At 71.1% G+C, this 56,616-nt stretch carries 49 protein-coding genes and 1 pseudogene (1 of these 50 only partly in view); 36 read left to right on the top strand and 14 right to left on the bottom strand.

The annotated features are described in order from the left end of the window. The 4 genes and pseudogenes from ACWGIH_RS38880 to tsaE form a co-directional block, all read left to right on the top strand. Positions 1 to 756, top strand: partial view of an NAD(P)H-hydrate dehydratase gene (locus ACWGIH_RS38880; protein ID WP_453450599.1) — the 3' portion only. It extends 699 nt beyond the left edge of the window; the window shows 756 of its 1,455 coding nt (coding positions 700-1,455); its start codon lies beyond the left edge, outside the window; it ends in the stop codon at positions 754 to 756. 60 nt (positions 757 to 816) lie between these two features. After that, the gene (alr, locus tag ACWGIH_RS38875) at positions 817 to 1,986 is read left to right on the top strand and encodes an alanine racemase (RefSeq protein WP_453450598.1); all 1,170 of its coding nucleotides are present in this window, start codon (positions 817 to 819) and stop codon (positions 1,984 to 1,986) included. A 13-nt stretch (positions 1,987 to 1,999) separates the two neighbouring features. After that, positions 2,000 to 3,251 (top strand): annotated as a pseudogene (locus ACWGIH_RS38870) (alpha/beta fold hydrolase); the annotation flags it as partial. Next, positions 3,229 to 3,759 (top strand): tRNA (adenosine(37)-N6)-threonylcarbamoyltransferase complex ATPase subunit type 1 TsaE, encoded by a 531-nt coding sequence (gene tsaE / locus ACWGIH_RS38865; RefSeq protein ID WP_453450596.1) that lies wholly within the window; start codon positions 3,229 to 3,231, stop codon positions 3,757 to 3,759. The pseudogene ACWGIH_RS38870 and the gene tsaE, both read left to right, overlap by 23 nt. A 284-nt stretch (positions 3,760 to 4,043) precedes the next feature. On the opposite strand, the gene ACWGIH_RS38860 is transcribed toward tsaE, so the two are convergent. After that, on the bottom strand, positions 4,044 to 4,595 hold the full coding sequence (locus ACWGIH_RS38860) for a hypothetical protein (protein ID WP_453450595.1): 552 nt from the start codon (positions 4,593 to 4,595) through the stop codon (positions 4,044 to 4,046). A gap of 108 nt (positions 4,596 to 4,703) precedes the next feature. Here ACWGIH_RS38860 and tsaB point away from each other — a divergent pair, with 108 nt between their 5' ends. From tsaB to ACWGIH_RS38830, 6 genes are all read left to right on the top strand, one after another. Further along, entirely contained in the window at positions 4,704 to 5,360 is a 657-nt protein-coding gene (tsaB, locus tag ACWGIH_RS38855; RefSeq protein ID WP_453450594.1) for a tRNA (adenosine(37)-N6)-threonylcarbamoyltransferase complex dimerization subunit type 1 TsaB, read from the top strand. 29 nt (positions 5,361 to 5,389) lie between these two features. After that, entirely contained in the window at positions 5,390 to 5,863 is a 474-nt protein-coding gene (rimI, locus tag ACWGIH_RS38850) for a ribosomal protein S18-alanine N-acetyltransferase (protein WP_363209369.1), read from the top strand. Then, positions 5,856 to 6,980, top strand: a complete 1,125-nt coding sequence (gene tsaD / locus ACWGIH_RS38845) for a tRNA (adenosine(37)-N6)-threonylcarbamoyltransferase complex transferase subunit TsaD (protein WP_453450593.1) — start codon at positions 5,856 to 5,858, stop codon at positions 6,978 to 6,980. Before rimI ends, tsaD begins: the two co-directional genes overlap by 8 nt. Further along, positions 6,977 to 7,234: a hypothetical protein gene (locus tag ACWGIH_RS38840; protein ID WP_453450592.1), complete on the top strand. Its 258-nt coding sequence runs from the start codon at positions 6,977 to 6,979 to the stop codon at positions 7,232 to 7,234. The genes tsaD and ACWGIH_RS38840 overlap by 4 nt, the downstream gene beginning before the upstream one ends. A 126-nt stretch (positions 7,235 to 7,360) precedes the next feature. After that, on the top strand, positions 7,361 to 7,717 hold the full coding sequence (locus tag ACWGIH_RS38835) for a YciI family protein (RefSeq protein ID WP_453450591.1): 357 nt from the start codon (positions 7,361 to 7,363) through the stop codon (positions 7,715 to 7,717). Positions 7,718 to 7,785: 68 nt separating this feature from the next. Then, positions 7,786 to 9,075 carry an RNA polymerase sigma factor gene (locus ACWGIH_RS38830; protein ID WP_453450590.1) on the top strand — a complete coding sequence of 430 codons (1,290 nt, stop codon included), beginning with the start codon at positions 7,786 to 7,788 and terminating at the stop codon, positions 9,073 to 9,075. Positions 9,076 to 9,123: 48 nt separating this feature from the next. On the opposite strand, the gene ACWGIH_RS38825 is transcribed toward ACWGIH_RS38830, so the two are convergent. Further along, complete coding sequence (locus ACWGIH_RS38825) at positions 9,124 to 10,359, bottom strand: THUMP-like domain-containing protein (protein WP_453450608.1); 1,236 nt, start codon at positions 10,357 to 10,359, stop codon at positions 9,124 to 9,126. 82 nt (positions 10,360 to 10,441) lie between these two features. Here ACWGIH_RS38825 and ACWGIH_RS38820 point away from each other — a divergent pair, with 82 nt between their 5' ends. The 4 genes from ACWGIH_RS38820 to groL all read left to right on the top strand — a co-directional run bounded on the left by ACWGIH_RS38820 (position 10,442) and on the right by groL (position 13,931). Continuing rightward, positions 10,442 to 11,401, top strand: a complete 960-nt coding sequence (locus tag ACWGIH_RS38820) for a polysaccharide deacetylase family protein (protein WP_453450589.1) — start codon at positions 10,442 to 10,444, stop codon at positions 11,399 to 11,401. After that, the gene (locus ACWGIH_RS38815; protein ID WP_453450588.1) at positions 11,398 to 11,688 is read left to right on the top strand and encodes a hypothetical protein; all 291 of its coding nucleotides are present in this window, start codon (positions 11,398 to 11,400) and stop codon (positions 11,686 to 11,688) included. Before ACWGIH_RS38820 ends, ACWGIH_RS38815 begins: the two co-directional genes overlap by 4 nt. A gap of 187 nt (positions 11,689 to 11,875) precedes the next feature. Further along, positions 11,876 to 12,184 carry a co-chaperone GroES gene (gene groES / locus ACWGIH_RS38810; RefSeq protein WP_006347174.1) on the top strand — a complete coding sequence of 103 codons (309 nt, stop codon included), beginning with the start codon at positions 11,876 to 11,878 and terminating at the stop codon, positions 12,182 to 12,184. A gap of 121 nt (positions 12,185 to 12,305) precedes the next feature. Next, positions 12,306 to 13,931 carry a chaperonin GroEL gene (gene groL / locus ACWGIH_RS38805; protein WP_453450587.1) on the top strand — a complete coding sequence of 542 codons (1,626 nt, stop codon included), beginning with the start codon at positions 12,306 to 12,308 and terminating at the stop codon, positions 13,929 to 13,931. A gap of 136 nt (positions 13,932 to 14,067) precedes the next feature. Here groL and ACWGIH_RS38800 read toward each other — a convergent pair whose 3' ends face one another. Further along, positions 14,068 to 14,841, bottom strand: coding sequence for an SDR family NAD(P)-dependent oxidoreductase (locus ACWGIH_RS38800; protein WP_453450586.1), 774 nt, complete (start codon positions 14,839 to 14,841; stop codon positions 14,068 to 14,070). Between the two features lie 9 nt (positions 14,842 to 14,850). Further along, on the bottom strand, positions 14,851 to 15,561 hold the full coding sequence (locus ACWGIH_RS38795) for an MOSC domain-containing protein (protein WP_453450585.1): 711 nt from the start codon (positions 15,559 to 15,561) through the stop codon (positions 14,851 to 14,853). A gap of 79 nt (positions 15,562 to 15,640) precedes the next feature. On the opposite strand from ACWGIH_RS38795, the gene ACWGIH_RS38790 reads away from it, so the two are divergent. Beyond that, a complete protein-coding gene (locus tag ACWGIH_RS38790) occupies positions 15,641 to 16,537 on the top strand; it encodes a LysR family transcriptional regulator (RefSeq protein ID WP_453450584.1) in 897 nt (298 codons plus the stop codon). Between the two features lie 23 nt (positions 16,538 to 16,560). Here the strand turns inward: ACWGIH_RS38790 and ACWGIH_RS38785 are convergent, their stop codons facing one another. Then, entirely contained in the window at positions 16,561 to 16,905 is a 345-nt protein-coding gene (locus ACWGIH_RS38785) for a WhiB family transcriptional regulator (RefSeq protein ID WP_453450583.1), read from the bottom strand. Between the two features lie 389 nt (positions 16,906 to 17,294). Between ACWGIH_RS38785 and ACWGIH_RS38780 the strand changes: the two genes are divergently transcribed. The 4 genes from ACWGIH_RS38780 (at position 17,295) to ACWGIH_RS38765 (ending at position 21,728) form a co-directional block, all read left to right on the top strand. Further along, entirely contained in the window at positions 17,295 to 17,906 is a 612-nt protein-coding gene (locus ACWGIH_RS38780) for a response regulator transcription factor (protein WP_003948568.1), read from the top strand. 266 nt (positions 17,907 to 18,172) lie between these two features. Continuing rightward, on the top strand, positions 18,173 to 18,748 hold the full coding sequence (locus ACWGIH_RS38775) for a sigma-70 family RNA polymerase sigma factor (protein ID WP_363208749.1): 576 nt from the start codon (positions 18,173 to 18,175) through the stop codon (positions 18,746 to 18,748). 180 nt (positions 18,749 to 18,928) lie between these two features. Continuing rightward, entirely contained in the window at positions 18,929 to 20,434 is a 1,506-nt protein-coding gene (guaB, locus tag ACWGIH_RS38770) for an IMP dehydrogenase (RefSeq protein ID WP_453450582.1), read from the top strand. A 169-nt stretch (positions 20,435 to 20,603) separates the two neighbouring features. Beyond that, positions 20,604 to 21,728, top strand: coding sequence for a GuaB3 family IMP dehydrogenase-related protein (locus tag ACWGIH_RS38765; protein WP_453450581.1), 1,125 nt, complete (start codon positions 20,604 to 20,606; stop codon positions 21,726 to 21,728). 66 nt (positions 21,729 to 21,794) lie between these two features. On the opposite strand, the gene ACWGIH_RS38760 is transcribed toward ACWGIH_RS38765, so the two are convergent. After that, complete coding sequence (locus ACWGIH_RS38760) at positions 21,795 to 23,048, bottom strand: nucleotide sugar dehydrogenase (protein ID WP_453450580.1); 1,254 nt, start codon at positions 23,046 to 23,048, stop codon at positions 21,795 to 21,797. Between the two features lie 250 nt (positions 23,049 to 23,298). On the opposite strand from ACWGIH_RS38760, the gene ACWGIH_RS38755 reads away from it, so the two are divergent. Further along, positions 23,299 to 25,005 carry a glycerol-3-phosphate dehydrogenase/oxidase gene (locus ACWGIH_RS38755; RefSeq protein ID WP_453450579.1) on the top strand — a complete coding sequence of 569 codons (1,707 nt, stop codon included), beginning with the start codon at positions 23,299 to 23,301 and terminating at the stop codon, positions 25,003 to 25,005. A 33-nt stretch (positions 25,006 to 25,038) separates the two neighbouring features. Here the strand turns inward: ACWGIH_RS38755 and ACWGIH_RS38750 are convergent, their stop codons facing one another. Next, on the bottom strand, positions 25,039 to 26,175 hold the full coding sequence (locus ACWGIH_RS38750) for a serine hydrolase domain-containing protein (RefSeq protein ID WP_453450578.1): 1,137 nt from the start codon (positions 26,173 to 26,175) through the stop codon (positions 25,039 to 25,041). A gap of 135 nt (positions 26,176 to 26,310) precedes the next feature. Between ACWGIH_RS38750 and ACWGIH_RS38745 the strand changes: the two genes are divergently transcribed. The 7 genes from ACWGIH_RS38745 to ACWGIH_RS38715 all read left to right on the top strand — a co-directional run bounded on the left by ACWGIH_RS38745 (position 26,311) and on the right by ACWGIH_RS38715 (position 40,855). Then, positions 26,311 to 28,650, top strand: a complete 2,340-nt coding sequence (locus ACWGIH_RS38745; RefSeq protein WP_453450577.1) for a protein kinase domain-containing protein — start codon at positions 26,311 to 26,313, stop codon at positions 28,648 to 28,650. Between the two features lie 181 nt (positions 28,651 to 28,831). Beyond that, entirely contained in the window at positions 28,832 to 31,612 is a 2,781-nt protein-coding gene (locus ACWGIH_RS38740; protein ID WP_453450576.1) for a protein kinase, read from the top strand. Positions 31,613 to 31,886: 274 nt separating this feature from the next. Beyond that, positions 31,887 to 33,593 carry a protein kinase domain-containing protein gene (locus tag ACWGIH_RS38735; protein WP_453450607.1) on the top strand — a complete coding sequence of 569 codons (1,707 nt, stop codon included), beginning with the start codon at positions 31,887 to 31,889 and terminating at the stop codon, positions 33,591 to 33,593. Positions 33,594 to 33,696: 103 nt separating this feature from the next. Continuing rightward, complete coding sequence (locus tag ACWGIH_RS38730; protein ID WP_453450575.1) at positions 33,697 to 35,328, top strand: serine/threonine-protein kinase; 1,632 nt, start codon at positions 33,697 to 33,699, stop codon at positions 35,326 to 35,328. A gap of 82 nt (positions 35,329 to 35,410) precedes the next feature. Then, a complete protein-coding gene (locus tag ACWGIH_RS38725) occupies positions 35,411 to 37,135 on the top strand; it encodes a serine/threonine-protein kinase (RefSeq protein ID WP_453450574.1) in 1,725 nt (574 codons plus the stop codon). Between the two features lie 175 nt (positions 37,136 to 37,310). After that, positions 37,311 to 38,927, top strand: coding sequence for a succinic semialdehyde dehydrogenase (locus ACWGIH_RS38720; protein WP_453450572.1), 1,617 nt, complete (start codon positions 37,311 to 37,313; stop codon positions 38,925 to 38,927). 83 nt (positions 38,928 to 39,010) lie between these two features. Further along, a complete protein-coding gene (locus tag ACWGIH_RS38715) occupies positions 39,011 to 40,855 on the top strand; it encodes a GMC oxidoreductase (protein WP_453450571.1) in 1,845 nt (614 codons plus the stop codon). 124 nt (positions 40,856 to 40,979) lie between these two features. On the opposite strand, the gene ACWGIH_RS38710 is transcribed toward ACWGIH_RS38715, so the two are convergent. Then, positions 40,980 to 42,077, bottom strand: coding sequence for an LAETG motif-containing sortase-dependent surface protein (locus ACWGIH_RS38710; RefSeq protein ID WP_453450570.1), 1,098 nt, complete (start codon positions 42,075 to 42,077; stop codon positions 40,980 to 40,982). A gap of 184 nt (positions 42,078 to 42,261) precedes the next feature. Between ACWGIH_RS38710 and ACWGIH_RS38705 the strand changes: the two genes are divergently transcribed. Together ACWGIH_RS38705 and ACWGIH_RS38700 are read left to right on the top strand one after the other, a co-directional pair. Beyond that, positions 42,262 to 42,675: a hypothetical protein gene (locus ACWGIH_RS38705; RefSeq protein WP_453450569.1), complete on the top strand. Its 414-nt coding sequence runs from the start codon at positions 42,262 to 42,264 to the stop codon at positions 42,673 to 42,675. 165 nt (positions 42,676 to 42,840) lie between these two features. After that, complete coding sequence (locus tag ACWGIH_RS38700) at positions 42,841 to 43,587, top strand: hypothetical protein (RefSeq protein WP_453450568.1); 747 nt, start codon at positions 42,841 to 42,843, stop codon at positions 43,585 to 43,587. Positions 43,588 to 44,253: 666 nt separating this feature from the next. Here the strand turns inward: ACWGIH_RS38700 and ACWGIH_RS38695 are convergent. Further along, positions 44,254 to 44,541, bottom strand: coding sequence for a chorismate mutase (locus tag ACWGIH_RS38695; RefSeq protein ID WP_361389652.1), 288 nt, complete (start codon positions 44,539 to 44,541; stop codon positions 44,254 to 44,256). Between the two features lie 520 nt (positions 44,542 to 45,061). On the opposite strand from ACWGIH_RS38695, the gene guaA reads away from it, so the two are divergent. Continuing rightward, the gene (gene guaA, locus ACWGIH_RS38690) at positions 45,062 to 46,648 is read left to right on the top strand and encodes a glutamine-hydrolyzing GMP synthase (RefSeq protein ID WP_453450567.1); all 1,587 of its coding nucleotides are present in this window, start codon (positions 45,062 to 45,064) and stop codon (positions 46,646 to 46,648) included. A 95-nt stretch (positions 46,649 to 46,743) separates the two neighbouring features. Here the strand turns inward: guaA and ACWGIH_RS38685 are convergent, their stop codons facing one another. Further along, positions 46,744 to 47,223 carry a pyridoxamine 5'-phosphate oxidase family protein gene (locus ACWGIH_RS38685; RefSeq protein WP_453450566.1) on the bottom strand — a complete coding sequence of 160 codons (480 nt, stop codon included), beginning with the start codon at positions 47,221 to 47,223 and terminating at the stop codon, positions 46,744 to 46,746. A 163-nt stretch (positions 47,224 to 47,386) separates the two neighbouring features. On the opposite strand from ACWGIH_RS38685, the gene ACWGIH_RS38680 reads away from it, so the two are divergent. The 3 genes from ACWGIH_RS38680 to ACWGIH_RS38670 all read left to right on the top strand — a co-directional run bounded on the left by ACWGIH_RS38680 (position 47,387) and on the right by ACWGIH_RS38670 (position 50,263). Next, complete coding sequence (locus ACWGIH_RS38680; protein WP_453450565.1) at positions 47,387 to 48,172, top strand: class II aldolase/adducin family protein; 786 nt, start codon at positions 47,387 to 47,389, stop codon at positions 48,170 to 48,172. Positions 48,173 to 48,341: 169 nt separating this feature from the next. Next, on the top strand, positions 48,342 to 49,607 hold the full coding sequence (locus tag ACWGIH_RS38675; RefSeq protein ID WP_453450564.1) for a hypothetical protein: 1,266 nt from the start codon (positions 48,342 to 48,344) through the stop codon (positions 49,605 to 49,607). Positions 49,608 to 49,738: 131 nt separating this feature from the next. After that, the gene (locus ACWGIH_RS38670) at positions 49,739 to 50,263 is read left to right on the top strand and encodes a DoxX family protein (protein ID WP_453450563.1); all 525 of its coding nucleotides are present in this window, start codon (positions 49,739 to 49,741) and stop codon (positions 50,261 to 50,263) included. A 16-nt stretch (positions 50,264 to 50,279) separates the two neighbouring features. Here the strand turns inward: ACWGIH_RS38670 and ACWGIH_RS38665 are convergent, their stop codons facing one another. After that, on the bottom strand, positions 50,280 to 50,528 hold the full coding sequence (locus ACWGIH_RS38665) for a hypothetical protein (RefSeq protein WP_453450562.1): 249 nt from the start codon (positions 50,526 to 50,528) through the stop codon (positions 50,280 to 50,282). Next, entirely contained in the window at positions 50,515 to 51,852 is a 1,338-nt protein-coding gene (locus ACWGIH_RS38660; RefSeq protein WP_453450561.1) for a PspC domain-containing protein, read from the bottom strand. The genes ACWGIH_RS38665 and ACWGIH_RS38660 overlap by 14 nt, the downstream gene beginning before the upstream one ends. A gap of 183 nt (positions 51,853 to 52,035) precedes the next feature. Here ACWGIH_RS38660 and ACWGIH_RS38655 point away from each other — a divergent pair, with 183 nt between their 5' ends. Together ACWGIH_RS38655 and ACWGIH_RS38650 are read left to right on the top strand one after the other, a co-directional pair. Next, a complete protein-coding gene (locus tag ACWGIH_RS38655; RefSeq protein ID WP_453450560.1) occupies positions 52,036 to 53,325 on the top strand; it encodes a PspC domain-containing protein in 1,290 nt (429 codons plus the stop codon). Then, entirely contained in the window at positions 53,322 to 54,113 is a 792-nt protein-coding gene (locus ACWGIH_RS38650) for a LuxR C-terminal-related transcriptional regulator (RefSeq protein WP_453450559.1), read from the top strand. The genes ACWGIH_RS38655 and ACWGIH_RS38650 overlap by 4 nt, the downstream gene beginning before the upstream one ends. A gap of 36 nt (positions 54,114 to 54,149) precedes the next feature. On the opposite strand, the gene ACWGIH_RS38645 is transcribed toward ACWGIH_RS38650, so the two are convergent. Further along, positions 54,150 to 54,788 carry a hypothetical protein gene (locus ACWGIH_RS38645; protein WP_453450558.1) on the bottom strand — a complete coding sequence of 213 codons (639 nt, stop codon included), beginning with the start codon at positions 54,786 to 54,788 and terminating at the stop codon, positions 54,150 to 54,152. A gap of 54 nt (positions 54,789 to 54,842) precedes the next feature. Then, a complete protein-coding gene (locus ACWGIH_RS38640) occupies positions 54,843 to 55,886 on the bottom strand; it encodes an NlpC/P60 family protein (RefSeq protein WP_453450557.1) in 1,044 nt (347 codons plus the stop codon). 319 nt (positions 55,887 to 56,205) lie between these two features. Here ACWGIH_RS38640 and ACWGIH_RS38635 point away from each other — a divergent pair, with 319 nt between their 5' ends. Continuing rightward, on the top strand, positions 56,206 to 56,559 hold the full coding sequence (locus ACWGIH_RS38635; RefSeq protein ID WP_363208776.1) for a hypothetical protein: 354 nt from the start codon (positions 56,206 to 56,208) through the stop codon (positions 56,557 to 56,559). Positions 56,560 to 56,616 lie beyond the last annotated feature (57 nt).

The following is a 56,616-nucleotide window of genomic DNA, read 5'->3' as shown; positions in this document are numbered from 1 at the left end:
ACCGGGGAGAGCGACAAGTACCGGCGGGGCGTCGTGGGGATCGTCGCCGGGTCCGCCCGGTACCCCGGAGCGGCGGTCCTCGCGGTCGCGGGCGCGCTGCGGGGTGGCGCGGGGGCCGTGCGGTACGTGGGGCACGCGGCGGACGCCGTCATCGCGCGGTTCCCTGAGACCCTCGTGTCCGCCGGTCCGCCGTCCAAGGCGGGGCGCGTGCAGGCCTGGGTGGTCGGGCCGGGGCTCGGGGACGACGCCGAGCGGCTCGCGGACGTGGTCGCCGCCGATGTACCGGTCCTGATCGACGCGGACGGGCTGCGCCTCGCCGACGCGGAGGCCGTGCGGGGGCGTCGGGCGCCCACCTTGCTGACGCCGCACGCGGGGGAGGCCGCCGCGCTGCTCGGGGTCGCGCGGGAGGAGGTGGAGCACGGGCGCCTGGCCGCCGTGCGGGAGCTGGCGAAGCGGTACGGGGCGACCGTGCTGCTCAAGGGGTCCACGACGCTGGTCGCGGGGCCGCGGAGCGGTGCCGCGGTGCGCGTCAACCCCACGGGGACGCCGTGGCTGGCCACCGCGGGCAGCGGGGACGTCCTTTCGGGGCTCGCGGGGGCGTTGCTCGCTGCCGGGCTCGACGCGCGGGACGCGGGGGCCGTGGGCGCGTATCTGCATGGCCTCGCGGGGCGGCACGCGGCGGACGGGGCGCCGGTGGGCGCGCATGACGTGGCGGAGGCGATCCCCGCGGCCTGGCGGGATGTGCGAGGGGAGTAGATCGCTGCGGGGAAGGGTTCATCCGGGCGAGGTCGGGGCTCTGAGACACTGGTCGGCGTTATGACTGAGACCGCACCCTTGCGTGCCCGCGCCGAGATCGACCTGGCCGCCCTCCGGGCCAACGTGCGGACTTTGCGTGCCCACGCGCCAGGAGCCGCCTTCATGGCCGTCGTGAAGGCGGACGCGTACGGCCACGGGATGGTGCCCTGCGCCCGCGCCGCCGTCGAGGCGGGAGCCACCTGGGTGGGCACCGCGACCCCCGAGGAGGCCCTCGCGCTGCGGGCCGCCGGGATCAAGGGGCGCCTGATGTGCTGGCTGTGGACGCCGGGCGGGCCGTGGCGCGAGGGCATCGAGGCGGACCTCGACATGTCGGTGAGCGGACTGTGGGCGTTGCGCGAAGTGTCCGCCGCAGCGCGGTCCGTGGGGCGTACGGCGCGTATTCAGTTGAAGGCCGACACCGGCCTCGGGCGGGGCGGCTGCATGCCCGCCGACTGGCCCGAACTCGTCTCGCAGGCGCTGCAGGCCGAGGCCGAGGGACTGGTGCGCGTCACCGGGCTCTGGTCGCACTTCGCGTGCGCCGACGAGCCGGGACACCCGTCCATCGCGGCTCAACTCACGCTGTTCCGCGAGATGGTCGCGGCCGCCGAGGAGCGGGGTGTCAGGCCCGAGGTCCGGCACATCGCCAACTCGCCCGGCACGCTCACCCTTCCGGAGACCCACTTCGATCTCGTACGTCCCGGGATCGCGATGTACGGGATCTCGCCCAGCCCCGAGGTCGGCACCCCGGAGGAGTTCGGGCTGCGCCCCGTCATGCGGCTCAGCGCCTCGCTCGCCCTGGTGAAGCACGCCCCGGGGGGGCACGGCGTGAGTTACGGGCATCACTACGTCACACCCGGTGAGACGACCCTTGGACTCGTCCCTGTCGGGTACGGGGACGGCATCCCGCGCCACGCGTCCGGCACCGGTCCTGTGCTGGTCGGCGGCAAGCTGCGGACCGTCGCCGGAAGGGTGGCGATGGACCAGTTCGTGGTCGACCTCGGCGGTGACGAGCCGGAGGTGGGTTCCGAGGCGGTCCTGTTCGGCCCCGGCGACCGGGGCGAGCCGACCGCCGAGGACTGGGCGCAGGCGGCGGGCACCATCGCGTACGAGATCGTCACCCGCATCGGATCGCGTGTCCCGCGCGTCCATGTGAACGAGGGACCGGACCGGCGCGCAGCGGACGGCGTCTGAGGAGGAGCGGCACGTGAGCGAGACCAGCACGGGGGCGGCCGCGGACGTGGTGACGGAAGTCGCCGCGGCGGCCGGGAACTGGCGCAGGGCCGGCTTCGCCGGTGCCGCGATAGGTGTCGTCGCCGCGGGCGCGGCGGCCGGTGTCGCCATCGAGCGGCTGACCGTCGGCCGCGGCATGCGCAAGAAGGCGCGGCTCGCACTCGACGCGGCCGGTCCGTACGGCTCGCTGCGCGGCCTGCCGGGCACGGCGTACGCCGACGACGGCACGGAACTCTCGTACGAGGTCGACGAGATCGACGAAGGCGAGAGGGACGGCGAGCAGGTGCCGCGCCGCCGCAGGCTCTTCGGGCGCAAGGCGCCCGCCCCCGTCACCGTCGTCTTCAGCCACGGCTACTGCCTGAACCAGGACTCCTGGCACTTCCAGCGGGCGGCCCTGCGGGGCGTCGTGCGCTGCGTGTACTGGGACCAGCGCAGCCACGGCCGTTCGGGGCGCGGCGTGGCGCAGACGAACGGGACGCCGGTCTCCATCGACCAGTTGGGCCGGGATCTGAAGGTGGTCATCGACGCGGCGGCGCCCGAGGGGCCGCTGGTCCTGGTCGGGCACTCCATGGGGGGCATGACGACGATGGCCCTCGCCGGTCACTACCCGGAACTGATCCGCGAGCGCGTCGTCGGCGTCGCCCTCGTCGGTACGTCGTCCGGGCGGCTCGGCCAGGTCAACTTCGGCCTCCCGGTTGCCGGGATGAACGCCGTGCGGCGGGTGCTTCCGGGGGTCCTCAAAGCCCTCGGATCGCAGGCCGATCTCGTGGAGAAGGGGCGGCGGGCCACCGCGGACCTCTTCGCCGGAGTCATCAAGCGCTATTCGTTCTCGTCGAGGGAAGTGGACCCGGCGATCTCGCGGTTCGCCGAGCGGATGATCGAGTCGACGCCCATCGACGTGGTCGCGGAGTTCTATCCGGCGTTCGCCGAGCACGACAAGGCGGAGGCGCTCAAGCACTTCGCCGGGCTCCCGGTGCTCGTCCTGGCCGGGGACAAGGACCTGGTGACGCCGAGCGAGCACAGCGAGGCCATCGCCGGCCTGCTCCCGGACGCCGAACTGGTGCTCGTCCCGGACGCCGGGCACCTGGCCATGCTGGAGCACCCCGAGGTCGTCACGGACCGCCTGGCCGACCTTCTCGCGCGCGCGGGGGCGGCGCCCGCATCGGCCGATGCACGGACGTCCAGCCGCTAACGTGGGTGGGCATGGAAGCACCGCACAACCCGGCCCCCGTGAACGCTCCGGCCCCCGTGAACTCCCTCGGCATCACCGTCACCTCCCCCGAGCAGATGGGCGACCTGGGTCGCCGCCTGGCCAAGCTGCTGCGCCCCGGTGACCTCGTGATGCTCACCGGCGAACTCGGCGCCGGCAAGACGACCCTGACCCGCGGCCTCGGCGAGGGCCTCGGCGTGCGTGGCGCCGTCACGTCGCCGACCTTCGTCATCGCCCGCGTCCACCCGTCCCTCTCCGACGGCCCGCCCCTGGTGCACGTGGACGCGTACCGCCTGGGCGGCGGCCTCGACGAGATGGAGGACCTCGACCTCGACGTCTCGCTGCCCGAGTCGGTGATCGTCGTGGAGTGGGGCGACGGCAAGGTCGAGGAGCTCACCGACGACCGGCTGCGTGTCGTCATCGACCGGACCGTCGGCGACACGACGGACGAGGTGCGCGAAGTGACGCTGACCGGGTTCGGACCGCGCTGGGCCGAGGCCGACCTCACGCTGCTTTCGGCCTGATCCTCGTCTTTTCACCCAACATTCCGACAAGGCGTCGGGAAGATGTTGCGCGGCGCGCGTCGCGCGTGGTCACATGGATACCAGTACGGGTTAGGTCTACCTAACCACGTCTGCCCCCGGAGCCCAGGAGGCATCCATGTCGGCTTCAGAACATGACGCCAAGCCCCGGCCGCACGGGCTGTCGGGGCCGTCGGGGATCTCCATGAGCGATCTGCTGGCGTCCTGCGCGGCCGCGAGCGAGGTGTCCACACCGCCGCGCGATCCGGCACCCAGGGGCGAAGCGGCTACGGAACGACGACGACCTTCTTGCTGATCGTCGCGAACTCCCACATCGCGTTGCCGTCCTTGCGCGACTCGCGGATGCCGCCGGTCTTCGTCGACGGGTCAGGCTTCGGCGTCGAGCCGTCCACCGCCGCGCTGAAGCCGATCGCGATGCCGTCCACACTCGCGAAGCGCACGACGTGCTCGATCGCCACGCCGTCCGTTCCGGTGACGGTGCCCGAGCGCGAGGTGACGGCGTACGTACCGGGGACCGGGTCCACCGTGCTCGGGGTGACCTTGAAGGTGCGCTGCGCCTTGCCGGAGCCGCCGACCAGCCACACGCGGTCCTCGCCCACCGAGTAGACGACCCGCTCACCGGCACCGGACTGCGCGGGGACCGCCGTCGGATCGGCCTTGTCCTTGGGGGAGCGGGTGGCCGAGGCGGAAGGGGAGGTGTCCGGTTTCTTCCCCAGGGTGTCCGGCACGTTGGCCGAGGCCTGGTAAGCGAGGAAGCCGACCGCGGCGAGCGCAGCGGCGGTGAGCCCGGCCACGATTCCCGAGCTGCTCCTGGACACCTGCGCCACCCTCTTCGTACTCCGTACGGCTATGGGGTGACGTTAGCAGCAGGTGTGCGGCATCCTCGGGCGGCCGTGCTCCGGGCGTCGGAGCCGTAGGCTATTCGCGTGCTCTTGCTCGCTCTGGATACCGCCACCCCCGCCGTCACCGTCGCGCTGCACGACGGCTCGTCCGTCGTCGCAGCCTCCAGCCAGGTGGACGCCCGCCGCCACGGCGAACTGCTGCTCCCCGCCGTCGACCGGGTGCTCGCCGAGGCGGGCCGCGGACTCGACGCCGTGACCGGCATCGTCGTCGGCGTGGGCCCCGGCCCGTACACGGGTCTGCGCGTCGGCCTGATGACCGCCGACACCTTCGGCTTCGCGCTCGGCGTGCCGGTGTACGGGGTGTGCACGCTCGACGGCCTCGCGTACGCATCCGGCATCGAAAGCGGCCCCTTCGTCGTCGCCACCGACGCGCGCCGCAAGGAGGTCTACTGGGCGCGGTACGCGGACCCGCGCACCCGCCTGACGGAGGCCGCCGTCGACCGCCCCGCCGACATCGCCGACGAGGTGGCGGGCCTGCCGGCCGTCGGCGCCGGCGCGGTCCTCTACCCCGAGACGTTCCCGGACGCCCGCGCCCCCGAGCACGTCTCGGCGGCCTCGCTGGCCGCGCTCGCCGCGGAGAAGCTCGCCGCGGGCGAGGACCTGCCGGCCCCCAGGCCGCTGTACCTGCGCAGGCCTGACGCCCAGGTCCCCAAGAACTACAAGGTGGTCACCCCCAAGTGACATCCGTGACGACAGTCGTCCTGCGCGAGATGCGCTGGTGGGACATCGAGCCCGTCTTCGTCCTGGAGAAGGAACTCTTCCCGGACGACGCGTGGTCGCGCGGCATGTTCTGGTCCGAGCTCTCCCACGCGCGCGGCCCGACGGCCACCCGCCGCTACGTGGTCGCGACGGACGGGGAACGCCTCGTCGGGTACGCGGGACTCGCGTCGGCCGGCGACCAGGCCGACGTACAGACCATCGCGGTGGCCCCGAGCCACTGGGGCACGGGGCTCGGCTCCCGGCTCCTGACCGACCTGCTGAACGCGGCGACCGCCTTCGAGTGTGCCGAGGTCATGCTCGAGGTGCGGGTCGACAACACCCGGGCGCAGAAGTTGTACGAGCGCTTCGGCTTCGAGCCCATCGGCTTCAGGCGCGGCTACTACCAGCCGGGCAACGTGGACGCCCTCGTCATGCGCCTGACCGATCCATCAACTTCCGTACAAGGATCCGACACCCATGGCTGACTCGCGCGACCAACCTCTCGTTCTCGGCATCGAGACCTCCTGCGACGAGACCGGCGTCGGCATCGTCCGCGGCACCACCCTGCTCGCCGACGCCATCGCCTCCAGCGTCGACGAGCACGCCCGGTTCGGCGGAGTCGTGCCCGAGGTCGCCTCGCGCGCGCACCTCGAGGCGATGGTGCCGACCATCGAACGCGCCCTGAAGGAAGCGGGCGTCACGGCCAAGGACCTGGACGGCATCGCGGTGACCGCGGGGCCCGGCCTCGCGGGCGCGCTGCTCGTGGGCGTGTCGGCGGCCAAGGCGTACGCGTACGCGCTCGGCAAGCCGCTCTACGGCGTGAACCACCTGGCCTCGCACATCTGCGTCGACCAGCTGGAGCACGGTGCCCTGCCCGAGCCGACGATGGCGCTGCTCGTCTCCGGCGGCCACTCCTCGCTGCTGCTCTCCACCGACATCACGTCGGACGTGCGCCCCCTGGGGGCGACCATCGACGACGCGGCGGGCGAGGCTTTCGACAAGATCGCGCGGGTGCTCGACCTCGGCTTCCCCGGCGGGCCCGTCATCGACCGGTACGCGAAGGAGGGCGACCCGCGGGCGATCGCGTTCCCGCGCGGCCTCACCGGGCCGCGCGACGCGGCGTACGACTTCTCCTTCTCCGGTCTGAAGACGTCCGTCGCGCGCTGGATCGAGGCCAAGCGGGCGGCGGGCGAGGACGTTCCCGTCCGTGACGTGGCGGCGTCCTTCCAGGAGGCGGTCGTCGACGTGCTGACCCGCAAGGCCGTGCGGGCCTGCAAGGACGAGGGCGTGGACCACCTGATGATCGGCGGTGGCGTGGCCGCCAACACGCGGCTGCGCGCCCTGGCGCAGGAGCGCTGCGAGGCTGCCGGGATCCGGCTGCGGGTGCCGCGGCCGAAGCTGTGCACGGACAACGGCGCGATGGTGGCCGCGCTGGGCGCGGAGATGGTGGCCAGGAACCGGTCGGCGTCCGACTGGGACCTCTCGGCGGACTCCTCGCTGCCGGTGACGGAGCCGCACGTGCCGGGCCACTCGCACTCGCACGATCACGTGCACGGTCACGATCACGTGCACGAGGTCAGCGCGGAGAACCTGTACTCGTGACCGTCGCGCTGATGTGGGAGGCCCGCGCCGCCGACGGGCGGGGCGAAGAACTGCTCGCGTGGGCGCGGGCCCAGGTCCTGGACGGTGAGCCGGTCCGCCGGGAGAGCTTCCGCGCCCCGCAGGACCGGGTGCTCGTCCTGACCTGGTGGGACGCCGCGTACGACGCCGACCTCCCGGAACTCCCGGAGCCCGCGCCGGAGCTGGTGACGCGGGCGGTGCACCGCTGGCGGTTCGAGTCGGTGGGCCTCGGCTGACCGAGGGGCTGCGACCGAGAAAGTCCAAAGAATTTCGGGGCGGGTGTCGATCCGGGCGTCTCCCGTTCGACGCATGGGTGAGAGGCGGGAAGAAGCCCCGCCCGCACACCGAATGGAGAACCGGTCATGCCGCGCTTTCTGACGATGATCCGCGTCAACGAGAAGAACTCCCCCGAGGGCGGCCCGAGCCCCGAGATGGGCGAGCGCATGGGCGCGCTCCTGGAGGAGATCACCAAGGCCGGGGTGATGCTCGACACCGCGGGACTCACCCCGAGCTCCGAGACCACCCAGGTGCACTGGAGCGGTGGCCGAGTCTCCGTCACGGACGGCCCGTTCACCGAGGCCAAGGAGGTCGTCGGCGGGTACTCGATCACGCAGTGCAAGGACAGGGCCGAGGCCGTCGAGTGGGCGAGCCGGTTCCTGAAGACGCACGACGAGCAGTGGACGGTCACGGCGGAGGTCCGGGAGATCATCGAGGGCTGACCCTCGCCGAGGGCCGTGAGCACCGGGGTCTTTGCGGTGTCTCGCGAAGGGTGCTCTGATGGGTCGCCGTGACGGCTCACTCCTCAGAGCACCCTCGCCAGGACTCTCCCGACCGCGCCATCGAGGCCGTCTTCCGCATCGAGTCCCCGCGCCTCATCGCGAGCGTCGCCCGGATCGTGCGCGACGTGGGCATCGCGGAGGAGCTGGCGCAGGACGCGATGGTCGCCGCGCTGGAACAGTGGCCGCGCGACGGCGTCCCCGACAACCCGGGCGCCTGGCTGACGACCACCGCCAAGCGCCGGGCCATCGACCTCGTACGCCGCAGGGAGCGCTACGCGCGCAAGCTGGCGGAGATGGGCCGCGACCTGGAGGTGGCACCGCCCCATGTCGACGATCCCGCCGACCCCGACGACATCGACGACGACCTCCTGCGCCTCGTCTTCACCGCCTGCCACCCGGTGCTCTCCGCCGAGGCCCGCATCGCGCTCACCCTGCGGCTGCTCGGCGGCCTCGCGACGGCGGAGATCGCCCGCGCGATGCTGGTCCCGGAGGCGACGGTGGCCCAGCGCGTCGTGCGCGCGAAGCGCACCCTCGCCACCAAGGGCGTGCCCTTCGAGGTGCCGTACGGGGCCGAGCGCGAGGCGAGGCTCGGTTCGGTGCTCGAAGTCATCTACCTCATCTTCAACGAGGGGTACGCGGCCACGGCGGGCGACGACTGGCTGCGCCCATCGCTGTGCGAGGACGCGCTCCGGCTGGCCCGCGTACTGGCGGGCCTGATGCCGCGGGAGCCCGAAGTGCACGGCCTCGCCGCGCTGTTGGAGCTCCAGGCGTCCCGCTCGGCGGCGCGTACGGGGCCGAAGGGTGAGCCGGTGCTCCTCGCGGACCAGGACCGGCGCCACTGGAACCGGCCGCTGATCCGGCGGGGCTTCGCCGCGCTCGCCCGTGCGCGGGCCGCGTCGACGGGCGGCCCCGGTCCCTATGAGCTGCAGGCCGCGATCGCCGCCTGCCATGCCAACGCGCCGTCGTACGAGGAGACGGACTGGCCCCAGATCGTCGCCCTGTACGGCCTGCTCGGCGCCCGCACCCCGTCACCGGTGATCGAACTGAACCGCGCGGTGGCGGTGTCGATGGCCTCGGGCCCGGCCCAGGCCCTGCGCCTGGTGGACGCCCTCGCCGACGAACCCGCCCTGAAGGACTACCACTTGCTGCCGAGCGTGCGGGGCGACCTGCTGCTGCGGCTCGGGCGTGCGGCGGAGGCGCGGGCGGAGTTCGAGCGGGCGGCGGGCCTCACGCGGAACTCGAGGGAGCGGGAGTTGTTGCTGGGGCGAGCCGAAAGAATCAGCCCGTCCGGCGATTGAGGACGAACTCGGCGGAGCCGGTGATCGACGGTGCCCGAGGCCCAGGCTTCAGGCGTCTGGCACCGGCTGCCCGATCAGCATCGCCGGCGCCCCCGCCACCCGCGTGAGGAAGACCGTCGCCGCGTTCTTGCCCTGCGGCTTCACCTTCCGCCGCAATTCCTCGGGCTCCACCGCGGAGCCCCGCTTCTTCACCGTCAGGATCCCGACCTCCCGCTCCCGGAGCAGGGCCTTCAACTTCTTCACGCCGAAGGGGAGTTGGTCGGTGATCTCGTACGCCACCGCGTACGGCGTCGCGTGCGGTGCGTCGGAGGTGACGTACGCGATGGTCTCGTCGATCAGACCGCCCTCCACCCGCGCGGCCACCTCCGCCACCAGATGCGCGCGGATGACGGCGCCGTCCGGCTCGTACAGGTAGCGCCCCACCGGCCGTACCCCGGGATCGGGCAGCATCGCGTCGAGCGAGGACCACAGCGAGGCGCCCGAGGGCAGCAGGGTCGCGCGGTGCGAGGACGGGGTGTCCGTGCCGAACCACAGCACGGCCTCCTTCACGTCCCCGGCGTCCGAGATCCACTCCGCCGCGGCATCGGCGGGCACCGCCTCGTGCGGAACGCCGGGAGCGATCTTCAGCGCCGCGTGCGGGGCCTTGCGGGCGGCCTCGATCGCCCAGGAGAGCGGCGGGGAGTAGGCCTCCGGGTCGAAGATCCGGCCCCGCCCGCCGCGTCGCGCCGGGTCCACGAAGACCGCGTCGTACGCGGACGTGTCGACCTCGGTGACATCGGCCTCGCGCGCCTCGATGAGGTCGGCGAGGCCGAGGGCGTCCGCGTTCGCGCGCGCCACCGCGCAGGTCAGCGGGTCGCGGTCGACGGCGAGGACGGCGATCCCGGCCCGGGCGAGGGCGATCGCGTCGCCGCCGATGCCGCAGCAGAGGTCGGCCACGCTCCTTACGCCGAGCGCCCTGAAGCTCTCGGCGCGGTGCACGGCCACGCTCGTACGGGTCGCCTGCTCGACGCCGTTCGGGGTGAAGAACATCCGTCCCGCGTCCTCGGCCCCGAACTTCGCCACCGCGCGGCGCCGCAGCCGCGCCTGCGCGAGTACCGCCGTGACCAGCTCCGCCGGGTGCTCGCGGCGCAGGCGTGTCGCGACGGCCAGCTCCCGCGCCGGATCGGCCTCCCGCACCTCGTCGAGATCGAGCAGGGACCGGCCCTCGGGGGTGAGCAGCGCGGAGAAGGAGGTCAGGGCGGTCGGGGCAGTCGGATCACGGTCGAGGTCGTTCACCCGGCCCATTGTGGGCCAGTCGGTGGATGGTGCGCGCCCGGTGGCGGTGTCGGCCCGGTGGCGGGCCTGTGAGCTGCAAAGATCCGGCGCCATGCAACTAGTACGACAAAACGACGAATTCGGCCCAAGGCGGAAGAGTCGGGGACGGGGTCCGGCACGGCGCCGGGTCAGGGGACAGGTGCGCGCCGGGGTGGCCGTGCTCGTCGCCGCCGCGATCGCCTCCGGCTGTGCCTCGGGCGCCGACGGCGGAGCGAACCCCGCCCCCGGACAGCAGCGCCTGGACGCGCCGCCCGCCCGCGCCCTCGACTCCTACGCCCAGAAACTCCGCGTCGCCCAGGTCGCCCGCGCCGCCGCCGCGAAGCGCTGGGGCCTGGCGAAGCCCCCGCTGGCCGCGCCGCCCGCCCCGGCCAAGAAGCCGAAGATCACCACCCGCAAGGGATTCGAGGTCAAGGGGCAGGCGAGTCTGCCGCCCGTCTTCACGACGATCCCGACCAAGAAGAAGATCGTCTTCCTGACCATCGACGACGGCGCCGAGAAGGACCCGGCGCTGCTCAAGATGATGAGCGAACTGCAGATCCCGTACACCGCGTTCCTCAGCGACTACCTGGTCAAGGAGGACTACGGCTACTTCAAGAAGATGCAGTCGCGTGGTGTCGTCCTGAACAACCACACCCTCAACCACCGCTACATGCCGGGGCTCTCGTACGAGGGCCAGCGCCGCGAGATCTGTGGCATGCAGAACGTCATCCACAAGCGCTACGGCAAGCGGCCCGAACTCTTCCGCCCGCCGTACGGCAACTACAACGCGGACACGCTGCGGGCCGCCAAGTCCTGCGGCATCAAGGCCGTGCCGCTGTGGGCGTCCGAGGCCTTCGCCGACCACATGGAGTGGCGCGAGTGGGACCGGGACCTGCACCCCGGCGACATCATCCTCACGCACTTCCGGGGGCGCGAGGACTGGAAGGGCACCATGCCCGACATGGTCCGCAAGGTCATGAAGACGGTCACCGACAAGGGGTACGCGGTGGCCAGGCTGGAGGACTACCTGTGACCGGGCGGGCGCGGGCGCGCCGCTGCCTCGCCGCGGTCGTCGCGGCGGGCGTGCTCGCGCCCGCGCTGCTCACCGGATGCGCACAGTCGGTGGACCCGATCGAGCGCCTCGGCCGCAAGGCGGCGGAGAAGGTCCCGCCGCGGAAACCGGGGGCCTCGCCCAGCTGCGCCCCGCCCGCGGGAGCACCGGAAGCCGGTCGCCGCACGGCCGCGGAGACGGAACCGCCCGACGCGGAGGAACGTTGCCCCGAGGGGCGCGGGGGCCCCTCGGTGTCTCCGTCCGGATAAGACCCGCGTCAGCGAATTAGCAGTCCGCTTGACCGAGTGCTAATCGTCGTCCTAGTCTCGGCCTTGGCACTCACCACTGGAGAGTGCCAACCAGCGACGGGCAGGTCCGGCACCCGCGACGACGGATCCACCTGGTCGCCACCCCAGACTGTTAACCCCGTAGATCTCCGAAGGGGGAGACCGGATCGTGACGACCGCCAGCTCCAAGGTTGCCATCAAGCCGCTCGAGGACCGCATTGTGGTCCAGCCGCTCGACGCCGAGCAGACCACGGCCTCTGGCCTGGTCATTCCGGACACCGCGAAGGAGAAGCCCCAGGAGGGTGCTGTCCTCGCCGTGGGCCCGGGCCGCTTCGAGAACGGCGAGCGCCTGCCGCTCGACGTGAAGGTCGGCGATGTCGTGCTGTACAGCAAGTACGGCGGCACCGAGGTGAAGTACAACGGCGACGAGTACCTCGTCCTCTCGGCTCGCGACGTGCTCGCGATCGTCGAGAAGTAATTCACCTGCTTCACCAGTTTTGCTTTTGAGTTGCGCCCCTGGTCACCCCGCTGCTGATTGCCGGGCGGCGAGGGGCGCAGTTCGTTTGAACCCGATTTTTCGAGAGGGCTGAACCGCTCCCATGGCGAAGATCCTGAAGTTCGACGAGGACGCCCGTCGCGCCCTCGAGCGCGGCGTCAACAAGCTTGCCGACACGGTCAAGGTGACGATCGGCCCCCGCGGCCGCAACGTCGTCATCGACAAGAAGTTCGGCGCTCCCACCATCACCAACGACGGTGTCACCATCGCCCGTGAGGTCGAGGTCGAGGACCCGTACGAGAACCTCGGCGCGCAGCTCGTCAAGGAGGTGGCGACCAAGACCAACGACATCGCGGGTGACGGCACCACCACCGCGACCGTGCTCGCCCAGGCCCTGGTCAAGGAAGGCCTGCGCAACGTAGCCGCCGGCGCCTCCCCGGCCGCCCTGAAGAAGGGCATCGACGCCGCTGTCGCGGCCGTCTCCGCGGAGCTCCTCGCCACCGCGCGCCCGATCGACGACAAGGCCGACATCGCGGCCGTCGCCGGTCTGTCCGCCCAGGACCCGCAGGTCGGCGAGCTCATCGCCGAGGCGATGGACAAGGTCGGCAAGGACGGTGTCATCACCGTCGAGGAGTCCAACACCTTCGGTCTGGAGCTGGACTTCACCGAGGGCATGGCCTTCGACAAGGGCTACCTGTCCCCGTACATGGTGTCCGACCAGGAGCGTATGGAGGCCGTCCTCGACGACCCGTACATCCTGATCCACCAGGGCAAGATCTCGTCCATCCAGGACCTGCTGCCGCTGCTCGAGAAGGTCATCCAGACCAACGCCTCGAAGCCGCTGCTGATCATCGCCGAGGACGTCGAGGGCGAGGCCCTTTCGACCCTGGTCGTGAACAAGATCCGCGGCACCTTCAACGCCGTCGCGGTGAAGGCCCCCGGCTTCGGCGACCGCCGCAAGGCCATGCTCGGTGACCTCGCCACCCTCACCGGCGGCACCGTCATCGCCGAAGAGGTCGGCCTCAAGCTCGACCAGGTCGGCCTGGACGTGCTCGGCACCGCCCGCCGCGTGACCATCACCAAGGACGACACCACCGTCGTCGACGGCGGCGGCAACGCCTCCGAGGTCGAGGGTCGCGTCAACCAGATCAAGGCCGAGATCGAGGCCACGGACTCCGACTGGGACCGTGAGAAGCTCCAGGAGCGCCTCGCGAAGCTGGCCGGCGGCGTGTGCGTCATCAAGGTCGGCGCCGCCACCGAGGTGGAGCTCAAGGAGAAGAAGCACCGTCTGGAGGACGCCATCTCCGCGACCCGCGCCGCGGTCGAGGAGGGCATCGTCTCCGGTGGTGGCTCCGCTCTGGTGCACGCCGTCAAGGTGCTCGAGGGCAACCTCGGCAAGGAGGGCGACGAGGCCACCGGTGTCGCCGTCGTCCGCCGCGCCGCCGTCGAGCCGCTGCGCTGGATCGCCGAGAACGCCGGCCTCGAGGGCTACGTCATCACCTCGAAGGTCGCCGAGCTCGACAAGGGCTTCGGCTTCAACGCCGCCACCGGCGAGTACGGCGACCTGGTCAAGGCCGGCGTCATCGACCCGGTGAAGGTCACGCGCTCCGCTCTGGAGAACGCCGCGTCGATCGCCTCCCTGCTGCTCACGACCGAGACCCTGGTCGTCGAGAAGCCGGCCGAGGACGAGGGCGACGCCGCGGGCCACGGCCACGGTCACTCGCACTGACCCGCCGCGCTGGCTTGACCTGAGGCCCGGTACCCCGTGGTGGGGTGCCGGGCCTCCGGGCTTTCTCGGGTGCGGGACCGTCGTGGCTTGGCGCGCAGTTCCCCGCGCCCCTGACGGGGCGCCGCCCCCGGATGTCCTACTGCGGGCCGTACTTGCGTCCCGTCCTCGACGTCACTCCGCCGAGGAGCGCCCTCGGCGTCACCTTCACCACGCCCATCAGCGCCTTGTAGCGCGGGTCCGGGATGGACAGGGTCTTGCCCCGCGCCAGGTCGGACAGCGCGGCCGCGACCAGCTTGTCCGCGTCGAGCCACATCCACTTGGGGATGTTCGACGTCCCCATCCCGGCGCGCTCGTGGAACTCGGTCCGTACGAAGCCGGGGCACAGCGCCATCAGCCGGACCCCGGAACCGGCCAGGTCCTTCGCCGCCCCCTGGGTGAACTGCACGACCCACGCCTTCGACGCGCCATACGTCCCGCGCGGCACGAACGCCGCCACCGAGGCGACGTTGACGACGCCGCCGCGGCCCCGCTCCCGCATCGACTCCGTCGCCGCCGACGTCAGCCGGAGCACCGCCTCGCAGTGCACCTTGAGCATCGTCAGCTCTTCCTCGATCGGCACCTCCAGGTACTGGCCCTTGTTGCCGAACCCGGCGTTGTTCACCAGGAGGTCGACCGCGTTCCTGCGGTCCGCGAGGCGCTTCTCGACGGCGGCGATCCCGTCGTCGGTCGCGAGGTCCGCGGTGAGCACCTCCGCCTCGATGCCGTGCCGGTCGTGCAGTTCGGTCGCCTGTTCCCGCAGTCGCTCGGTGTTCCGTGCCACCAGGACCAGGTTGTGGCCGTCACCGGCGAGCCGCCGGGCGAAGGCCGCGCCGATACCGGCGGTCGATCCCGTAATCAGAGCCGTAGTCATGGACCAAGGCTAGTGAGATCCGGTGGCCTCCGTGTAACCCGGATGACCTCCCGGCCCGCTCTGCTTCTCCACGTACTTCCTGGCCGCCTCGATCAGCTCGGGGTGGAGCGCGTCACCGGCGGCGAGCAGACTCGGCAGCAGGTGCTTCTCCGTCATGGCGGCCCTGAACTGGTAGGCGACGGTGATGTCGTGCCCCGGTCGGTGCGCGACCTCGATCGGGTCCCCGCCCCGGATCTCTCCCGGTTCGATCACCCGCAGATAGGCGCCGGGAGTGCCCTGCTGCGTGAAGCGCTTGACCCACCGGGTCTCGCCGAGGTGGCCCTGGAACGTCTGGCAGGGAATGCGGCCCGACGTCACCTCGAGCAGCAGATCGGGGCCGACGCGCCAACGCTCGCCGATCCTCGCGCCGTTCACGTCGAGGCCGTACGTCGTGAGGTTCTCGCCGAAGGAGCCGTTGGCGAGCGGATGGCCGAGCAGGCGCTCCCACTCGTCGAGGTCCTCGCGCGCATAGGCGTACACCGCCTGGTCGTTCCCGCCGTGGTGCCGCCGGTCGCAGACCTCGTCCCCGGCCACCCCGCTCCCGCCCACCCCCTTCGCGCCGGGAGCCGTCACCCGTACGGCCCCTTCGGCGGGCTGCTTGTCGATGCCGGTGCCGCCCGAGGGAGCGTCGGTGTACTCCACGGCTTTGAACCGGCCCAGATTCACGGAGAGAAGCTTCATGACGGCAGGCTAGGCGAGCTCACCCAAAGCGTCGACGCATTATTGGGCGTATACCCCAAGCGTCACTTATGCTTCACGCATGATCGAGGCCCGTCATCTCCGTGTCCTGCGTGCCGTCGCCGCCAGCGGTTCCTTCTCGGCCGCCGCGCGCGAGCTCGGCTGCACCCAGCCCGCCGTGAGCCAGCAGATGAAGGCACTCGAAGCCTCCGCGGGCACGACGCTGCTGATCCGCACGGGGCGTGAGATGCGCCTGACCCAGGCGGGCGAGGCCCTGGTCCGGCATGCCACCGGGATTCTTGCGGGCCTGACCGCCGCCGAGGAGGAGGTCGCCGCGATCGCGGGCCTGCGGGCGGGCCGCGTCCGCCTGGTCTCCTTCCCCAGCGGCAGCTCGACGCTGGTCCCCAGCGCGCTGGCCGCCCTGCGCGCGGCTCACCCCGGTACCCGTGTCTCGCTCGTGGAGGCCGAACCGCCGCGCTCGGTCGAGATGTTGCGCGAGGGCGACTGCGACGTGGCGCTCGCCTTCCGCTACGAAGGCGCGTCCGCCGCCGAGGAGTGGGACGACCTGGTCGTACGCCCCCTTCTCGCCGACCGGCTCGTCGGTCTCGTGCCCGAGGGGCACCGGCTCGCCGAGGCCGAGTCGGTCGCCATCGGGGAGCTGGCCGACGAGCCGTGGATCGCGGGCTGTCCGCGCTGCCGCAGGCAGCTGGTCGAGGTCTGCGAAGGGGCGGGTTTCGTGCCCCGCATCGATTTCGCGACCGACGACTATCCGGCGGTGATCGGTCTGGTCGGCGCGGGCCTCGGGGTCGCGGTGCTGCCCGAACTGGCCATCGAGTCCGTTCGCCCCAAAGGTGCACGCACAGTGACGGTGGAGCCTGCCGTCCAGCGCGAGATCGTCGCGCTCACCCTGCCGGATCTGGCCCAGGTGCCCGCGGTGGCGGCCACGCTCGACCACCTCGCGCGTGCCGCGGAGCGCTGAGCGCTTCCTGGAGAAACGTTCCTTCAGGTGTGCGTGATCATTCCGCCGTGTGAGGACGACGCCGAGGGTGCGGATGTGGTGACCAGGCGGTTGCGCGCGCGGCCCATGAGTTCTTCGCGCTCGTCCTCGGTGAGGCCGCCCCACACGCCGTACGGCTCCCGCACCGCGAGGGCGTGAGCGGCGCACTCCGCGCGTACCGGGCACCTCATGCAGACCTCCTTGGCGGAGTTCTCACGCGCGCTGCGTGCCGCGCCCCGCTCGCCCTCGGGGTGGAAGAAGAGCGAGCTGTCGACCCCGCGGCAGGCCGCGAGGAGCTGCCAGTCCCAGAGATCAGCGTTCGGTCCGGGAAGGCGGGAGAAATCTGCCATTGCTTGTCTCCTGGTAGCCGTTCTGCGCGGATACGGTGCCCACGACCGTACATCTACTGTCTAAGGAGATGAAAATATGACTCATTGGAAAATCTAGCCACAGACACCAGCAAAAGGGAAGGAAGAGGGCTAAATGGGGCATGGGTTGTGATGAAAGGTTGAGGGTCTCTTGCGCTGTCTGCTCTGTGTCCGCGCCCTCACGTAGAGTGCCGAACGTGGCTGACCGCCCCGTAACTCTTTCGGGTGACCGTCGTTGAGAGTGCGAGGCGGTTGAAAGAACAAGCGCTCGGGCAGATGTCCGAGAGCGTCAACCGCACAGGTGACGAATATGTACCAGCCTGGAGGCTCAAGGTGACGCGCAGCAGCTGTGAGAGCCGCGGAGGACAGTCATGACATCCGTCCTCGTCTGCGACGACTCCCCGCTTGCCCGAGAGGCGCTCCGCCGCGCGGTTGCGACCGTGCCCGGCGTCGAGCGTGTGACGACGGCGGCCAACGGCGAGGAAGTCCTCCGCCGCTGGGGCGCCGACCGCTCGGACCTGATTCTGATGGACGTACGCATGCCCGGTCTGGGCGGCGTGGAGACGGTCCGGCGGCTGCTGTCCGCCGACCCCGGTGCGCGCATCATCATGCTCACCGTGGCCGAGGACCTGGACGGCGTCGCGCTCGCGGTCGCCGCCGGTGCCCGCGGCTATCTGCACAAGGACGCCTCGCGTGCCGAGCTGCGCGCGACCGTCACCCAGGCGCTCGCCGACCCGACGTGGCGGCTGGCTCCGCGCAGACTGCGTTCGGCCGAGATGGGCGCGGCGCCCACCCTCACCGCGCGTGAGATCCAGGTGCTCGAGGGCATGAGCCACGGCCGGTCCAACGCCGAGATCGGACGTGAGCTTTTTCTCTCCGAGGACACGGTCAAGACCCACGCCAGGCGGTTGTTCAAGAAGCTCGGCGCCTCGGACCGCGCGCACGCCGTGGCGCTCGGTTTCCGCTGGGGCCTGGTCCGATAGGTGTGCCGCCGTGCGGGCACGGCGATCCCCGCCCGCCGTGTGGTGGGCGGGGTGACGGACGCCCGTCGCTCCCTCTCGGGGGAGCGGTTGCCGTTGCTTCGCCGCCGATGCCGCATCCTTGAGATGTGGAGTTCCTCGGGGACAGGTCGGTCGAGCGGGAGGGGAGGGCGCACGAGATGAGTTCCGGCGCACCTGCTCATAACGCTTCGGTGCACAACTACGGACGTGGTGCCACGGATCAATCGGCGCCAAGGCACCATGGACCGATGCGCGATGACAAGACGACGGTGATCGGTGCCCTCGTCCTTCGCGCGGTCGAGGGTGACGAGCAGGCGACGCACGATCTGCTGGCTCATGTACATCCCCTGGCGCTGCGGTACTGCCGCACCAGACTCTCCCGACTGCCCGGAGACGCGCGGCACTTCGTGGAGGACCTGGCGCAGGAAGTGTGCGTCGCGGTCCTCCTCGCGCTGCCCCGGTACAAGGACACGGGGCGCCCCTTCGAGGCCTTCGTCTTCGCGATCGCCGCGCACAAGGTCGCCGACCTGCAGCGCGCCGCGATGCGCCATCCCGGATCCACCGCCGTGCCGTCGGACGAGATGCCCGAGCGGCCCGACGACTCCCTCGGTCCCGAGGAGCGCGCGCTGCTCAGCAGCGATGCCGCATGGGCCAAGAAGCTGATGGCGAACCTTCCGGAGAACCAGCGCGAGCTGCTGCTCCTGAGGATCGCGGTCGGGCTCACGGCCGAGGAGACCGGACAGATGCTCGGCATGTCACCGGGTGCGGTGCGGGTCGCGCAGCATCGCGCGTTGAGCCGGTTGCGGGCGCTGGCCGAGCAGTAGTCGGTTGTGGGCACTGGCCGAGCAGTAACGATCAGCGGCCGTTCGGCGAGCGCCCTCGACGTCCGTTCACGACGTATGAACGTACAAACCTGACCGATGATCTTGATCGTGGAATGAGACACCCTCCGTTCCCGTTAGCATGGACATCCGCACCGATCAAGGCCATTTGGGGAAGGTGTCATGACTGCAAACGTCGACGGAGTGCCCGAGAAATTCGCGACGCTCGGGCTGACCTACGACGACGTGCTGCTGCTGCCCGGCGCGTCGGAAGTCCTGCCGAACGCGGTCGACACCTCGTCCCGTATCTCCCGCAACGTACGCGTGAACATTCCGCTGCTGTCCGCGGCGATGGACAAGGTCACCGAGGCCCGCATGGCGATCGCCATGGCGCGGCAAGGTGGCGTCGGCGTGCTGCACCGCAACCTGTCGATCGAGGACCAGGTCAACCAGGTCGACCTGGTGAAGCGCTCCGAGTCCGGCATGGTCACCGACCCGATCACCGTGCACCCGGACGCCACGCTGGGCGAGGCCGACGCGCTGTGCGCCAAGTTCCGCATCAGCGGCGTCCCGGTGACCGACCCGGCGGGCAAGCTGCTCGGCATCGTCACCAACCGCGACATGGCCTTCGAGAACGACCGCAGCCGCCAGGTGCGCGAGGTCATGACGCCCATGCCGCTCGTGACCGGCAAGGTCGGCATCTCCGGCGTCGACGCCATGGAGCTGCTGCGCCGCCACAAGATCGAGAAGCTGCCGCTCGTCGACGACTCGGGGATCCTCAAGGGCCTCATCACGGTCAAGGACTTCAAGAAGGCCGAGCAGTACCCGAACGCCGCCAAGGACGCCGAGGGCCGTCTCCTCGTCGGTGCCGCCGTCGGCGCGAGCCCCGAGGCCCTGGAGCGCGCGCAGGCACTGGCCGGCGCGGGCGTGGACTTCCTCATCGTCGACACCTCGCACGGTCACAACAGCAACGCCCTGAGCTGGATGTCGAAGATCAAGTCGGGCGTGGGCGTCGACGTCATCGGCGGCAACGTCGCGACGCGCGACGGCGCGCAGGCCCTGATCGACGCCGGTGTCGACGGCGTCAAGGTCGGTGTCGGCCCGGGGTCCATCTGCACCACCCGCGTGGTCGCCGGCATCGGCGTCCCGCAGGTCACCGCCATCTACGAGGCGGCTGTCGCGGCGCGTGCGGCCGGTGTCCCGGTCATCGGCGACGGCGGCCTCCAGTACTCGGGCGACATCGGCAAGGCGCTGGCCGCCGGCGCCGACACCGTGATGCTCGGCTCGCTGCTCGCGGGCTGCGAGGAGTCGCCGGGTGAGCTGATGTTCATCAACGGCAAGCAGTTCAAGTCCTACCGCGGCATGGGTTCGCTCGGTGCCATGCAGTCCCGCGGCCAGGGACGTTCGTACTCGAAGGACCGCTACTTCCAGGCGGAGGTCTCCTCGGACGACAAGCTCGTCCCCGAGGGCATCGAGGGTCAGGTGGCCTACCGCGGCCCGCTGGCCAACGTGCTGCACCAGCTCGTCGGCGGCCTGCGCCAGACGATGGGGTACGTGGGCGCCGCCTCCATCGACGAGATGGAGTCCAAGGGCCGTTTCGTACGGATCACCTCGGCGGGCCTCAAGGAGAGCCACCCGCACGACATCCAGATGACGGTCGAAGCGCCGAACTACACGAACAAGCGCTGACGCTCACCCAGGCCGAGAGGCGCTGACAGCGTTCCACGCGCGCGTGGAGGGGCGGTCCGGATTCCCCGGGCCGCCCCCTTTGTGCGCGTCGGGGATACTGGAGCGGCAGACCGAGTGCCGAAGTGCCGAAGAAGTGCGAAGTACCGAAGAAAGCTGAAGGGCCACCCACGTGACTGAGATCGAGATCGGGCGCGGCAAGCGCGGCCGCCGCGCGTACGCCTTCGACGACATCGCCGTCGTGCCGAGCCGTCGTACCCGCGACCCGAAGGAGGTCTCGATCGCCTGGCAGATCGACGCCTACCGCTTCGAGCTGCCCTTCCTGGCGGCGCCGATGGACTCGGTCGTCTCCCCGCAGACCGCGATCCGCATCGGTGAGCTCGGCGGCCTCGGCGTCCTGAACCTCGAAGGCCTGTGGACGCGGTACGAGGACCCGCAGCCGCTGCTCGACGAGATCGCGGAGCTGGACACCGACAACGCCACCCGGCGCCTCCAGGAGATCTACGCCGCGCCGATCCAGGCCGACCTGATCAAGCAGCGCATCAAGGAGGTGCGCGACTCGGGCGTGGTCACCGCCGCCGCGCTCTCCCCGCAGCGGACCGCCGAGTTCTCCAAGGCCGTCGTGGACGCCGGTGTCGACATCTTCGTCATCCGCGGGACGACCGTCTCGGCCGAGCACGTCTCCGGCGCCGCCGAGCCGCTGAACCTGAAGCAGTTCATCTACGAGCTCGACGTGCCGGTGATCGTCGGCGGCTGCGCCACGTACACCGCCGCGCTGCACCTGATGCGCACGGGCGCGGCCGGTGTCCTCGTCGGCTTCGGCGGCGGCGCCGCGCACACCACGCGCAACGTCCTGGGCATCCAGGTGCCGATGGCCACCGCCGTCGCGGATGTCGCGGCCGCCCGCCGTGACTACATGGACGAGTCCGGCGGCCGGTACGTGCACGTCATCGCCGACGGCGGCGTGGGCTGGTCCGGTGACCTGCCCAAGGCCATCGCCTGTGGTGCCGACGCGGTGATGGTGGGCTCCCCGCTCGCGCGCGCCACGGACGCGCCGGGCAAGGGCCACCACTGGGGCATGGAGGCCGTCCACGAGGATGTGCCGCGCGGCAAGCGCGTCGACCTCGGTGTGGTCGGCACGACGGAGGAGATCCTCACCGGTCCCTCGCACATCCCGGACGGCTCGATGAACTTCTTCGGGGCGCTGCGCCGGGCGATGGCGACGACGGGCTACAGCGAGCTCAAGGAGTTCCAGCGCGTCGAGGTGACGGTCGCGGACTCGCAGCACAGCCGCTGATCGCCTGCTTCTTCAAGAAGGGCCCCGGTACGCGTACCGGGGCCCTTCTTGTGTGTCCGGACGCTCTCAGAGGCGGTGTGCCGCGCCCGCCGGGGTCGCGCCGCGGGTGTCGAGGAGCAGCTGGGCCTTCACGGCGAGACCTTGCAGGTCGTACGTGCGGTGGTGCTGGAGCAGGATCGTGAGGTCGGCGTCGGCCGCCGCCTCGTAGAGGGAGTCCGCGCGGGGGACGGGGTGGCCGAGCACGCTCCAGCTGGGCACGTAGGGGTCGTGGTAGCTGACGGCGGCGCCCATCTCCATCAGGCGGGTGGCGACCTCCTGGGCGGGGGAGCCCTGCTGGTCGGCCAGGTCGGGCTTGTACGTGACGCCGAGGAGCAGGACGCGGGCGCCGCGGGCCGACTTGCCGTGTTCGTTGAGCAGGGTCGCCGAGCGCTGGATCACGTAACGGGGCATGCGGTCGTTGACCTGCTGGGCCAGTTCGACCATGCGCAGGGGGTGGGTGCCGCGGCCGGGGCCCGGGATGTCCAGGGGGACGCCGTGGCCGCCGACGCCGGGTCCCGGGCGGAAGGCCTGGAAGCCGAAGGGCTTGGTCTCGGCGCAGCGGATGACGTCCCACAGGTCGATGCTCAGGTCGTGGCAGAGCACGGCCATCTCATTGACGAGGGCCATGTTCACGTGCCGGTAGTTGGTCTCCAGGAGGTGCACCGTCTCGGCCTCGCGTGGGCCACGCGCGCGTACGACCTTGTCGGTGAGGCGGCCGTAGAAGGCGGCGGCCGATTCGGTGCAGGCCGGGGTGAGGCCGCCGATGACCTTGGGGGTGCCGGCGTAGCCGTGGGTGCGGTTGCCCGGGTCGAGGCGGCCGGGTGAGTGCGCGAGGTGGAAGTCGCGGCCCGCGCGCAGGCCTGAGCCCTCTTCGAGGATGGGGCGCAGGAATTCCTCCGTGGTTCCGGGGTAAGCGGGTGACTCGAGGATCACCGTGGTGTGCGGGCGCAGCCGTGCGGCCAGGGCGTGGGCGGCTTCGGCCACCTGGCTCAGGTCGAGGCTGCGGTCGGCCGCCGGAGGGGTGGGAGCGCAGATGACCGCGGTGCGCACCCGGCCGAGCTCGACCGGATCGGTGGTGGGCCTGAAGCCCCCCGAGAGCATCCGGCGGACGTCGGCGGCCGTGAGGGTTCCCTCGGCGCCGTCGCAGGGCAGGCGGCCGCTCGCCAGGTCGACGGCGCGGGCGGGGTCGTAGCCGATGGTGGCGATGCCGCCGGAGACGGCGGCCTGGGCGAGGGGCAGGCCGAGGTGGCCGAGACCGATGACGGCGAGATCTGCGGGCATGGCGGTGGGCCGTCCTCCCAATAGCCGGAGCGGGACGAGCGCGCAAGTCCTGTGGACAAGGTGGACCAGCGCAATGTCAGACTAGGAGTAAATATGACCGTTATGCGGCATTGCGCTGCGCCGGGCGTCGGAGTGTTGGCCGCGGGTTGGCCGCAGGTTGTCCACAGGCGGCGGTCGAACTCAGCGGACCCGGCCAGAATCTGGGCATGATGTGAGCGCGACCACACCCGACAGCAAACGGGAGGCAGCGGTGAGGACAGCGACGTTGGGACCGGCGGAGCGTGCCGAGTCACTTGCGGAAATGGCCGAGCGGGAGCTGGATGTCCTGGTCGTGGGTGCGGGAGTGGTCGGTGCGGGCACCGCACTCGACGCCGTGACCCGCGGCTTGTCCACCGGCCTCGTCGAGGCGCGGGACTGGGCATCGGGCACGTCGAGCCGGTCGAGCAAGCTGATCCACGGCGGCCTGCGCTATCTGGAGATGCTCGACTTCGCGCTGGTGCGGGAGGCGCTGAAGGAGCGCGGCCTGCTCCTCGAGCGGCTCGCGCCCCACCTCGTGAAGCCGGTGCCGTTCCTGTACCCCTTGCAGCACAAGGGCTGGGAGCGGATCTACGCCGGCTCGGGCGTCGCGTTGTACGACGCCATGTCGATGTCCCGAGGACACGGCCGAGGCCTGCCCATGCACCGCCACCTGACCCGGCGTCATGCCCTGCGCGTCGCACCGTGCCTGAAGAAGGACGCACTGACGGGGGCCATGCAGTACTACGACGCGCAGATGGACGACGCGCGCTATGTGGCGACACTCGTGCGCACGGCCGCGGCGTACGGCGCCAAGGTCGCCAACCGCGCGCGGGTCACGGGCTTCCTGCGCGAGGGCGAGCGCGTCGTCGGGGCCAAGGTCCAGGACGTCGAGGGTGGTGGGGAGTACGAGGTCCGGGCCAAGCAGGTGGTCAACGCCACCGGGGTGTGGACGGACGACACGCAGGCGATGGTCGGCGAGCGGGGACAGTTCCACGTCCGGGCGTCCAAGGGCATCCATCTGGTCGTACCGAAGGACCGGATCAACTCGACGACCGGGCTGATCCTGCGGACCGAGAAGAGCGTCCTCTTCGTCATCCCGTGGGGGCGCCACTGGATCGTGGGGACGACCGACACCGACTGGGATCTGGACAAGGCGCACCCGGCGGCGTCCAGCGCCGACATCGACTATCTGCTCGAGCACGTGAACTCGGTGCTCGCGGTCCCGCTCTCCCGGGACGACGTCCAAGGGGTGTACGCAGGGCTCAGGCCGCTGCTCGCCGGCGAGTCGGACGCCACGAGCAAGCTCTCGCGCGAGCACACGGTGGCGCATCCGGCACCCGGTCTCGTGGTCATCGCGGGCGGCAAGTACACGACGTACCGCGTCATGGCGAAGGACGCCGTGGACGAGGCGGTGCACGGCCTGGACCAGAGGGTCGCCGACTGTGTCACCGAGGACATCCCGCTGGTCGGGGCCGAGGGGTACAAGGCGCTGTGGAACGCGCGCGCCAGGATCGCGGCCCGCACCGGGCTTCATGTGGTCCGGGTGGAGCACCTGTTGAACCGGTACGGCTCACTGGCCGAAGAGGTCCTCGCCCTCGTCATGGCCGATCCCACCCTGGGCGAGCCGCTGCCCGCCGCGGACGACTATCTGCGTGCCGAGATCGTCTATGCCGCGTCGCACGAGGGGGCACGGCACCTGGATGACGTGCTGACCCGGCGCACACGCATCTCGATCGAAACGTTCGACCGGGGCACGCGCAGCGCGCGGGCGTGCGCCGAGCTGATGGCGCCTGTCCTCGGCTGGGACAAGGACCAGGTGGAGCGCGAGGTCCAGCACTACGAGAAGCGGGTGGAGGCGGAGCGGGAGTCGCAGCGGCAGCCGGACGACCTGACAGCGGACGCGGCGAGGCTGGGGGCGCCGGACATCGTGCCGCTCTAGGGGCATCCAGGAGCAGCCGTCCCGGCGCTCGCTCTAGGGGCGAGGGCAGAACTCGGCTGTCAGGAGTGTCCGTTCGAGAGCCGGGTCGGCCAGTTGGTCCGTGTTGACCCGGAAGGTGAGGACGCGACCGCCGTCGCGGGTGGCGGCGGTGCGTACGTAGCTTCCGCTGATGCGGCCGTTGTGGCCCCAGACCGTGGTGCCGCAGGGCAGTTTCTGCGGAAAGAGGCCCATGCCGTAGTGGCCTTGTGCGGCACGGGTGTTGAGCATCTGGCGGAGCTGGGGCACGGGGAGCAGTCGGCCGGCGAGCAGGGCGGCGTAGAAGCGGTCCAGGTCGGCAAGGGTGGAGATCAGTTCCCCCGCGGCCCCCGCGACGCCAGGGTTGAGGGCGGTGACGTCCCGGCCCTCGCTCGTGTACGCGCGGCCGTGCGGGGGCGGGAGCGTGGTGCGGGTGCCGGGGAAGGAAGTGCCGGACAGGCGAAGGGGGGTGATGATGCGGCGCGCGGTCTCCGTGGCGTACGAACGGCCGGTGACCTGCTTGATCACCATGCCGAGGACGACGTAGTTGGTGTTGGAGTAGGACCAGCGGCCGGGGGTGGTCGCGGGGAGGGCGAGGGCGGTGCGAACCGCCTGCGTGGGAGTGAGGGGGATGAGGCCTCTGGTGTCGGTGGTGTAGTCCGCGAGGCCGCTGGTGTGGGTGAGCAGGGCCCGCAGAGTGGGCGCGCGCCCGTCGAGATCATTGCCGCGGACGAGATCCGGCAGATGACGTTTCACCGGGTCGGACAAGGACAGGCGGTGCTCGGCGGCCAGTTGAAGGATGACCGTCGCGATGAACGTCTTGGTGATGCTGCCCGCACGGAAGTGTTCGGCGCGGCGGATGCGCGAGGCGCCGCCGTCGCTTTTGTCGGCTGTGGGCCGGTTGACGTGGGCGAAGTGCCAGAGGGGCCGAGGGGTCGCCTGCCGGTCCGGTGGGGGATTCGGGGCGCCCGGCACGGTCGTTGACCATGGGGCTTCGCGGGCCAACAGAGCCGCGGCGGGGGCCTTGCCTCGGGTGACGAGCAACGGAAGAGTGGCGTCCGTGGCCGGTTTCGCGGCCGGCGGCGCACTGGCGGAGGCCAGGCCGAAGAGGCTCACCGCGAGGGGTATGGCCAGCAGTGTCCGTGTATTGGGCATGGCGGTCCCTCCTTGTGCGGAGCCCATCATGAGGGACGTCGGACCCTGGGCGTAGACCAGTCCCTGAGTGAGGGACAATGGAGGCTCTGTCAGGGCGGGTTGCGCGGGTAGCAGCGGTAGCAGCAGAGGGGACGCATGTCGGACGCGGAGAAGACGGGTCAGTCCCGTCAGGACAAGAGCGAACGTCTCCTCTCCGGGCGCTACCGGCTGGGAGAAGTGCTCGGCCGCGGCGGAATGGGAACCGTCTGGCGCGCCAAGGACGAGACACTCGGTCGTACGGTCGCGGTGAAGGAACTGCGTTTCCCGTCGAGCATCGACGACGACGAGAAGCGCCGGCTCATCACGCGTACGTTGCGTGAGGCCAAGGCGATCGCGCGGATCCGCAACACCAGTGCGGTGACCGTGTACGACGTCGTCGACGAGGACGACCGACCGTGGATCGTGATGGAGCTGGTCGAGGGCAAGTCCCTCGCCGAGGCCATCCGCGAGGACGGGCTGCTCACGCCGAGGCGCGCGGCCGAGGTCGGTCTCGCCGTGCTCGACGTGCTGCGGTCCGCGCACCGCGAGGGAATCCTGCACCGTGACGTGAAGCCGTCGAACGTGCTGATCGCCGAGGACGGGCGGGTCGTTCTCACGGACTTCGGCATCGCGCAGGTCGAGGGTGACCCGTCGATCACGTCCACCGGCATGCTCGTCGGCGCGCCCTCGTACATCTCGCCGGAGCGGGCGCGCGGGCACAAGCCCGGCCCCGCCGCCGACCTGTGGTCGCTCGGCGGTCTGCTGTACGCGGCCGTGGAAGGCGTGCCTCCGTACGACAAGGGGTCGGCGATCGCGACCCTCACCGCGGTCATGACCGAGGACGTCGAACAGCCGACGAACGCCGGGCCGTTGGAGAAGGTCATCTACGGCCTGCTGGCCAAGGACCCCGAGCAGCGGCTCGACGACGCGGGGGCGCGGGCGCTCCTGCTCGACGTGATCCACGCGCCGGAGGTCAAGGACGAGCCGGAGCCGGTGGACGCGACGAAGGTCGTGCCGTTGCCTCCGGTGCCGCCGACGTCCGGGCTGGCGAAGCGGTTCGGCAGGGGCAAGGGGAGTTCTGGTCGGGCGGGTGCGGCCGGGGCGGCCGGTGCGGCCGGCGCCGGGGCTGTGGGTGCTGCTGGGGCTTCTGGTTCGGCGGGTACGTCGGGTACGGCGGGTTCTCCGGGTACGGCTGAGACTTCCGGGGGTTCCGGTGCTGCCGGGGCCGTTGGGTCCTCCGGGAGCTCCGAGACCTCCGGTCGCAAGGGTGAGGAGGCCGGCGAGCGGCTGAAGGGTGCCCTCCGGTCGGTGCGGAAGGCCGCGGCTGCGGCAACCACGCGGGGCGCGGGAGCAGGCACGGGGGCCGGATCGGCTGCTTCCGGTTCTGCTTCTTCGGGTTCGCCTGCTGACTCCGGTTCCGGCTCCCGTTCTGGTTCCGGTACTGGCTCTGGTGCCCGCTCTGGCTCTGCTCCCGGGGCGGTGGCGGGCAGGCCTTCGCGTTCCGGGGCGGCTGGTCCAGGCGCGGGTTCCGGGGCTGCCGGAGCAGGTGCTTCCGGCGCTCGATCCACTTCCCCGACCACCTCCACGTATTCCGCTTCCTCTTCCGCTCCGGCGGCTGGATCTCGCTCCGGGGCCGGCGCCGGAGCGACACCGCCGCGTACGACGCCTCCCAAGGCCTCGCTCACCGACGTGGTGCCGCGGCGCACCCTCGTGATCTTCTCCCTGGCTCTCGCGATCGCGGTGCTCGGAACCGTGCTCGCGTTCGCGCTGAGCGACGGGGACGAGGGCGGCGCGCGGGACAGCAAGAACGGCGGCGGCAAGGCCGCGTCCAGCGGGGCGACCGCGGGCAGCGGCGAGAAGGAGCAGGAGCAGGACAAGGGCGCCGGGCAGGACGACGGTGCCGAAGAGGGCAAGGGCAAGGACGACACGGAAACGGGAGCCGGGGCGAGCCCTGGTGAAGGCGAGAGCCAGGATCCGGGCGAGGGCGGCGACGGCGGCGAAGGCTCCGGCAAGGAGCCGGGGGACGTGGCCGAGTCGACGTACAAGCACTCCCAGGGCTTCTCGGTGGGCCTGCCCAAGGGCTGGAAGTACCAGTCCACGGGTGCCGCGGGCGCGCGCTTCACCGGTCCGGACGGGCAGAAGCTGCTGATCGGCTGGACTCCGACCCCCAAGTCGGACCCCGTGGGCGACTGGAAGAAGCAGGAGTCGTACATGGTCCGGTCGCAGTACAAGCGGATCCGGATAGAGAAGGCCGACTTCCGCGGCTGGAACACGGCCGACTGGGAGTTCACGTACGTCGACGGCGGCACGAAGTACCGCTCGATAGACCGCGGCTTCGTCGTCAACGACCACCTGGGCTACGGAATCATGTACACGGCCAAGGCAGCCAAGTGGGACAGCGCCGAGCGCAAGGACACGTGGCGGACTTTCACGAAGACGTTCGAGCCGAAGAAGTAGCCGGACTCGGCCCGGACCCGGCCTGACTCAGCCTGGGTCCGCGGAACGGTGCCGGTGAGATCTCGCATCCCCTCAATGTGGTTTGCCTCCGGCACGTATCGTGAGTGCTTGCGGACGGTACGCAGCCGCAACAGGACGTAAGGCGAACGGAATTGACCACCGGGCGGTCGGGGGAGGCGTCGTGGACGAATACGCGGGGCGGGTACTCGCCGACCGCTATCGCCTCCCCTTGCCTCCCGCGGATGAGTACGAACTCGCCGAGACGCGGGCCTTTGACACGTACAGCGGGCAGGAAGTCCTGGTCAGGCAGGTCCCGTTGCCCGAGGTCGTCGACGCGGAAGTGCTCGAGCTCGATGAGCGCGACCTTCCGGAAGGGGAGCTTCCGGCCGGGTTCGTGAGCGCGGGGGCGGTACGGCGGCCGTCGGCGCGTACGACGCGTCGGCCGTCGGATCCGGCGGTCCGCCGCGCGATAGAGGCGGCACAGGCCGCCGCGCAGATCCCCGACCACCCTCGGCTCGACCAGGTCTTCGACGTGTTCGCCGAGGGCGGTTCGCTGTGGATAGTCAGCGAGTTGGTGGCGGCGAGGCCGCTGGCCGCGCTGCTCGCGGACCGGCCGCTGAGTCCGTACCGAGCGGCGGAGGTCGCGTCGGACGTGGTGACGGCGCTGCGGGTGCTGCACGCGCACGGCTGGGTCCACCGGAACATCACCGCGCGCACGGTCCTGGTCTGCGACGACGGTCGAGTGGTCCTCACGGGCCTCGCGGCGGGCGCGGCGGAAGAGGCGCTGTGCGGGTACGACCCTCGGCCCGAGGAGTTCCTCGCGGGGTTCGAGGGTGGGGACGCGGCGGGTGCTGGTGCCGGCACCGCTGCTGAGGCCGGTGGCGGTGCCGAGCCCGATGGCTCTGCCCCCTCGCAAGGGCAGGCCGCGATCGAGGCAGCCCCGGCCCAGGCCCCGGCCCCGGAGCCCGGAGGTGGCGCGCGGCCGGGACGGAACAGCGCCATAGCCGCGTATCGCGCCGGGGCGCGTGCCGCGGCGCGGGTGAGCGAGGACGAGGGGCGCCGGGGCTCGGAGTTGCCGGGGCCGAGGAGCGGCGAGGGACCGCACGGCAGGGGCGAGGCCGAGCCCGGGGCCGCAGGCCGGATCCTGGACCCGTACGGCGTGGCGGGTACGAAGCCGTGGCACGGGGCGGAGCCGAGGAGCGGCGGCCCGGGGACCACAAGCCCCGCCCCGGGTACCGGCGTCGAGCGCGCTGGAGGCCCCGGCCCTGGTTACACATCCGAGGAGCGGAACAGGGGCGGGGCACCGGAACTGGGCGCTGCGCGTTCCGGCGAGGTCGGACCTGGCCGCGGTGAGCAGGGCGGTCAGGGCGGTCAGGGTGCGCCCGGTTCCGTGGCGGGCGGCGGCAGGATGGGAGCCACCACCGGCCGCACCGGACACACCGTTTCGACCCCCGCCTCCCCTGCCGCCCCTCCCGCAGCCTCCACCCCTTCGCCCTCCCCTTCGTCCCCCGCATCGTCCGGCCACAGTTACTGGGACGCCCTCGTCGCCGAGCGGAGTGGGTCCCGGCGTGGGCCCGCCACCGCGCTTGCCGCGGAGCGGGCCCGGCACGCCCGGATGACCGTGGTCGGAGGCGTGACCGAGCGCTGGGCGCCCGAGCAGGCCGGTCCCGTACACGAGAACTGGCAGCTCGCCCCGCCCATCGGACCCGCCACCGACCTCTGGGCGCTGGGCGCACTGTTGTTCAGGGCCGTGCAGGGCCACGCGCCCTACCCGGAGGAAAGCACCTTCGAACTCGTCCAGTTGGTGTGTGCCGAGCCGCCCGCCTTCGCGGAGGAGTGCGGCCCTCTGCGGCCCGTCGTCGAGTCCTTGCTGCGCCAGGACCCCACCGAGCGCCTCGACATCGAGGAACTGAGCGGCTGGCTGCGGTCACTGGTGCGCTCGGCGCCCGAGCCGGAAGCGGGTGCGAACGTCGTGCCCGCGCCGCCGTTCGACGCGCGGCGGCTGCCTGTCGTACGCCGTCGCGGTGATCTCGTACGTCGCAAGAAGCGGCGCGCCCCCGCACCCGCCGCCACCCCGAACGCCCGGCAGAACGGGCGCCGTAAGCACAAGCACAAGCGAGGACGTGAAGCCAGGCCGGCGGCGGCCGCCACGCCCATGCCAGGGCGGGCAGCCGCCACACCCATGCCCGAGCGGACGGCCCCGGCGCCCAGGCCCCAGCGGAACGGAACGGGGCGGCCGCGTTCCCTGGGGCGCCTCCTGCTCCTGCTCGTCCTGGTCGGCCTCGCCGCGGCGATCGCGTACGCCATGGTCTTCATGCCCAAGTCGAAGGAGAACGAGGGCAGCGAGCGCGCGGGCTCCGCCGGGGACCCCGGCACCAGTCAGGCGCCCGACCCCGGCAGCACCACCGGCACCCGGCCGAGCGAGGAGGGCAGGTCCGATGAGCCGAGCGGGAAACCGGAGAAGAGCCCCAGCTCGCAGAAGCCGCAGACCAGCGGGCCCGAGGTGCCGCAGGGCTTCACGCTGCGCAAGGACGCCGAGGGCTTCCGGATAGCCGTCGCCAGCGGCTGGGACCGGCAGCCCAAGAACGGGCGGGGGCAGGTCGTCTACACGAAGGGCGACTTCGAACTGATCGTCGTGCCGGGACGGGACGGCACGGACGAGTACGGCAGCGACCCCATGAAGTACCAGCGTGAGCACGAGCGCGAGCTGCAGCCGTTCCGCGACTCGACCTGGGCGGAGTCCTCCGGGATGCGCAGGATCGACGTGGGCGGACGGGTCATGGGGGAGGGGCAGTTCACCTGGCAGGGGACGGGCGGCGGCGAGGTCTTCGTACGCAATCTCGCGATGATCGTCGGCGGGAAGTACCACGTCGTGCAGATCCGTGGGCCCGAGTCCGAGCGTGACGAGGTGGACCGGCTCTACGAGCAGGCCTCGACGACCTATCAGGTCACCGGTTCCTGATCGGCCATCAACCACCGCTCTCCAGACCGGGCATCAGCCATCGCTCTCCAGACCGGCCATCAACCACCGCGCTCCAGTCATCATGTTTCACTTCATGCACGGTGTTTGACTGTTACTGACCGCTTTTCGCGGTGCTGATCGGGCGCGGAAACGGCCCGGCGTCGTTGCGTCGCGCGTCACAGTGAGGTCTCCGAGGACCCCCGGAGGTTCCACGTACGCCGACCGCTCCCTAATCTGTGCCATGTCAGAACCATTGCGGGGGATCGTGAATCAGATGCAGGGCCTGCTCCTCGCGGGCCGCTACCGGCTCGGAGAGTCCATCGGCCGCGGTGGCATGGGACGGGTGTGGCGCGCACAGGACGAGGTGTTGCACCGGACCGTCGCCGTCAAGGAACTGACGGCCGCGCAGTTCGTGGCCGAGGCCGACCGCGCGATCCTCTTCGCCCGTACGCACGCGGAGGCGCGGGCCGCCGCCCGGATCAACCATCCCGCGGTCGTCACCGTCCATGACGTCCTCGAGTACGACGACCGGCCCTGGATCGTCATGGAACTGGTCGAGGGCTGTTCGCTCGCCGACGCCGTCAAGGAGCAGGGCCGCATCGAGCCCGTCGAGGCCGCCCGCATCGGCCTGTGGACCCTGAAGGCTCTGCGCGCCGCGCACGCCGCCGGTGTCCTGCACCGCGACGTCAAGCCCGGCAACGTACTCCTGGCGGACGACGGTCGCATCCTGCTCACCGACTTCGGGATCGCCGCGATCGAGGGGGACACGACGATCACGCGGACCGGCGAAGTCGTCGGCTCCGTCGATTACCTGGCACCCGAGCGGGTCAGCGGGGCCAACCCGGGGCCCGCGTCCGACCTGTGGGCGCTCGGGGCGACGCTCTACACGGCGGTGGAGGGGAACTCCCCGTTCCGGCGCACGTCTCCGCTGGGCACCATGCAGGCCGTGGTCACGGAGGAGCCCGCGCCTGCCGAGTACGCGGGTGCGCTCGCCTCGGTCATCGGCGCGCTCCTCCGCAAGGACCCGGACACCCGGCCGACCGCGGAGGCCGCCGAGTTGATGCTCTCCGAGGCGGCGGAGGGGCGGCAGCCGAGCGCGGCGCAGGCGTACGTGCCGACGCAGGTCCACGCCACGTCCCAGCAGTCGCAGCCACGGGCCCACCCGCAGACGCAGGCCCATACCCCGCGGTTCGGCCACCAGCCCGTGGAGCCCGGCACCGTCGCCGGCGGAAACGGCTACGGGAACGCGAACGGATACGGGAACGCGAACGGATTCGGGAGTGGATACGGATACGGGAACGGGGACACCGCCGGTTCCTCCGTTTCGTCGGGCACCGTCGTCCACAACTCACACCAGCCCCCGTCCTCCCACCCCCCGAAGCGTCGCAAGGGGCCCTTGATCGTCGCGGCGGCCACGGCGGTCGTGCTGCTCGGCGGCGGAACCGCGGGCTACCTGTACTACGCGGACGGTGACGACGGCGGTACGCGGCAGTCGGCCGACGGAGGCCAGGGCAAGACCGTCGGCGGCATTCCGGCGGACTGGCAACGCGTGAAGGACGCCGAGGGCTTCAGCATGATGTTGCCCAAGGGCTGGGAGCGCGAGGCCGACGGCAGCCAGATCGACTACACGCCCGACCACGGACGCCACTTCGTGCGCATTGCCATCGACCGCAACTCGACGTGGGAGAGCCCCTACACGCACCAGGTGGACCTGGAGAAGAACCTGCGGGTCAAGCTGCCCCGCTACAAGCGGCTCCAGCTGGACTCGAACACCTTCCGTGACCGCCCGGGCGCCCTCTGGGAGTTCAGTTGGACGGCGGGCGCCGACGACACGACGGCCGGCCCGCGCCGCGCAATCGAACAGGCGTATCTCAGCCGTGACGGCGTCGAGTACGTGATTTACATGTCGTCCCCCGCGGAAGACTGGGACGAGGCCCGCCAGCAGTTCGACGCGATGCTCCGGGGCTGGCGGGAGGGCTGAGTGCGGTCGCCCGCAGCAGGGACGACTGGGACAAGCGGCCGGAACCAGTCCGCCCCGCAGGCCCACAGGGTCCGACCGCACACGTGTGGGGCATGATGGCCGCATGGGGAGCGTGGGGGACAACGCCCGGGTCATAGCTGGCCGTTACCGCCTGGATGCGCGGCTCGGCAGGGGTGGCATGGGCGTGGTCTGGCAGGCCACGGATCAGTTCCTCGGCCGCCGGGTGGCCGTCAAGGAACTCGCTCTCGACGACACGCTCTCCGAGGACGACGCGACGCAGCAGCGCGAGCGGACCCTGCGCGAGGCGCGGGCGGCAGCGCAGCTCAGACATCCGCACATCATCGTCGTCCACGACGTCGTCGTGCAGAGCGACCACCCGTACATCGTCATGGAGTTGATCGAGGGTGGTTCGCTGGCCGGGCGGATCGCGCGGGCGGGTCCGATGGACGCGCGGGAAGTGGCCCGGATGGGCATCGCTCTCCTCGGCGCGCTGCGTGTCGCGCACGCCGCCGGGGTCCTGCACCGGGACATCAAACCCGCGAACGTCCTCATGGAGGAGACGACCGGCCGTGTCGTCCTCACCGACTTCGGGATCGCGCAGGTCAGCGGGGCGACGACGCTCACGGAGATCGGGGCGTTCGTGGGTTCCCCCGAATACACCGCGCCCGAGCGGATGTCGGGCGAGCGGACGGGGCCCGAGTCCGACCTCTGGTCGCTCGGCGCGCTCCTCGTCGCCGCGCTGACCGGCGAGTCGCCCTTCCGCCGGGAAACGATCAGCGGGGTGCTGCACGCCGTCGTCTTCGACGAGATCCGCCCGCCGCCCGCCGCCGCTCCCCTGCTGCCCGTCATCCTCGGCCTGCTCGAACGCAACCCGGAGCGGCGCCTCGGCACCGTGGAGGCGGAGCGGCTGCTGCGGACGTACGTCGAGACAGGTCGGATGCCCTCGACGCCCGCGGGCCGGGCCGGCGGACAGCCGTCGGCACTGCCGGGCACCGGGCCCGGCGGCTACACGCCCACCTACCGTGACCTGCCCACACGCCCGCCCGCACAGTCGGCGGGACCTTCCCGTCGCCGCCGCAGGGCCATGCTGCTGGCGGCCGCCCTCGTGGCCGCGGTGGCCGGGGCCGGGGTCTCCGCCGCCCTCCTGATGGGCCGGGACGCCAACGGCGGCGATACGCCCACCATTCCCGCCACGCAGTCCGCACAGACGAAGACGGTGAGCCCCACACCGTCGCCGACCCCGACGGTGACGGTCACGCGCGGCTCCCGCACCCCCAAGCCCTCCACGCCCGAGCCCCCCGAGGGCTACCGCGTCACGAAGGACCCCCGCGGCTTCACGCTCGCCGTGCCGGACGGCTTCACGCGCGAGGTGGACGGGCCACGCGTCTTCTACAAGTCGTCGGGCGGCACCTTCCGCATCGGCATCAAGGAGTCGACCCCGGAACCGGGCGGCCCGCTCGCCGTGCAGCGCCGCTCCGACGCCAAAGGGCCGGAGAACAACCCCGGTTACCGGAACGGCGAGGTCACCGAGACCTCGCACAACGGACGCCCCGCGGCCCTCTGGCAGTTCAGCTGGGACGGCTTCACGCAGGCCGAGGGCGACCGGCACACGTACGACCTGTGCTGGGAGGAGGGCGGCCGGATGTACGACGTATGGGTCTCGGCGCCGGTCGGCAAGGCCAAGGAGGGGCGGCGGTACTTCGACACGGCGGTGGACTCGTTCGTACGCCGCTGAGGCCTCGTCCGGCGCATCACCCCTGTCACAAGTCGGTGACCCGAGTGGTACCCGGGGGCATCGGCAAGGTAGTCATGTGGGCATGAGTAATGACGGGGGAGCCTCTTACGGCCCGTACGAACCAACCAGTTACGGACTGCAGCCGCCGCAGCAGCCCCCGTCGCAGCAGCAGACCGCGCGGCACCCCGCGGGGCAGCAGCACCCGGCAGCGCCGCAGCAGCCCGGCGCGCCGACGCCGCCCCCGTCGCCGTACGCCCAGCCCACCCAGGCGGTGCCGAACCAGCCGTCCGAGCCGGACCCGGGCGCCGGCCGGCTGATCGCGGGCCGCTACCGCCTCCTTTCCAAGCTCGGCCACGGCGGCATGGGTACGGTCTGGCGCGCGAAGGACGAGACGGTGGACCGCGAGGTCGCCGTCAAGGAACCCCGTATCCCCGACCACCTGCCCGAGCGCGAGCGTGCCAACGTGTTCGAGCGGATGCGGCGCGAGGCGCGCGCCGCGGCCCGCCTCGACCACCCGGCCGTGGTCAACGTCCACGACGTGGCGGTGGAGGACGGCCAGCCGTGGATCGTCATGGAGCTGGTGCAGGGCCGCTCGCTCGGCGCCGCGCTCCAGGAGGGCACCCTGGGCGCCCGCGACGCCGCCCGCATCGGTCTTGAGGTGCTCGGCGCTCTGGACGCCGCCCACCAAGCGGGCATCCTGCACCGTGACGTCAAGCCGGACAACGTGATGCTGGGTCAGCACGACCGCGTCGTCCTCACCGACTTCGGCATCGCCCAGATCGAGGGCGAGACCAACCTGACGGACACCGGAGGCTTCGTCGGTTCGCCCGAGTTCATCGCCCCGGAGCGGGTGCTCGGCCAGCGCCCTGGACCGGCGTCGGACCTCTGGTCGCTCGGCGTGGTCCTCTACGCGGCGACGGAGGGCGTATCGCCGTTCCGCCGCAACAACACCCCCGCGACGCTGCAGTCCGTCCTGAACGCGACGCCCGCGGCGCCGGCTTCGGCCTCTGGCCCGCTGGCCCAGGCGATCAACGGCCTCCTGGTCAAGGACCCCGGCCGGCGGCCGCGCGCCGCGCAGGTCCGCGCCCTCCTGGAGGAAGCGGCGAAGCCGCCGGAGGTGGCGCCGACGCGGGTCGTCCAGGTCGGCGGGGGCGGTGGTGCCTCGGGCGGCAAGGGCGTCACCCTCGGCCGGAAGTCCCTGATCAGCATCGGCGCGGTGGTCGTCGCGGCGGCCGTGGCGGCGTACCTGGTGATCGCCGACCCGTTCGCGGGGCCGTTGCCCGACGGCTGGAAGGAGCAGCGGGCGAAGGAGCTCGGCGCGACGGTGGCCGTCCCCGCGGGGTACGTGAAGTCGGAACCGGACGCCGACGCGGACGAGAAGGAGCACTGGGTCAGGTACACCGACCCGAGCGGCAGCGTGTGGGTCAATCTGAACCTCGACAAGGGCTCGGAGGACGACTCGAACAACATCTCCGACTCCGCCGGCTCCGAGATGTACGAGGACAACGGCGAGTTCAAGGAGTCCGGCAGCTACGGCCTCGACATGGCCTCCGACCCCGCTCCCAAGAGCACCCCGAAGGACGAGGTCAAGTACAAGGAGAAGGAGGCCGCGGAGAACACGGTCGTCTACACCACCACGGACACCGAGAACCCGCGCCCCCGCGAGCTCAAGGCCTTCTACTACAAGACCTCGTCCGGCGACATGTACAAGTTGATGATCGGCTACCCCGGCAAGGGCGACTTCACCGAGCGCGGCCGCGAGGTCGCGAGGACCGCGATCGCGAACCTGGAGATCGACAAGCTCTGATCCGGGCACCTGATGACGGGGGACGTGCCAATTCACCGTCCCCCGTTGATCAACTCGCACTAAGCCCCTGATCAGGCGCTTTACCGCCAGTGAACGCTGGCATGGTGTGTGTGCCCGGTGAAAGCTGATTACCGACGGGTACCCAAAACCCTGACCTGGGCCTACGCTCACCCCCATGACGGACTCGCAGGCCACCGCAGCGCCCCTCGGCACGAACCCGACAGCCACCGCCCCGGATGGTGCGCGCACCGCCGCCGACGTGGTGACTCCCGAGCTCATCGCGCAGCTCACCCGCGACGTGATCGGTTCGGGCCGGACCGCCAACCACACGCCGTTCACCGGCGAGAAGCTGGCCGACCTGCCCGAGTCCACCCCCGAGGACGTGGCCACCGCCTTCGAGCGCGCCCGGGTCGCCCAGATCTCCTGGGAGCGCACGCCGGTCCGCCAGCGCGCCGCGGTCCTGCTCCGCTTCCACGACCTGGTCCTGCAGCGCCAGGCCGAGGTCCTCGACCTCATCCAGCTGGAGACCGGCAAGGCCCGGCTGCACGCGCACGAGGAGCTGCAGGCCGTCGCCGTCGCCGCCCGGCACTACGGCCGCAAGGCTCCCGCGTATCTGAACCCCAAGCGCCACACCGGTGTCGTACCGACCCTCACGAAGGTCACCGAGAACCGGCAGCCGCGCGGTGTGGTCGGCCAGATCGCGCCCTGGAACTACCCCCTCGAGCTCTCCATCGGCGACGCCCTCCCCGCTCTCGTCGCGGGCAACGCGCTTGTGATGAAGCCCGACACGGAGACCTGCCTGACCGCACTGTGGGCCCGCGACCTCATCATCGAGGCCGGTCTGCCCGCCGAGGTCTTCCAGGTGGTCCTGGGTGAGGGCCCTGTCATCGGCCCCGAGATCGTCAGGCACGCCGACTACGTCTCCTTCACCGGCTCCACCCGCGTCGGCCGCGAGGTCGCCCAGGGCGCCGCCGGCCGACTCGTCGGCGTCTCGCTCGAACTCGGCGGCAAGAACGCCATGCTGGTCCTGCACGACGCCGACATCGACAAGGCGGCGGCGGGCGCGGTGCGCGCCTGCTTCTCGTCGGCGGGCCAGCTGTGCATCTCCATCGAGCGGCTGTACGTCCACGAGTCGATCGCGGACGAGTTCGTGGAGCGCTTCGCCACGCGGACGAAGGCGATGCGGCTCGGCCGCTCCCTCGCGTACGGCGCGGAGATGGGCTCGCTGGTCGGCGAGCGGCAGATGGAGACCACCAAGCGGCACGTGGACGAGGCGGTCGCCAAGGGCGCGACGGTGCTCGCGGGCGGCGTCGCCCGTCCCGACATCGGCCCGTACTTCTTCGAGCCGACGATCCTGGACGGCGTCGAGGCCCCGATGGCGGTCTGCGGCGAGGAGACCTTCGGCCCGGTCGTCTCCATCTACCGCTTCACCGACGAGAACGAAGCGGTCGACCTGGCCAACTCCACGTCGTACGGACTGAATTCCTCGGTCTGGACGAAGGACGGCAGCCGTGGCCGCAAGATAGCCGCCCGCCTGCGCACCGGCACCGTCAACGTCAACGAGGGCTTCGCGCCCGCCTACGGCAGCGTGCAGTCCCCGATGGGCGGCATGAAGGACTCGGGCCTCGGCCGCCGCCACGGCTCCGAGGGCATCCTGAAGTACACCGAGGCACAGACCGTCGCGCACCAGCGTCTGATGCCGCTCGCGCCGTCCTTCGGCATGGACGACGAGAAGTACGCGGCGTTCATGAGCCTGAGTCTGAAGGTCATGAAGTCCCTGCGCCTGCGCTAGGCCGGGCGCCGAGCCCGGGTCCCCACGGGGCCCGGGTCCGCAAAAGCCTTTCTCTAGGGGTTAGTTCTCAACGAGGAGAGTCGATGTCACAGGAGAGCTCTGTCCAGAAACAGCCGGACAGCGAGGCGGGTGGATACGGCAGGGACGGCGAAGCGTCGTACGACTACGACGTCATCGTCGTCGGGTCCGGCTTCGGCGGCTCCGTGTCCGCCCTGCGGCTGACGGAGAAGGGCTACCGCGTCGGCGTGCTCGAAGCGGGGCGCCGCTTCACCCGGGAGACGCTTCCGAAGAACTCCTGGGACCTCAAGAACTACCTCTGGGCACCGGCCCTCGGTCTGTACGGCATCCAGCGCATCCATCTGCTCGGCAACGTGATGGTGCTCGCCGGGGCGGGCGTCGGCGGAGGTTCGCTGAACTACGCGAACACGCTCTACGTGCCCCCCGCGCCGTTCTTCAACGACCCGCAGTGGAAGGACATCACGGACTGGCAGGAGGAGCTCAACCCCTACTACGAGCAGGCCAAGCGCATGCTCGGGGTGCGGCTCAACCCGACCACGACGCCCTCCGACATCCACCTGAAGGCGACCGCCCAGGCCATGGGAGTGGGCGACAGCTTCCACATGGCGCCGGTCGGCGTCTTCTTCGGCGACGAGCAGGACGCCTCAGGTACTTCAACGGCCCGGCCCGGCGAGGAAGTTCCCGATCCGTACTTCGGGGGCGCCGGCCCCTCCCGCAAGGCGTGCAGCGAATGCGGCGAATGCATGACGGGCTGCCGGCACGGCGCGAAGAACACCCTCAACGAGAACTACCTCTACCTGGCCGAGAAGGCGGGTGCCGTCATCCACCCGATGACGTCCGTCGTCACCGTCACCGAGGACTCGCGCGGCGGCTTCGCCGTGGCGACCCTGCCCACGGACGCCAGGCGCAAGGGCAAGGGGCGTACGTTCACTGCGCGCCAGGTCGTCGTCGCGGCGGGCACCTACGGCACGCAGACGCTCCTGCACCGCATGAAGGACACCGGTCTGCTTCCGCGCGTATCGGACAGGCTCGGCGCGCTCACCCGCACCAACTCCGAGGCCCTGGTCGGCTCGCAGACCACCGACCGCCGCTACCGCAAGCAGCACGGCGTCGAGAAGGTGGACTTCACCAAGGGCGTCGCGATCACCTCGTCGATCCACCCGAACGCCACCACGCACATCGAGCCGGTCCGCTACGGCAAGAAGTCCAACGCGATGGGCGGCATGACGATCCTCCAGGTGCCGTACAGCATCAAGGGCGGCAAGGCGCGCGTGACCGGCTGGGTCGGCAACGTCGTCAAGCACCCCTGGCTGATGGTGCGCTCGCTCTCCAACCGGCGCTGGTCGGAGCGGACCATCATCGGCCTCGTCATGCAGACGCTCGACAACTCCCTGACCACGTACCGCAAGGAGAAGGGCATCGGCAAGGGCCTGCTGACCGCGCGGCAGGGCCACGGCGCGCCCAACCCGACGCAGATCCCCGAGGCGACCGAGGCCGCGTCGCTGCTCGCCAAGGAGATCAACGGCTTCGCGGGGTCGAACGTCGGCGAGCTGATGGGCACCCCGCTGACCGCGCACTTCCTGGGCGGCTGCCCGATCGGCGACTCGGCCGACTCCGGGGTCATCGACCCCTACCACCGCCTCTACGGCCACCCCGGCATCTCGGTCGTCGACGGCGCCGCGGTCTCCGCGAACCTGGGCGTGAACCCGTCCCTGACGATCACCGCGCAGGCCGAGCGCGCGATGTCGTTCTGGCCCAACAAGGGCGCCGAGGACACGCGTCCCGCACAGGGCGCCAAGTACGTGCGTCTCGCCGCCGTCGAGCCGAAGTCACCGGCGGTACCGGCGGACGCGTTCGGCGCGCTGAAGCTGCCCTTCCTGGGGATGCCCGCGGTGCCGGCCAAGAAGTAGCCGGGGGCCACCGCCACCGCGTATCGCCTACGGCCCCGGGTACGCGAAAGGACCTGCACCCCCCTCCGAGCGCAGGTCCTTTCGCGTGCTTCAGTGCCGCTGAGCGGCGTGCCGATACCGGTGCTTACGCGGTGGCGTCGGCCTTCTTGCGGCGGACGACGAAGACGGCGCCCGCACCGGCGATGACGGCGACACCGCCGACGAGGCCGATGGTCGGCAGCATGGAGCTGGAGCCGGTCTCGGCGAGGTTGCCGGTGACCGGGATCTCCTTGGCGCCGCCCGTGGGCGTCTTGCCACCGGCGGGCGTCTTGCCGCCCTTGTTCTCGTCGGCCTCGCCCGGGTTCTCGTTCTCGCTGCCGGCCTTCAGGACCGTGAACTCGTAGAAGGAGAACGCGTTGCGCACGCAGTTCTCTTCGGAGTCCAGGTAACCGCCGAGGCCGAGCGCGTAGCCGTCGCCGGCCGGGGCCTTGGCGCTGACGTTGAGGCGCAGCTTGATGTCGACCTTCTCCTTGGCACCCAGCGGGGTGGAGCCGAAGTAGAAGCCGCCCGAGACCTCGTCCGTGATGGACTCCCAGGCCTTGGAGTCGGGGTTGAAGTACTGGATCTGCGCGTAGTTGGCGAGCCAGTCCTTCTCGTTCTCGCTCTCGGTGTAGTTGTCCACCATGGCGAGCCACTGGACCTCACCGAGGTCCTGGTCGCTCGGGTTGGAGGCGGTCAGCTTGAACTGGTGCCAGCCGCTGCCCGCGACGATCTTGCCGGGCAGGCCCGAGAGCCCGATCTCCAGCTTCGAGTCGGCGTCCTCGCCGTCCTCGTCGACCGGGCAGTCCGTGGGCTCCTCGGTCGGCTCCTCGGTGGGCTTCTCGCTCTCGGCCGGAGGAGTGGTCTCGGCCGGCGGGGTCGTCGTCTCGGCCGGAGGCGTGGTCTCGGCCGGAGGAGTCGTCTCGGCGGGCGGCGTGGTCTCGGCCGGCGGGGTCGTCTCGGCCGGCGGCGTCTCGGACGCGGGGGCCGACGTGCTCGGCGGCGGAGTCGTGGCGTCGTCGGTCGCGAAGGCGGCAGGGGCCGACAGCAGCGCGATCGGGGCTATGGCAGCGGTCGCGGCCGCGGCGGCCATGACACGGCGAAGCTTCATGAAGACCTCAGTGAGTCCGGCGTACCACCGGGCGGGCGGTACGGAGGTGGAGGCCTCCGCGGTGGGGACGCGGGTGTGGCCGTTGTTACGCATGCATGACCTGCGTCGCCTGTGAATGGTTGTCCTCGAACTCACAGAATTCTTATGTGGCGTGGATCACATGGCTTGTGTGTCCGTTGCCGGGTGCCGTAGAAATTCCTCCGCTCGACGGTGATCCACGGTGATGGCCGGGGCGAGGGGAAGCGGCAGGCAAGTGGCAGGCAGCAGAGGGGGCGGCGTGGGGAACCAAGGCGAAAGACCGGACCGGATACCGGACCACATACCGGACGACGTATGGGAGCGGTTCGAGCGCGACAGTCTGCGCGACATCCGCACCTCGGCGCCGAAGGAGCCGTCCGCGCGGGCACGCATGGTGGCCGAACGGCTGCGGCGCCTCGACGAGGAGGCGGCGCGGCGACAGGCGGCGGAATCCCGGGCGCTTGGCCGTCGGCGCAGGAAGCGCAAGGCGGCGCGGGGGGAGGGCACCGCCGGGGCGTGGCGGCCGGACGAGTGGCGTGCCGCGCCGACCGGGCCGCGGCGCGGCGCGCGTTCGGAGCGCAGCCGCCGGGTGTGGAGCGTGGTGATCGTGGTGGGCTGCATGGCGCTGGCGATCGTGTTCCTGAGCCCGTTCCGGTTCTGGATCTGGCAGTAGCGGGGACTGGGCCATAAGAGTGCTCGCGGCCGGGGAGGGGAACCGCTCGTAACGATCTTCCGTCGTAGGAGGCGTGCGGGTGACTCCGCATGAGCGGGTGACTCCGCACGATGCGTACGAAAGTGGGGGAGCGGGAACGTGAAGTCAGCTGTGTCGCGTGGCGTGGTGGCTGTTTCGACCGTGGCGGTGCTCGGCCTGGCGGTGGCGTGCAGCGGTGGCGACGGCGACGGCAAGGACGAGAAGCCCGGACGGGCGGACACGGCCTCCGCCTCGGCCTCGGCGAAGCTGGAGAAGGCGGCCCTCGCCTCGGGCGACGTGAAGAAGTACAAGGTCGAGCCCGGTCCGGGAGCGGCCAAGGACAAGGCGCGGCCGTCGGCGGGGCGCGTGAACCCGGCCGAGTGCCGCCCGCTCGCCGAGATGCTCACGGCTGCCGCCCCGGCGAAGTCGAAGGCGCAGGTCAGCCGCACGCTGAGCAGCCGCGACGTCGCGGACACCACGACGACCGAGGTCGTGCTCCTCGCGTACGGACAGGCCGACGCCGAGCAGACGATGGACACCTTGCGCACGGCGACGAGGTCGAAGAAGTGCGCCACGTTCGGGGACGGCGGCCGCCGCTACATCGGTGTCAGGCCGCAGCCCGGGCCGGTCGATGGCGACGAGGCCGTCTCGTACAAGCTCGCGAGCCGGACCGGTGAGTTCCTGCACAGGGACCGCGTCACCGTCGTACGCAGTGGCTCGACGCTGATCGCCTTCCGAGCCTCGAACATCTTCGACCCGCGGTCGGCCCGTTCCGACGAGGAGGGCGAGGCCGCCGGGCTGCCCGAGAAGTTCCGTGACGGGGTGACGGGGGACCCGAAGGTGGCCGACGCGATCATCGACGCACAGCTCACGAAGCTGGCCCGGGTGAAGTAGAAGCGGCGGCAGCGGGCGAAAGACCGCAAAGCTAAGGGCCCCGCGGGACGGAACCGCGGGGCCCTTGGCCGTCAGCACCGACGTCAGGGCAGCGTCGGTGCCACGAAGCGGCGCCGGGGGAGTGCGCCGCGGGCCTGAGATGCGCCGGTGGCCTACCCGGCGCACGAGGGGCGCACGAGTGGTCTCGACCAATGGCAATGAAGTTGTGCAGTACCGCGCGCGCGGCCTGCTTGCTACGCATCGTGGTGGATGCGCCGCGACCCGCGCAACCAGTTCGACATGATCCGGACGAACAGGGACACCTGGGTCTGCGTACGGGGACGTTGGGGTCTGAAAGCTGGGGGACCGGGGACGGCTGGGGGACGCGACCGGGGACCTCGGGGACGAGGCCGGTCGGCTTCGGGCGTCCCCGAAGCCGACCGTTCCCTGGGTGACCGGGCTGCTGTCCCCTGCCGTCCGGTCACGTCTCTGGAGCGAGGTCCCACGGCGCACACGAGGTGTACGCCTCATCGCTCCAGCGGAGCCACGCGTGGTTTTTCCGTGCCCGCCCCTGGCTGGCACGGACATCGGGACCAACGAAGTCCCTCCGGGCCTGGTCACGCGCCGTACGGGTGAGAGCGGACCCGAACTCAGATCCGGTGGCTCCGGGCTTGCGCCGTGAGGGGCTCAGACCCGGCCCCTGCACAGTTCGAGGAGCGTCATCGCGAGGGAGGTGCCGGGCTTGCCGAGCGCGTCCCTGTAATGGCCGAGGACCTCCATCTCGCGCGAGAGGTTCACGCGACGGCCGCCCGATCCGATCCGGGCCTCCTGGATGACGGCCGAGACGGCCATCCGTTCCTGTACGAGACCGATGATGCGGTCGTCGAGTGCGTCGATGCGGTCGCGTGCGCCCTCGATCACGTCGGCGGCCTCGGGGGTGCGGGCGCCGGTCTTGTCGGTCGTGGCGATGGTCATCTGGGGCTCCTTGTCAGTGCGGATCGCTCGTGCGGTTCGCTTGTGCGGTTCGCTTGTGCGGATCGCGGTGGAGTGCCCCGGAGCGGCAAGGCCCGGAAATGACAGAACGCCCCGGGCCTTGTCGGCCCGGGGCGCCTGGGAAGTCGCTTGTCAGTGGATCAAGCAGCTCGACCATGGCAGCCGGCGGGCCGGTTGCCATAGGTAAAGAGGAAGCTGAGGTGCTTGGTCACGGGCCCAGTATGCCCCCACGCGCGCGTGCCCGGTCAACATGGGCTCCGGCGCGGCCCGGATACTGAGACGCCTTCCCCGGGGCCCCGGCAGCCTGGTCGGCACCCCGCGTGAGGGACCGGGCTCCGTCGGCTCGGGGGACCGGGCTCCGTCGGCTCGGGGGACCGGGCTCCGTCGGATGCGACGAAGGGGGTGTCCGCGGGCCCGTTAGAATCGACAAAACAGACCCCCTGCTCACGCACGAGCCCCAGCTCACGCTCAAGCTCACGCTCAACGCCGGAAGGCCGCCGCCGTGCCATCAGCGTCCCCCGCTGCCGCCGCCCCCGACACCGTTCTGGTCGTCGACTTCGGAGCGCAGTACGCCCAGCTCATCGCCCGCCGCGTCCGCGAGGCCCGGGTGTTCAGCGAGATCGTGCCGAGCACCATGCCGGTCGCCGAGATGCTCGCCAAGAACCCCGCCGCGATCATCCTCTCCGGCGGCCCCTCGTCGGTGTACGCGGACGAGGCGCCGCGCCTGGACCGCGCGATCTTCGAGGCCGGAGTCCCCGTCTTCGGCATGTGCTACGGCTTCCAGCTGATGGCGATCACCCTCGGCGGCACCGTCGACAACTCGGGCGCGCGGGAGTACGGGCGCACGCCCCTGGCCGTCTCCAAGCCCGGCTCGACGCTCTTCGAGGGCACCCCCTCCGAGCAGCCCGTGTGGATGTCGCACGGCGACGCGTGCAGCGCGGCGCCCGAGGGCTTCACCGTCACCGCGTCCACGGACGTCGTGCCGGTCGCGGCCTTCGAGAACGACGAGAAGAAGCTGTACGGCGTGCAGTACCACCCCGAGGTGATGCACTCCACGCACGGCCAGCAGGTCCTTGAGCACTTCCTCTACCGGGGCGCGGGCCTGAAGCCCGACTGGACCACCGGCAACATCGTCGAGGAGCAGCTCACCGCGATCCGCGAGCAGGTCGGCAACAAGCGCGCGATCTGCGGCCTCTCCGGAGGCGTCGACTCCGCCGTGGCCGCCGCCCTCGTGCAGAAGGCCATCGGTTCGCAGCTGACCTGCGTGTACGTCGACCACGGTCTGATGCGCAAGGGCGAGACCGAGCAGGTCGAGAAGGACTTCGTCGCGGCCACGGGCGTGCAGCTCAAGGTCGTCGACGCGCAGGAGCGCTTCCTGAGCGCGCTGGCCGGGGTCTCCGACCCCGAGCAGAAGCGGAAGATCATCGGTCGCGAGTTCATCCGCGTCTTCGAGCAGGCCCAGGCGGAGATCGTCGCCGAGGCGCCGGGTGACCAGCCCGTCGAGTTCCTGGTCCAGGGCACGCTCTACCCCGACGTCGTGGAGTCCGGCGGCGGCACCGGCACCGCGAACATCAAGTCCCACCACAACGTGGGCGGCCTCCCCGAGGACCTCGAGTTCCAGCTCATCGAGCCGCTGCGACAGCTCTTCAAGGACGAGGTGCGGATGGTCGGGCAGGAGCTCGGTCTGCCGGACGAGATCGTCCAGCGCCAGCCCTTCCCGGGCCCCGGCCTCGGCATCCGCATCGTCGGCGATGTCACCAAGGAGCGCCTGGACCTGCTCCGCGAGGCCGACGCCATCGCCCGCGAGGAGCTGACGGCGGCCGGGCTCGACCGCCAGATCTGGCAGTGCCCCGTGGTGCTGCTCGCGGACGTGCGCAGCGTGGGCGTGCAGGGCGACGGCCGGACGTACGGCCACCCGATCGTGCTGCGTCCCGTCTCCTCCGAGGACGCCATGACCGCCGACTGGTCGCGCCTTCCGTACGAGGTCCTCGCGAAGATCTCGACGCGCATCACGAACGAGGTCGCCGACGTCAACCGCGTCGTCCTCGACGTGACGAGCAAGCCGCCGGGCACCATCGAGTGGGAGTAGTCCCCACGGCCTGACCGGACCCTGTCCAGGCTCGGCCGAGGTCTGAACGCCGGTACCGCCGTCCTGCTTCCAGGGGCGGCGGCACCGGCGTTCTCTCATGTCCGCCTGGTCGTCCGCGCCGGCCCGCCCGGCTTCCACACCTGCACCGCCAGATACTTCTCGTCCTCGATGTACGTCCGGACCACCTCCGTGAGCTCCGTACGGAAGAGATGGAACGCGGACGGGTCCGGCGGGTCCACCTCGCCCACATACCGCGCGATGACCTCGGGATCCCGCACCTCGACGGCACGCCCGGAGATCCGGATGTCGCCGCCTGCCATCTCCGTGCCCGGCCCCGGGTTCGCCTGGACGGAGAAGCGCGGATCGCGGCGCAGGTCGAGCGCCTTCAACGAGTCCGGCATCATGCCCAGCCACAACTCGCCGTGCAGGAAACGGACTTCGAGTCCGGTGGTGCGCGGTGATCCGTCCTTGCGGAGCGTGGCGAGGACGTGGTGCGTGAACAGGCCGAATCGCTCTTCGGCGGTCCGCGCGAAGGTGGGTTCCGCAGCGCTGAAGGCTGCCCAGTTCGTCGTCATACGGCGAGTGTCCCGGCGATACCCGACACCTTCTGTCCGGCATGACCCGCCGATGTCCGCCCGGCCTCGCGCCCCGATTGCGCACTCTCTTCACAGGGAGCCCCTGTCTTCCTGCGCTGACCGGCGGTAACTTCCGCTCCGTACAGCCAGGGATGGAGGACACATGCAGGCGCCCACACCGATACCCGTCGAGCGGTTGCAGTTCGCGATGCCGCCGGTGCACGACTCGTTGGCGGACGAACGGCGCCACCGCAAGGAACGGCTCGCCGGGGCACTGCGGATCTTCGGGCGGCTCGGATACGAGGACGGAGTGTCCGGGCACATCACGGCGCGGGACCCGGAGCACGAGGACTGTTTCTGGGTGAACCCCTTCGGGATGCCCTTCAAGCACATCACCGTGGGCGATCTGGTCCTCGCCAACGCGGAGGGGCAGGTCGTCGAGGGGCGCCACCACGTCAATCAGGCTGCCTTCACCGTGCACGCGCAGGCGCACCTGGCGCGGCCCGACGTCGTCGCCGTCGCGCACTGCCACTCGCTGCACGGCCGCGCCCTGTCCACACTCGGCGAACTCCTCGACCCGATCACCCAGGAGTCCTGCGCCTTCTACGAGAGCCATGCGCTGTACGACGGCTACACGGGCGTCGTCGTGGACTCGGACGAGGGCCGGCGGATCGCCTCCGCGCTCGGCGGCCACAAAGCCGTCATCCTGCGCAACCACGGGCTGCTCACCGTCGGCGACTCCGTCGACGCCGCTGCCTGGTGGTTCCTCACGATGGAACGCTCCTGCCAGGTCCAGCTGACCGCACGCGCCGCGGGCCGCCCGATCCTCATCGGCCACAAGCAGGCGGTGGCAACCCGCGAGCAGCTCGGCAGTGATCTCGTGGCGTGGATCAACTACCAGTCCCTGTGGCAGGACATCAGTCGCAGCGAACCGGACTTGCTGGCCTGATCCTGTTCCCGAGGCGTCTACTCCCGCCGTCAACATGCGTACGACCGAATCACCCTCGCTGACCTGACCCGAGGAAGCTGATCGTCTCCTAGTACGGCACAATCCCCTTTCATCGCAAGGAAGTTCACGTTTCGGTGTTCGAACCAGGGTGGGGAAGGCGGCGTACGCGGTGGCGGTGCAGGAGGCGCGCGACGGCGCACACGGGGGCGGTTGCACATGTGGCGACTGCCCGCACGGCGCGCGCGAGGGGCATCGGCGTGCCGTGGCGGCATTCCTCGCCAAGCGCGACGAGCTGGCGGCGGGACAGGGGCTGCCCGCGGCGGTCGCCCACTCGGCGGGCGCTTCCCGGCAGTGGGTGTCGGACGAGCTGACCCAGTCGGCCAACGCCCTCGCCGAGCGCGGCAGGACCGAGGGCCAGGCCTGGCTCGGCCACCTCTGGCGCCGCACGGCCGCCGTGGTCTGGGTGGGCGTGGGCGTCCTGCTCCTGGTCCAGGCGCTCACCGCGATCGGCACCGGGTGGACCCTGGCCCGGACCGCCGGGGTGCTCGCGGCCGCGGTCGTCGCCGCTCTGCTGACCGGCGCCGCATACGTACATCGAGCGCGTGGCGGCATCATCGCCCCACTGATCGGTGAGGACAACCGGCTCTCCACCTCCCGTGCCGTGGCCGCCTGTTGGGTCCTCCTCCTCGTCTTCGCCGTGCTCGTCCTCGTCGGTGAACTCGCCGGGGCGTCGGGCCACCGGGAGCGGGACGAGCTGATCGCCGGGCTCGACCTCGCCCGCGCCGCCGGAGCCGTGACCGTCCTCGCCGTGGCCTGCGGGGTCGCCGTGCTCGTACGCCGTGTGGTCGGTCTGCGCGTCCTCGGCCAGCGGCTGCAGAAGGTGCCCGCCGACCGGCCTCGGGCCGCCGATCTGCTCACCGACGACGCGGGCCGCGGCAGCTTCGCGGACGCCCAGTACGTCCTGGTCAGCGCCGTCGCCATGATCTTCGCCGCCGTACGCCTCGCGCGCCGTCCCGAGCAGCTGCCCGACCTGCCGTGGGGTCTCGCCGTCCTGGTCCTGGTGTCGGCGGCGACATACCTCGCGGGCAAGTACGCCGAGGGCGGCCGGCCCATGATCCTCTCCGTGGTGCGCGCCCGGGAGGCGGGCGATCTCGACGCCCCCATCCGCACGGGTGACGACATCGAGATCCGCGGCGCCGGTTTCGTGCCCCCGGGCGGGCAGACCGCCGATCGTCTCGCCCGGATGGTCGTCCGCATCGGGACCGTGCACGTCCACGTGCCGCTCGTCCCCGTGCCGGGCGGGTTCACCAACCCGACCGACGCTTCCCTGACCGTCCCCGTCCCGGTCGACGTGGAGCCCGGGCGCGTCGACGTCCAGGTGATCACGGCCGCGGGCGTGGAGACGAACCGCTGCACGATCGACGTAACGGACTGAGCGCCACCGCCCGGCGTCGGACCGGGCATCGCGAATTCGGTGCAAGCCACTGAGCAGCGCCCCCTCTTCGTACGTATCGTCAGATGACGGGTCAATGGGCGAGGCGGGTCACGGGAGAGGCGGCGAGAGCGATGGCACATGGCATGCGCACCGACAGCCACACCAGCTACGTCAGAAGCAGCGGCTGGCGGGAGAGCGCCTCCCGCTACGCCCTGCTGCCGCTCCGGATCTTCCTCGGTGTCACGTTCATCTACGCGGGTCTGGACAAGCTCACCGACAGCGCCTTCATGTCCGCCAGCGGTGACGGCTCCATCGGCCAGCAGATGGAGAGCGTCCGCGACATCTCCGCCATCCCCGAACTCGTCGACCTCGCCCTCAAGAGCCCCCTCGGCTTCGGCTACGCCATCGCCCTCGGTGAACTGGCCGTCGGCATCGGCACCCTCGTCGGTCTGTTCGCCCGGATCGCCGCGCTCGGCGGAGCGCTGATCTCGCTCAGCCTCTGGCTGACCATGAGCTGGTCCACCGAGCCCTACTACTACGGAAACGACCTGATCTACCTGATGGCCTGGCTCCCGCTGATCCTCGCGGGGGCGTCCGCCTTGTCGGTCGACTCGCTGCTCGCGGAACGCCGCAGGCACGCCAGAGGACTCGGCTGACAGTCGGCGGGGACGGCTAGGCGCCCGTGGCTCCGTCGGTCCCGCGGTCCGCCGTGCGGGGCGTGCGGTCCGTGGGCCGGCCGCGTATGCCGTACGACACCGCTGCCGCCGCGCCGCCGAGGAGCAGACCCGCCAGCAGGAGCGGGAATGCCAGGAACCACGGGGTGTCCCATATGCCGCCCGCGTCGCCCGCGTAGGCGATGGCCGCTATCAGCAGGAACAGGCCGAGGACGAGCTTGCCGGGATGGAACTCATGGCGTAGCACGGGTCACCTCCACCTGTCCGATGCCCACTTCGACGTGCAGTTCGAGCGTGCCGCCGTCCTTGCTGCCCGCGACCGGATCCAGCGTCACCGACTTCTCCTTGCCCGGAGCTATGTCCACGTCCCGCTTGCCGTCGTCCGGCAACTGGATGTCGCCGACGCCCACTTCGATGTCGAGTTTCACCGTGCTGCCCTTCGGCACGATCACCTTCAGCTGACCGGCTCCCACCTCGGCACCGGTGCTCAGGGTCTGTCCCTTGCCGGGGGCGGCCCGGGTCAGGTCGAGCGTGCCTATGCCTGTCCCCAGCTCGTACTGCGGCTGGACCTGTCCTGCCGCGGTCGGTGTCCATTCGGTCTCCGCCCAGGTGGTGCTGATGTCCTTGGGCAGTGCGGCCGAGCCCGCGAGCAGTCCCGCCGTGATCACCGCGAGGATGATCGAGCCCACGCCGGTGCGTCCGAGGAAGGCGCTGAGGGCGATGCCTGCGCCGAACACCGCGAGCGCGAGGGCGAGGCCGGTCTGCAGGCTGGTGCCGAGCGGCTGCTCCTCCCAGGTGAGGCCGGTGCCGAGGCCTCCGGCCAGCAGCGCTCCCAGGAAGACCAAGCCGCCGATCCAGCGGGGACCTCGGGGCTTGGGCTGCGGAGGCGCCTCTGGAGCCTGCTGCCGCGGCTGCCCGTGCGGCGGGTCGGGCTGATAGTGGACGGCCACGCCCTCGGGCCCCCAGAAATAGCCCGAGATCCCGTCATGCGTGCCGTCCTTGATGATCGGGTCCCGCCACCACGAGGGGGCGCCGGCCACCGGCGGTGCCTTCGCCTCGGGCGGCGCGTCCGCCACGGCCTGCGCCGCCACCGGGTCGGGGTCGGTCGTGCCGCGCTGCTGCGACCAGTACCCCGCGCCCGCGAGGAGCAGCGCGAGGACGGCCGCGAAGGTGAGCGCACCGCCGTTGTTCAGCAGGGAGAGGAAGACGCCGCAGCCGACGAGCGCGAAGAGCACGGCCGTCAGCGCTTGACCGTCCACCCGGCCGGAGAGGAGCCTGCGCGCCTCGTTCTCCTCCTCGTCCTCGTAAGGGACGAACAGCCATGCGAAGCCGTAGAAGACAAGGCCGAGCCCGCTGGTGAGAGAGAGAAGCGCGAGCCCGATCCGGAAGATCACCGGATCCATGTCGCAGTGCTGACCGAGCCCCGCGCACACGCCGCCCAGCCTCTTGTGCCGGCGGTCGCGGCGGAAGGCCATCACGACCATCGGCCCGCCCGGCTCCTGCGCCGTGGCGACATGAGGATCGCGCGGTGCGGCCTGCGGGCCCGACCCGGCGGGCTGCTCGTCTGTCATGTGTCCATGGTGACGGGCCGGAGGCCGCCGCGGCAGTCGGGACAACCCTGGCCGAACCCTGAGATCACCCCTGACACACCCCTGCCCCGACCTCCGCGGCCTGCCGTCCGGGTCGGAGATCAGGGACGTCTCGGGGGTCGACCCTGATGCCCGCGTCCGCGTACGCGTGTGAATATCGGAGACATGCCGGAAGCCGCAGCAGTATCCATCGAAGACGAGCGGCCGCTGCGAAAGCTCTATCGCAGCGGTGACGGCCGTTGGCTCGGCGGTGTCGCGCGCGGCCTCGCCGGTCACCTCGGTCTTCCCGTCATCTGGGTGCGGCTGATCTTCGTCGGACTGTTCACGGCGGACGGCCTCGGCGGCCTGTTGTACGCGGCGTTCTGGTTCTTCGTGCCGCTGGGCGTCGGCGGGGTCGACGCGATGCGCCCGCCTTCGGCCGTGACCGCCGAGACGGCACCCGACGGACGCCGCAGACTCGTGGCCCGCAAGCCGGACAAGGGCCAGCTCGTCGCGCTGCTCGCGATGGTCGTCGTCGCCATGGTCTTCGTCGGGAACGTGGACCTGGGAAGCTCCACCAAGGCCTACCTCTGGCCGACCCTGCTCGTCGCCGCCGGTGTCGCCCTGGTCTGGCGGCAGGCCGACAACGCCCGCCGGGCCCGCTGGATGGCGGTCGGCCGCCGCAGGCGCACCCTGACCATCGCCCGCGCGGCGGCCGGAGTGCTGCTGGTCGGCGCCGGTGTCTCCGGCATCGTCGTGCTCCAGGGCTCCACCTCGCACCTCAGCTCCGTGCTGCAGGCCGCGCTCGCGGTGCTCGTCGGGGTCGCGCTGCTCGCCGGCCCCTATCTCGTGCGCATGATGCAGGACCTCTCCGAGGAGCGGCTGATGCGTATCCGCGCCCAGGAGCGGGCGGAGGTCGCCGCCCATGTGCACGACTCGGTGCTGCACACCCTGACCCTGATCCAACGCAACGCCGAGAACGCCTCAGAGGTGCGCCGCCTGGCCCGTGCCCAGGAGCGTGACCTGCGCCAATGGCTCTACAAACCGGAAGGCACGGGCAAGGACGAGGCGGACGAGCCCGACACCCTCGCCGAGGCGGTCCGGCGCAACGCCGCGGAGGTGGAGGACAAGCACGGTGTCCCCATCGAGGTCGTCATAGTCGGGGACTGCCCGCTGGACGACCGGGTTTCGGCGCAGATGCAGGCCGCGCGGGAAGCAATGGTGAACGCCGCCAAGTACGGTGGCGAGGGCGGCGCGGTGCAGGTCTTCGCCGAAGTCGAGGGGGAGACGGTGTTCGTGTCCGTCCGGGACCGTGGCCCCGGCTTCGATCTGGATTCCGTGCCGGACGACCGCATGGGCGTACGAGAATCGATCATCGGCCGTATGCAGCGCAACGGCGGCACGGCGCGGCTGCGCGCGGTGCCGGGGGGCGGCACGGAAGTCGAGCTGGAGATGGAGAGGACGGCGACGACATGAGCGACGCGAGCGAGCCCGTGGGGCCCAGGGGCGGAACAGAGGGTGCGGTCGAGTCGGCTCAGCCCGCCGAAACGACGGCCGACGCGCCCGAAGCGACCGGTGCCGCCGCGGGCGATGCCCCGGAGGGCCGCCGCGCGCGCGTCGTCCTCGTCGACGACCACCGGATGTTCCGCACGGGCGTCCAGGCGGAGATCGGCAGGACCGCGATCACCGGCGTCGAGGTGGTCGGAGAGGCCGCGGACGTCGACCAGGCGGTCACGGTGATCACGACGACGCGCCCCGAGGTCGTGCTCCTGGACGTGCACCTGCCGGGCGGCGGTGGCGTCGAAGTGCTGCGCCGCTGCGCGCCGTTGATGTCCGACGCCGAGAGCCCCGTGCGGTTCCTCGCGCTCTCCGTCTCGGACGCCGCGGAGGATGTCATCGGAGTCATCCGCGGCGGCGCCCGCGGCTATGTCACCAAGACGATCACCGGTACCGACCTGGTCGACTCCATCTTCCGGGTGCAGGACGGCGACGCGGTGTTCTCGCCGCGCCTGGCCGGGTTCGTCCTCGACGCTTTCGCATCGACCGACGCGCCCCCGGTCGACGAGGACCTGGACCGCCTCACCCAGCGTGAGCGGGAGGTGCTGCGGCTCATCGCGCGCGGGTACGCGTACAAGGAGATCGCCAAGCAGCTGTTCATCTCCGTGAAGACGGTCGAGTCGCACGTCTCGGCGGTGCTGAGGAAGCTCCAGCTGTCCAACCGGCACGAGCTGACGCGGTGGGCGACGGCGCGGCGGCTGGTCTGACCCACGGGCCGGCCCCGGCCGACGGCCCGGCCCGGCTCAGCGGTGCGCGCCGCTCGCCATCGGGGCGGGGCCCAACTTCCGTATCGCCCAGCGGTAGTGGCCCACCGCCTTGGTGATGCCGATGAGGCCCGTCAGCCACACGATGAGGCCCGCTCCCATGCCGAGCACGACGTCGCTGTACGAGTCCCTGCCGGGCTCGGCGTAGGCGGCGGCCGCGAACGACGCCCACAGGCCGAGCGCGCACACGGTGAGGGACGAGAGGAGCCAGCAGAGGCTGAGTCCGGGTGAGCGCAGAGCGGAGTCCGACGCCGGGTGGCTGTCCAACGCCAGCCAGCTGTCGGTGAGTTCACGGAGCCTGCGGTCGTTGCGGATGCCGATGGCGACCCCCACGACCGAGGGCGCGATGGCCCCGAGGCCCAGGACCGCGCAGAGCGGGCCCATCACGAAGGCCATCGGATCGTGGTCCTCGATCATTTCGAGCGGCACCGCCAGGAGTGCCCAGCCGATGACGCAGCCGAGTGCCATCAGCCAGAGCAGCAGGAGGCGGTGCACGCCGAGGCTTCGTCGGCGCAGGTCTTCCAGGGCCATGCCGCGGTCGCACAGCAGCGCGTTCCGGTCCGGCCAGGTGCGCAGATGGGCAGGTGGCGGAGGGGGCGGCAGCGTACGGCGGGGCATGGCCCTGACAGTACCCGCGGGCCCGCACGGTCCCTCCGGCCGCCCTGGAGCCCCTCACGCCACGCGCGTCGCCCCCGCGAACGGCATCTGGCTGATCGGTGCGAGGCGGACCGGCGCGCTCGGATTCGGGGCGTGGATCATCTGGCCGTTGCCCACGTAGAGGCCCACATGGCTGATGCCCTGGTAGAAGAAGACCAGGTCGCCCGGCTGGAGTTGGGAGCGCGGGACGCGCTCGCCCGTGGCGATCTGCGCGTACGTCGTGCGCGGCAGGCCGACACCTGCCGAACGGTAGGCGGCCTGGGTGAGCCCCGAGCAGTCGAAGGCGTCGGGTCCCGTGGCTCCCCACACATAGGGGCTGCCAAGGGCCTTGTAGGCGTACGAGACGGCCGCCGAGGCGCGGGCGTTGGGCGCCTTGCCCGGGGCGCCCCGGAGGCCGTCACGGCCCGCGTCACGGGATGCCCTGTCCTCGCCCGCGAGCTCCGCGCGCTGGTCGGCGGTGAGCTGTGACAGGAGCCGCTTGGCCGCGCCGAGCTTTCCGTTGACCGTCTTCTTGTGCTTCTTCAGCTCCGCCTGGCGGGACTTGAGGTGCGCGAGGGTGCCGTCGGCCTCGGTGCGCAGTTGGTCGATCTCCCGGAGCTGCTTCCGCACGCCGTTGACGGCCGCAGCCTGGCGGCTGTCCGCGCGGTCGGCGATCGCGGCGCGCTCGAGGTACTCGTCGGGGTCGGAGGAGAGCGCGAGCTGGACGGCGGGATCGATGCCTCCGCTGCGGTACTGCGCGGCTGCGATCGAACCGAGCCCTTCGCGCGCCGAGTTGAGCTTCTCCGTCTTGCGGGCCGCCTCGTCACGCAGCTCGCCCAGGGACTTCTCGGCGCCCTCGGCCTTCTCCTTGGCTCCGTTGTACTTCTCGGTGGCGATCTCGGCCTCGCGGTAGAGCGCGTCGACCTTGGACTTCACCTCGGCCGGGCTGAGCCGTGGATCCGCGTGCCCGGTGCCGTCGAAGGCGGTGGCTGTGGCGGCTCCCGCGAGGGCGATGGTGGCGGCGGTACGGGCCGTATGGCCACTGAGCGAGCGCTGTCTCGGCTTGCGGTGCGCTGCCACGAAGGGAGCTCCTTAAGGTTCCGGCGACGGCCCGCACAGGGGGAGCGGACCGCCGCCGGATTCTCGGCGGTGGTGGCCGACAGCCGCCCCGGGTCCGGGCGGCGGTGGGGAGCCGGTCACCTGACGAAGGACGCTAAACCTGGCCATCACGCGTTGGTGACGGATTGTGCGCAACTGACGCAAGTGTGGCGTCCGGTGACCCCAAGTGACTGCGCGTCCCGCCGGACGGGAGCCCTTCGGAGGCGCGCGTGACCGATGCGGCGCTCTGGGCCCACCTGGCTACGGAGGGGTGATATGGCCCCGGTTAGGCTCCGGGACCATGGACGTTCTCACCCATCTCTTCGTCGGCCTGCACATCATCGGCATCGCCTCCCTCCTGGGCGGCTTCCTCACCCAGATGAAGCAGATGGGCCAGGGCACGGCCCGCTTCAACCCCGCGATGCTGCACGGCGCGCTCACGATGCTCGTCACGGGCGTGATCCTGGTGGGGCTCAACCAGGCGGACGACAACCCCGTCAACAACGTCAAGATCGGCATCAAGATGGCCGTCCTGATCGTGATCCTCGCGCTGGTCTACGTGAAACGGGACGACGAGAAGGTGGACAAGGGGATGTTCGGCGCCGTCGGCCTGCTGACCGTCGCGAACATCTTCATCGCGGTGCTGTGGACCTGAGTTCGCAGATCCGACCGGCCCGCTACGCGCGCGTGGCCCGCATCCCCCCGGGAATGC

Source organism: Streptomyces sp. NPDC054872, from assembly GCF_053610705.1.
Note: the sequence above shows the minus strand (reverse complement) of the source record. Positions and strands in the feature narration are given on the sequence as shown.

Bases quoted from the DNA above. Each gene is read 5' to 3' on its own strand.
- tsaE (WP_453450596.1), top strand. From the start codon at position 3,229: ATGGAAGCACCGCACAACCCGGCCCCCGTGAACGCTCCGGCCCCCGTG.
- ACWGIH_RS38800 (WP_453450586.1), bottom strand. From the start codon at position 14,841: ATGACTACGGCTCTGATTACGGGATCGACCGCCGGTATCGGCGCGGCC.
- guaB (WP_453450582.1), top strand. From the start codon at position 18,929: ATGACTGCAAACGTCGACGGAGTGCCCGAGAAATTCGCGACGCTCGGG.
- ACWGIH_RS38785 (WP_453450583.1), bottom strand. From the start codon at position 16,905: ATGGCAGATTTCTCCCGCCTTCCCGGACCGAACGCTGATCTCTGGGAC.
- ACWGIH_RS38650 (WP_453450559.1), top strand. From the start codon at position 53,322: ATGAGCGACGCGAGCGAGCCCGTGGGGCCCAGGGGCGGAACAGAGGGT.
- ACWGIH_RS38660 (WP_453450561.1), bottom strand. From the start codon at position 51,852: ATGACAGACGAGCAGCCCGCCGGGTCGGGCCCGCAGGCCGCACCGCGC.
- ACWGIH_RS38825 (WP_453450608.1), bottom strand. From the start codon at position 10,359: ATGGGCCGGGTGAACGACCTCGACCGTGATCCGACTGCCCCGACCGCC.
- ACWGIH_RS38680 (WP_453450565.1), top strand. From the start codon at position 47,387: ATGCAGGCGCCCACACCGATACCCGTCGAGCGGTTGCAGTTCGCGATG.
- ACWGIH_RS38635 (WP_363208776.1), top strand. From the start codon at position 56,206: ATGGACGTTCTCACCCATCTCTTCGTCGGCCTGCACATCATCGGCATC.
- ACWGIH_RS38775 (WP_363208749.1), top strand. From the start codon at position 18,173: ATGCGCGATGACAAGACGACGGTGATCGGTGCCCTCGTCCTTCGCGCG.
- ACWGIH_RS38685 (WP_453450566.1), bottom strand. From the start codon at position 47,223: ATGACGACGAACTGGGCAGCCTTCAGCGCTGCGGAACCCACCTTCGCG.
- rimI (WP_363209369.1), top strand. From the start codon at position 5,390: ATGCGCTGGTGGGACATCGAGCCCGTCTTCGTCCTGGAGAAGGAACTC.
- alr (WP_453450598.1), top strand. From the start codon at position 817: ATGACTGAGACCGCACCCTTGCGTGCCCGCGCCGAGATCGACCTGGCC.
- ACWGIH_RS38715 (WP_453450571.1), top strand. From the start codon at position 39,011: ATGTCACAGGAGAGCTCTGTCCAGAAACAGCCGGACAGCGAGGCGGGT.
- ACWGIH_RS38695 (WP_361389652.1), bottom strand. From the start codon at position 44,541: ATGACCATCGCCACGACCGACAAGACCGGCGCCCGCACCCCCGAGGCC.
- tsaD (WP_453450593.1), top strand. From the start codon at position 5,856: ATGGCTGACTCGCGCGACCAACCTCTCGTTCTCGGCATCGAGACCTCC.
- ACWGIH_RS38790 (WP_453450584.1), top strand. From the start codon at position 15,641: ATGATCGAGGCCCGTCATCTCCGTGTCCTGCGTGCCGTCGCCGCCAGC.
- ACWGIH_RS38795 (WP_453450585.1), bottom strand. From the start codon at position 15,561: ATGAAGCTTCTCTCCGTGAATCTGGGCCGGTTCAAAGCCGTGGAGTAC.
- groL (WP_453450587.1), top strand. From the start codon at position 12,306: ATGGCGAAGATCCTGAAGTTCGACGAGGACGCCCGTCGCGCCCTCGAG.
- ACWGIH_RS38750 (WP_453450578.1), bottom strand. From the start codon at position 26,175: ATGCCCAATACACGGACACTGCTGGCCATACCCCTCGCGGTGAGCCTC.
- ACWGIH_RS38730 (WP_453450575.1), top strand. From the start codon at position 33,697: ATGGGGAGCGTGGGGGACAACGCCCGGGTCATAGCTGGCCGTTACCGC.
- ACWGIH_RS38835 (WP_453450591.1), top strand. From the start codon at position 7,361: ATGCCGCGCTTTCTGACGATGATCCGCGTCAACGAGAAGAACTCCCCC.
- ACWGIH_RS38760 (WP_453450580.1), bottom strand. From the start codon at position 23,048: ATGCCCGCAGATCTCGCCGTCATCGGTCTCGGCCACCTCGGCCTGCCC.
- ACWGIH_RS38780 (WP_003948568.1), top strand. From the start codon at position 17,295: ATGACATCCGTCCTCGTCTGCGACGACTCCCCGCTTGCCCGAGAGGCG.
- ACWGIH_RS38645 (WP_453450558.1), bottom strand. From the start codon at position 54,788: ATGCCCCGCCGTACGCTGCCGCCCCCTCCGCCACCTGCCCATCTGCGC.
- ACWGIH_RS38720 (WP_453450572.1), top strand. From the start codon at position 37,311: ATGACGGACTCGCAGGCCACCGCAGCGCCCCTCGGCACGAACCCGACA.
- ACWGIH_RS38710 (WP_453450570.1), bottom strand. From the start codon at position 42,077: ATGCGTAACAACGGCCACACCCGCGTCCCCACCGCGGAGGCCTCCACC.
- ACWGIH_RS38820 (WP_453450589.1), top strand. From the start codon at position 10,442: ATGCAACTAGTACGACAAAACGACGAATTCGGCCCAAGGCGGAAGAGT.
- ACWGIH_RS38745 (WP_453450577.1), top strand. From the start codon at position 26,311: ATGTCGGACGCGGAGAAGACGGGTCAGTCCCGTCAGGACAAGAGCGAA.
- ACWGIH_RS38725 (WP_453450574.1), top strand. From the start codon at position 35,411: ATGAGTAATGACGGGGGAGCCTCTTACGGCCCGTACGAACCAACCAGT.
- ACWGIH_RS38670 (WP_453450563.1), top strand. From the start codon at position 49,739: ATGGCACATGGCATGCGCACCGACAGCCACACCAGCTACGTCAGAAGC.
- ACWGIH_RS38655 (WP_453450560.1), top strand. From the start codon at position 52,036: ATGCCGGAAGCCGCAGCAGTATCCATCGAAGACGAGCGGCCGCTGCGA.
- ACWGIH_RS38735 (WP_453450607.1), top strand. From the start codon at position 31,887: ATGCAGGGCCTGCTCCTCGCGGGCCGCTACCGGCTCGGAGAGTCCATC.